45 protein-coding genes and 1 pseudogene (1 of these 46 running past the window's edge) are annotated in these 43,423 nt (G+C 65.6%); 10 read left to right on the forward strand and 36 right to left on the reverse strand.

Annotated elements, in window-relative coordinates; genetic code table 11:
• Window positions 1-1,087 carry the 3' portion of a catalase/peroxidase HPI gene (gene katG, locus P0R31_RS09440; protein ID WP_275513830.1) on the forward strand. 1,079 nt of this gene lie to the left of the window's left edge, so only the last 1,087 of its 2,166 coding nucleotides appear in the window; its start codon lies off the left edge, out of view; its stop codon occupies window positions 1,085-1,087.
• Window positions 1,088-1,155: 68 nt separating this feature from the next.
• Here katG and P0R31_RS09445 read toward each other — a convergent pair whose 3' ends face one another.
• From P0R31_RS09445 to rimP, 9 genes are all read right to left on the reverse strand, one after another.
• The gene (locus P0R31_RS09445) at window positions 1,156-1,887 is read right to left on the reverse strand and encodes a superoxide dismutase (RefSeq protein WP_275513831.1); all 732 of its coding nucleotides are present in this window, start codon (window positions 1,885-1,887) and stop codon (window positions 1,156-1,158) included.
• 203 nt (window positions 1,888-2,090) lie between these two features.
• Window positions 2,091-4,253 (reverse strand): polyribonucleotide nucleotidyltransferase, encoded by a 2,163-nt coding sequence (pnp, locus tag P0R31_RS09450; RefSeq protein ID WP_275513832.1) that lies wholly within the window; start codon window positions 4,251-4,253, stop codon window positions 2,091-2,093.
• Window positions 4,254-4,631: 378 nt separating this feature from the next.
• Window positions 4,632-4,901, reverse strand: coding sequence for a 30S ribosomal protein S15 (rpsO, locus tag P0R31_RS09455; RefSeq protein WP_008540131.1), 270 nt, complete (start codon window positions 4,899-4,901; stop codon window positions 4,632-4,634).
• A gap of 2 nt (window positions 4,902-4,903) precedes the next feature.
• Window positions 4,904-6,022: a tRNA pseudouridine(55) synthase TruB gene (gene truB, locus P0R31_RS09460; protein WP_275513833.1), complete on the reverse strand. Its 1,119-nt coding sequence runs from the start codon at window positions 6,020-6,022 to the stop codon at window positions 4,904-4,906.
• Window positions 6,019-6,450, reverse strand: coding sequence for a 30S ribosome-binding factor RbfA (gene rbfA, locus P0R31_RS09465; protein ID WP_275513834.1), 432 nt, complete (start codon window positions 6,448-6,450; stop codon window positions 6,019-6,021). Before rbfA ends, truB begins: the two co-directional genes overlap by 4 nt.
• 156 nt (window positions 6,451-6,606) lie before the next feature.
• A complete protein-coding gene (gene infB, locus P0R31_RS09470; protein WP_275513835.1) occupies window positions 6,607-9,312 on the reverse strand; it encodes a translation initiation factor IF-2 in 2,706 nt (901 codons plus the stop codon).
• A 70-nt stretch (window positions 9,313-9,382) separates the two neighbouring features.
• The gene (locus tag P0R31_RS09475) at window positions 9,383-10,066 is read right to left on the reverse strand and encodes an RNA-binding protein (protein ID WP_275513836.1); all 684 of its coding nucleotides are present in this window, start codon (window positions 10,064-10,066) and stop codon (window positions 9,383-9,385) included.
• A 22-nt stretch (window positions 10,067-10,088) separates the two neighbouring features.
• Window positions 10,089-11,699, reverse strand: a complete 1,611-nt coding sequence (gene nusA / locus P0R31_RS09480) for a transcription termination factor NusA (protein ID WP_275513837.1) — start codon at window positions 11,697-11,699, stop codon at window positions 10,089-10,091.
• A 2-nt stretch (window positions 11,700-11,701) separates the two neighbouring features.
• Window positions 11,702-12,457 carry a ribosome maturation factor RimP gene (gene rimP / locus P0R31_RS09485; RefSeq protein WP_275513838.1) on the reverse strand — a complete coding sequence of 252 codons (756 nt, stop codon included), beginning with the start codon at window positions 12,455-12,457 and terminating at the stop codon, window positions 11,702-11,704.
• Between the two features lie 371 nt (window positions 12,458-12,828).
• On the opposite strand from rimP, the gene P0R31_RS09490 reads away from it, so the two are divergent.
• A complete protein-coding gene (locus tag P0R31_RS09490) occupies window positions 12,829-13,911 on the forward strand; it encodes a DUF2336 domain-containing protein (protein ID WP_275513839.1) in 1,083 nt (360 codons plus the stop codon).
• A 98-nt stretch (window positions 13,912-14,009) separates the two neighbouring features.
• Here P0R31_RS09490 and trmB read toward each other — a convergent pair whose 3' ends face one another.
• The 13 genes from trmB to P0R31_RS09555 all read right to left on the reverse strand — a co-directional run bounded on the left by trmB (window position 14,010) and on the right by P0R31_RS09555 (window position 25,697).
• Complete coding sequence (gene trmB / locus P0R31_RS09495) at window positions 14,010-14,720, reverse strand: tRNA (guanosine(46)-N7)-methyltransferase TrmB (protein ID WP_275513840.1); 711 nt, start codon at window positions 14,718-14,720, stop codon at window positions 14,010-14,012.
• A complete protein-coding gene (locus P0R31_RS09500) occupies window positions 14,717-15,874 on the reverse strand; it encodes a M20 family metallopeptidase (protein ID WP_275513841.1) in 1,158 nt (385 codons plus the stop codon). Before P0R31_RS09500 ends, trmB begins: the two co-directional genes overlap by 4 nt.
• 85 nt (window positions 15,875-15,959) lie before the next feature.
• Complete coding sequence (locus P0R31_RS09505; RefSeq protein ID WP_018319423.1) at window positions 15,960-16,373, reverse strand: helix-turn-helix domain-containing protein; 414 nt, start codon at window positions 16,371-16,373, stop codon at window positions 15,960-15,962.
• A 218-nt stretch (window positions 16,374-16,591) separates the two neighbouring features.
• Window positions 16,592-18,205 (reverse strand): apolipoprotein N-acyltransferase, encoded by a 1,614-nt coding sequence (gene lnt / locus P0R31_RS09510; RefSeq protein ID WP_275513842.1) that lies wholly within the window; start codon window positions 18,203-18,205, stop codon window positions 16,592-16,594.
• Window positions 18,202-19,320 carry a hemolysin family protein gene (locus tag P0R31_RS09515; RefSeq protein WP_036008986.1) on the reverse strand — a complete coding sequence of 373 codons (1,119 nt, stop codon included), beginning with the start codon at window positions 19,318-19,320 and terminating at the stop codon, window positions 18,202-18,204. Before P0R31_RS09515 ends, lnt begins: the two co-directional genes overlap by 4 nt.
• Window position 19,321: 1 nt before the next feature.
• Window positions 19,322-19,831 carry an rRNA maturation RNase YbeY gene (gene ybeY, locus P0R31_RS09520; RefSeq protein WP_275513843.1) on the reverse strand — a complete coding sequence of 170 codons (510 nt, stop codon included), beginning with the start codon at window positions 19,829-19,831 and terminating at the stop codon, window positions 19,322-19,324.
• A 59-nt stretch (window positions 19,832-19,890) separates the two neighbouring features.
• Window positions 19,891-20,886 carry a PhoH family protein gene (locus tag P0R31_RS09525; RefSeq protein WP_275513844.1) on the reverse strand — a complete coding sequence of 332 codons (996 nt, stop codon included), beginning with the start codon at window positions 20,884-20,886 and terminating at the stop codon, window positions 19,891-19,893.
• A 64-nt stretch (window positions 20,887-20,950) separates the two neighbouring features.
• Window positions 20,951-22,345, reverse strand: a complete 1,395-nt coding sequence (gene miaB / locus P0R31_RS09530) for a tRNA (N6-isopentenyl adenosine(37)-C2)-methylthiotransferase MiaB (protein ID WP_275513845.1) — start codon at window positions 22,343-22,345, stop codon at window positions 20,951-20,953.
• Window positions 22,346-22,537: 192 nt separating this feature from the next.
• The gene (locus P0R31_RS09535) at window positions 22,538-23,218 is read right to left on the reverse strand and encodes an HAD family hydrolase (RefSeq protein WP_275513846.1); all 681 of its coding nucleotides are present in this window, start codon (window positions 23,216-23,218) and stop codon (window positions 22,538-22,540) included.
• 4 nt (window positions 23,219-23,222) lie between these two features.
• The gene (locus P0R31_RS09540) at window positions 23,223-23,678 is read right to left on the reverse strand and encodes a Fur family transcriptional regulator (protein ID WP_109141846.1); all 456 of its coding nucleotides are present in this window, start codon (window positions 23,676-23,678) and stop codon (window positions 23,223-23,225) included.
• Between the two features lie 39 nt (window positions 23,679-23,717).
• A complete protein-coding gene (rimI, locus tag P0R31_RS09545; RefSeq protein ID WP_036008947.1) occupies window positions 23,718-24,203 on the reverse strand; it encodes a ribosomal protein S18-alanine N-acetyltransferase in 486 nt (161 codons plus the stop codon).
• On the reverse strand, window positions 24,200-24,895 hold the full coding sequence (gene tsaB / locus P0R31_RS09550; RefSeq protein ID WP_275513847.1) for a tRNA (adenosine(37)-N6)-threonylcarbamoyltransferase complex dimerization subunit type 1 TsaB: 696 nt from the start codon (window positions 24,893-24,895) through the stop codon (window positions 24,200-24,202). The genes rimI and tsaB overlap by 4 nt, the downstream gene beginning before the upstream one ends.
• A 160-nt stretch (window positions 24,896-25,055) precedes the next feature.
• On the reverse strand, window positions 25,056-25,697 hold the full coding sequence (locus P0R31_RS09555; RefSeq protein ID WP_275513848.1) for a carbonic anhydrase: 642 nt from the start codon (window positions 25,695-25,697) through the stop codon (window positions 25,056-25,058).
• A gap of 102 nt (window positions 25,698-25,799) precedes the next feature.
• On the opposite strand from P0R31_RS09555, the gene P0R31_RS09560 reads away from it, so the two are divergent.
• Complete coding sequence (locus P0R31_RS09560; RefSeq protein WP_275513849.1) at window positions 25,800-26,681, forward strand: HpcH/HpaI aldolase/citrate lyase family protein; 882 nt, start codon at window positions 25,800-25,802, stop codon at window positions 26,679-26,681.
• A pseudogene (locus tag P0R31_RS09565) lies at window positions 26,678-27,339 on the forward strand (HAD hydrolase-like protein). Before P0R31_RS09560 ends, P0R31_RS09565 begins: the two are co-directional and overlap by 4 nt.
• A 168-nt stretch (window positions 27,340-27,507) precedes the next feature.
• On the opposite strand, the gene P0R31_RS09570 reads toward P0R31_RS09565, so the two are convergent.
• On the reverse strand, window positions 27,508-28,263 hold the full coding sequence (locus tag P0R31_RS09570) for an SDR family NAD(P)-dependent oxidoreductase (protein WP_275513850.1): 756 nt from the start codon (window positions 28,261-28,263) through the stop codon (window positions 27,508-27,510).
• 194 nt (window positions 28,264-28,457) lie between these two features.
• Between P0R31_RS09570 and P0R31_RS09575 the strand changes: the two genes are divergently transcribed.
• Both P0R31_RS09575 and P0R31_RS09580 read left to right on the forward strand, forming a co-directional pair.
• Window positions 28,458-29,351, forward strand: a complete 894-nt coding sequence (locus P0R31_RS09575) for an AraC family transcriptional regulator (RefSeq protein ID WP_275513851.1) — start codon at window positions 28,458-28,460, stop codon at window positions 29,349-29,351.
• An 11-nt stretch (window positions 29,352-29,362) separates the two neighbouring features.
• Complete coding sequence (locus P0R31_RS09580; protein ID WP_430516814.1) at window positions 29,363-30,136, forward strand: N-acyl homoserine lactonase family protein; 774 nt, start codon at window positions 29,363-29,365, stop codon at window positions 30,134-30,136.
• Window positions 30,137-30,146: 10 nt separating this feature from the next.
• On the opposite strand, the gene P0R31_RS09585 is transcribed toward P0R31_RS09580, so the two are convergent.
• From P0R31_RS09585 to P0R31_RS09600, 4 genes are all read right to left on the reverse strand, one after another.
• Entirely contained in the window at window positions 30,147-30,566 is a 420-nt protein-coding gene (locus P0R31_RS09585) for a hypothetical protein (RefSeq protein ID WP_275513853.1), read from the reverse strand.
• 341 nt (window positions 30,567-30,907) lie between these two features.
• Window positions 30,908-31,693 carry a hypothetical protein gene (locus P0R31_RS09590; protein ID WP_275513854.1) on the reverse strand — a complete coding sequence of 262 codons (786 nt, stop codon included), beginning with the start codon at window positions 31,691-31,693 and terminating at the stop codon, window positions 30,908-30,910.
• 79 nt (window positions 31,694-31,772) lie between these two features.
• A complete protein-coding gene (leuD, locus tag P0R31_RS09595; RefSeq protein WP_027573022.1) occupies window positions 31,773-32,378 on the reverse strand; it encodes a 3-isopropylmalate dehydratase small subunit in 606 nt (201 codons plus the stop codon).
• A gap of 99 nt (window positions 32,379-32,477) precedes the next feature.
• The gene (locus P0R31_RS09600) at window positions 32,478-32,876 is read right to left on the reverse strand and encodes a metallopeptidase family protein (RefSeq protein WP_275513855.1); all 399 of its coding nucleotides are present in this window, start codon (window positions 32,874-32,876) and stop codon (window positions 32,478-32,480) included.
• Window positions 32,877-33,033: 157 nt separating this feature from the next.
• Between P0R31_RS09600 and P0R31_RS09605 the strand changes: the two genes are divergently transcribed.
• The 3 genes from P0R31_RS09605 to P0R31_RS09615 all read left to right on the forward strand — a co-directional run bounded on the left by P0R31_RS09605 (window position 33,034) and on the right by P0R31_RS09615 (window position 34,319).
• Window positions 33,034-33,312, forward strand: coding sequence for a hypothetical protein (locus P0R31_RS09605; RefSeq protein WP_275513874.1), 279 nt, complete (start codon window positions 33,034-33,036; stop codon window positions 33,310-33,312).
• Between the two features lie 26 nt (window positions 33,313-33,338).
• Entirely contained in the window at window positions 33,339-33,596 is a 258-nt protein-coding gene (locus P0R31_RS09610) for a hypothetical protein (RefSeq protein ID WP_275513856.1), read from the forward strand.
• 180 nt (window positions 33,597-33,776) lie between these two features.
• A complete protein-coding gene (locus tag P0R31_RS09615) occupies window positions 33,777-34,319 on the forward strand; it encodes a hypothetical protein (protein ID WP_275513857.1) in 543 nt (180 codons plus the stop codon).
• Between the two features lie 132 nt (window positions 34,320-34,451).
• Here the strand turns inward: P0R31_RS09615 and P0R31_RS09620 are convergent, their stop codons facing one another.
• The 7 genes from P0R31_RS09620 to ffh form a co-directional block, all read right to left on the reverse strand.
• On the reverse strand, window positions 34,452-34,658 hold the full coding sequence (locus P0R31_RS09620) for a hypothetical protein (protein WP_275513858.1): 207 nt from the start codon (window positions 34,656-34,658) through the stop codon (window positions 34,452-34,454).
• A 90-nt stretch (window positions 34,659-34,748) separates the two neighbouring features.
• Entirely contained in the window at window positions 34,749-36,155 is a 1,407-nt protein-coding gene (leuC, locus tag P0R31_RS09625; RefSeq protein WP_275513859.1) for a 3-isopropylmalate dehydratase large subunit, read from the reverse strand.
• A 444-nt stretch (window positions 36,156-36,599) separates the two neighbouring features.
• Complete coding sequence (gene rplS, locus P0R31_RS09630; RefSeq protein WP_275513860.1) at window positions 36,600-36,980, reverse strand: 50S ribosomal protein L19; 381 nt, start codon at window positions 36,978-36,980, stop codon at window positions 36,600-36,602.
• Between the two features lie 110 nt (window positions 36,981-37,090).
• A complete protein-coding gene (gene trmD / locus P0R31_RS09635; protein ID WP_275513861.1) occupies window positions 37,091-37,834 on the reverse strand; it encodes a tRNA (guanosine(37)-N1)-methyltransferase TrmD in 744 nt (247 codons plus the stop codon).
• A gap of 117 nt (window positions 37,835-37,951) precedes the next feature.
• The gene (gene rimM, locus P0R31_RS09640) at window positions 37,952-38,509 is read right to left on the reverse strand and encodes a ribosome maturation factor RimM (protein ID WP_275513875.1); all 558 of its coding nucleotides are present in this window, start codon (window positions 38,507-38,509) and stop codon (window positions 37,952-37,954) included.
• A 6-nt stretch (window positions 38,510-38,515) separates the two neighbouring features.
• On the reverse strand, window positions 38,516-38,848 hold the full coding sequence (gene rpsP, locus P0R31_RS09645; protein WP_025032875.1) for a 30S ribosomal protein S16: 333 nt from the start codon (window positions 38,846-38,848) through the stop codon (window positions 38,516-38,518).
• 86 nt (window positions 38,849-38,934) lie between these two features.
• A complete protein-coding gene (gene ffh / locus P0R31_RS09650; RefSeq protein ID WP_275513862.1) occupies window positions 38,935-40,482 on the reverse strand; it encodes a signal recognition particle protein in 1,548 nt (515 codons plus the stop codon).
• Window positions 40,483-40,917: 435 nt separating this feature from the next.
• On the opposite strand from ffh, the gene P0R31_RS09655 reads away from it, so the two are divergent.
• The gene (locus P0R31_RS09655) at window positions 40,918-41,982 is read left to right on the forward strand and encodes an MBL fold metallo-hydrolase (RefSeq protein ID WP_275513863.1); all 1,065 of its coding nucleotides are present in this window, start codon (window positions 40,918-40,920) and stop codon (window positions 41,980-41,982) included.
• A 214-nt stretch (window positions 41,983-42,196) separates the two neighbouring features.
• Here the strand turns inward: P0R31_RS09655 and P0R31_RS09660 are convergent, their stop codons facing one another.
• Together P0R31_RS09660 and P0R31_RS09665 are read right to left on the reverse strand one after the other, a co-directional pair.
• Window positions 42,197-42,901, reverse strand: coding sequence for an SIMPL domain-containing protein (locus P0R31_RS09660; protein WP_275513864.1), 705 nt, complete (start codon window positions 42,899-42,901; stop codon window positions 42,197-42,199).
• A 5-nt stretch (window positions 42,902-42,906) separates the two neighbouring features.
• Window positions 42,907-43,423: GyrI-like domain-containing protein (locus tag P0R31_RS09665; RefSeq protein ID WP_275513865.1), on the reverse strand; the 517-nt coding region annotated here is incomplete at its 5' end.

Below are 43,423 nucleotides of genomic sequence, written 5' to 3' on the forward strand. Positions count from 1 at the left end.
GACGACCGACCTGTCGCTGCGCTTCGATCCCGCCTACGAGAAGATCTCGCGGCGCTTCCTCGAGCACCCGGATCAGTTCGCGGACGCCTTCGCCCGCGCCTGGTTCAAGCTCACCCATCGCGACATGGGTCCGATCCAGCGCTATCTCGGCCCGCTGGTGCCGAAGGAGACGCTGATCTGGCAGGATCCGATTCCGGCCCTGAACCACGAGGTGGTCGGCGAGCAGGACATCGCTTCGCTGAAGAGCAAGATCCTGGCTTCGGGCCTGTCGGTGTCCGAGCTGGTCTCGACCGCCTGGGCGTCGGCCTCGACGTTCCGCGGCTCGGACAAGCGCGGCGGCGCCAACGGCGCGCGCATCCGCCTTGCTCCGCAGAAGGACTGGGAGGTGAACGACCCGGCCCAGCTCGCCAAGGTGCTCGGCAAGCTCGAAGCGATCCAGAAGGACTTCAACGCCTCATCCGGCGCGAAGAAGGTCTCGCTCGCGGATTTGATCGTGCTCGGCGGCACCGCGGCGGTCGAGAAGGCCGCCAAGGATGCCGGCGTCGAGGTCAAGGTCGGCTTCACGCCGGGCCGCATGGACGCCTCGCAGGAGCAGACGGACGCGGCCTCGTTCGCACCGCTGGAGCCGCGGGCCGATGGTTTCCGCAACTACATCGCCAAGCGGCATCAGTTCATGCAGCAGGAGGAAGCGCTGGTCGATCGCGCGCAGCTGCTCAGGCTCACCGGCCCCGAGATGACGGTGCTGGTCGGCGGCCTGCGTGTGCTCGGTGCCAACGCGAACGGCTCGAAGCACGGCGTGCTCACCACCAAGGTGGGAACGCTGAGCAACGACTTCTTCGTCAACCTGCTCGACATGAGCGCGCAGTGGACGGCCGCTGCCGACGGCACCTACGAGGCACGCGACCGCAAGACCAATGCGGTGAAGTGGACCGGCACCCGCGCCGATCTCATCTTCGGCGCGCACTCGCAGCTCCGCGCCTTCGCCGAGGTCTATGCCACCTCGGACTCCAAGGAGAAGTTCGTCAAGGACTTCGCCAAGGCCTGGACCAAGGTGATGAACCTCGATCGCTTCGACCTCGCGGCGTGAGGCCGATCAGCATGCAAGCGATGAAGGGCGGCCGAGAGGCCGCCCTTTTTTCATGTCTCGGATCGGCGTTACACGTCGAGTGTGCCGGCCTTCGCGGCAGCGTAGCGCTCGCCCACGACCTTCCAGTTCAACGTGTTCCACCATGCCTTGAGATAATCGGCGCGGCGGTTCTGGTAGTTCAAGTAATAGGCGTGCTCCCAGACGTCGTTACCGAGCAGCGCCCGCTTGCCGTCCATCATCGGATTGTCCTGATTGGGCCTTGTCTCGATTGCGAGCTTGCCGTCATTGGTGACGGTCACGAACACCCAGCCCGAGCCGAACACGCGCCCGCCGGCAGCATTGAAGTCCGTTTGCAATTTCTCCATGCCACCGAGATCGCTGTCGATCGCGGCGAGCAGGGCACCTTCCGGCTTGCGGCCGTTCGGTCCCATGATCTGCCAGAACATCGTGTGGTTGGCGTGGCCGCCCATGTTGTTGCGGACGCCAGTGCGGATCGCGTCGGGAACGGCGCCGAGATTGCCGAGCACCTCGCCGATCGGCTTTCCCGCGATCTGCGGATTGTCCTTGGCGAAATTGTTCAGGTTGGTGACGAACGCCTGATGATGGCGGTCGTGGTGGATCTCCATCGTCTTGGCATCGATATGCGGTTCCAGCGCATTCGCCGGATAGGCCAAAGGATCGAGCTTGAACGGCCCTGCGGACGCCGCGGCGGCTTGCGCAAACGCCATGCGCGGGGCAGCGGCAGCCGCGACGAGGCCGGTTGCAGTGAACATGAGGCGGCGCCGGGATATGGACGTCATTTGGTTCTCCTGTCTTGGGACGATCCGCTGATGAGGCGTACGGCGGTACGATAGTTACGCAACACCAACCATTCCGGGTTTCAATCGCGGTCAATCCGACGCTGCGACGGAAACGCGCACGGCCTGCGATGATGCAGGCGGCACGGCAAAGAAAAAGGGCGGCCTCTCGGCCGCCCTTCGGGTTTCCGGACTGTCGCGAGGCCTTACTCGCCGGCGGCTTCGCGCGGGGCCTTCTCGCCCTCGCCGCCCTTGTCCTTGCCTTCGAGGTCTTCGCCCGTGGTCTGGTCGACCACCTTCATCGACAGGCGGGTCTTGCCGCGGTCGTCGAAGCCGAGCAGCTTGACCTTGACCTTGTCGCCTTCCTTGACGACGTCGGAGGTCTTCTGCACGCGGTTGGCCGCGAGCTGGCTGATGTGGACGAGACCATCCTTGGAACCGAAGAAGTTCACGAAGGCGCCGAACTCCATCACCTTGACGACGGTGCCGTCATAGATCTGGCCGACTTCCGGATCGGACGCGATCGACTTGATCCACTTGATCGCCGCCTTCATCGCCTCGCCGTCGCTGGAGGCGACCTTCACGGTGCCGTCATCCTCGATGTTGACCTTGGCGCCGGTCTTCTCGACGATCTCGCGGATCACCTTGCCGCCGGTGCCGATCACTTCGCGGATCTTGTCGGTGGCGATCTTGAAGGTCTCGATGCGCGGCGCGTATTCGCCGAGCTCGGCGCGGGCCGCGGTGAGGGCCTTGGCCATCTCGCCGAGGATATGGATGCGGCCGTCCTTGGCCTGAGCCAGCGCGACCTTCATGATCTCTTCGGTGATGCCCTCGATCTTGATGTCCATCTGGAGCGAGGTGATGCCCGCTTCCGTGCCGGCGACCTTGAAGTCCATGTCGCCGAGATGGTCCTCGTCGCCGAGGATGTCCGAGAGAACCGCAAAGCGCTTGTCTTCGAGGATCAGGCCCATCGCGATGCCCGCGGTCGGCCGCTTCAGCGGCACGCCCGCATCCATCAGCGCCAGCGAGGCGCCGCAGACCGAAGCCATCGAGGACGAGCCGTTGGACTCGGTGATCTCCGACACCACGCGCGTGGTGTAGGGGAATTCATGGTGCGGCGGCAGCACCGGACGAATCGCGCGCCAGGCCAGCTTGCCGTGGCCGATCTCGCGGCGCTTGGTGCCGCCGAGGCGGCCGGTCTCGCCGACCGAATAGGGCGGGAAGTTGTAGTGCAGCAGGAACGTTTCCTTGTACGTCCCGGACAGCGCGTCGATGTACTGCTCGTCCTCGCCGGTGCCGAGCGTGGTCACGACCATCGCCTGGGTCTCGCCGCGGGTGAACAGCGCCGAGCCGTGGGCGCGGGGCAGCACGCCGACTTCGGCGACGATGTTGCGCACCGTCTTGCTGTCGCGGCCGTCAATGCGCTTGCCGGTGTCGAGGATGTTCCAGCGGACGATCTTGGCTTCCAGCTCCTTGAACACGCCGGCGACGCGCAGCTTGTCGTATTGCGGCTCCTGGCCTTCGGGGAAGTAGTGGGCCATCACCTTTTCCTTGACCTTGCCGACCGCGGCGTAGCGATCCTGCTTGACCGGAATGGCGTAGGCGGCGCGCAACTCCTGCTCGACCAGGCCGAGCATTTCCTTCTCGAGCGCCGCATTGTCGATGACAGTGACTTCGCGCGGCTCCTTCGCAGCCTTCTCGGCGAGGTCGATGATCGCGTTGATGACCGGCTGGAAGTGGCGGTGACCGAACATCACGGCGCCGAGCATGATGTCTTCGTTGAGCTCCTTGGCCTCCGATTCGACCATCAGCACGGCGTCGGCGGTGCCGGCGACGACGAGGTCGAGCTGGGTGTCGACCATCTCGTCGAGCGTCGGATTGAGGATGAATTCGTCGTTGGCAAAGCCGACGCGCGCGGCGCCGATCGGGCCTTTGAAGGGGGTGCCGGACAGCGTCAGCGCCGCGGAAGCCGCGACCAATGCGACGATGTCGGGATCGTTCTCCATGTCGTGCGACAGCACGGTGACGATCACTTGGGTCTCGTTGCGCCAGCCGTCGACGAACAGCGGGCGGATCGGTCGGTCGATCAGGCGGGAGACCAGCGTCTCCTTCTCGGTCGGACGGCCCTCGCGCTTGAAATAGCCGCCGGGAATGCGGCCCGCAGCGTAGGCCTTTTCCTGGTAATCGACGGTCAGCGGCAGGAAGTCGACGCCTTCGCGCGGCGCCTTCGCCGCGACGACGGTGGCGAGCACCACGGTCTCGCCATAGGTGGCGACGACGGCGCCGTCGGCCTGGCGGGCGATCTTGCCGGTTTCGAGCTTGAGTGGGCGTCCGCCCCAGTCGATTTCGACTGAATGCTTATTGAACATAGAGGTCTTCTTTCATGGGTTCTCGAAAGAAGGGACGGCTCTCGAAAAACAAAAACCATGCGCAAGATTGCGGGACGCTGATCGGAGCGGATGATCAGCGTCCTGCGATCCTGCCATGGTTTTTGGATGTCGGATGGCGTCCATCCTTTCGGGTCATACGGGCGCCTTGCCCGTTGTGCCCAGCCGCCGGATTGCTGCTGGGCTGTCAGTCGGCACGAATGCGAACACCGAACCGCGGTCTTCGCCGTTCATGCCCGGATGCCGGCCGCCAACGACCTGCATCCGACGTGCGCGCAACCTCGATCAAAAAGCTTAAAACAAGCGCTTTCGTTCGAAACCACGCGCGAAAACGCGCGCCGGTGGCGCGCGCAGGAACTCTTAACGACGAATATTGTGCTTCTCGAGCAGCGCCTTGTACCGCGCCTCGTCCTTCTTCTTGAGATAGTCGAGGAGCGAGCGGCGGGTCGAGACCAGCTTCAAGAGGCCGCGACGCGAATGGTTGTCCTTCACGTGGGTCTTGAAATGGTTGGTCAGGTTGTTGATGCGTTCCGACAGGATCGCGACCTGAACCTCGGGCGAGCCGGTGTCGCCGGCCTTGGTGGCATTCGTCTTGATGACTTCCGCTTTGCGTTCTGCGGCAATCGACATCGTCAATTTCTCTCGTTGCGACCGGGACTGGCAGTCAGGCCGGTCAGGTTGAACACACGCTTGGGGATGATTTCGCCATTGCCAACTTCGGCAAGCGCCAAAAGACGGCCTGCCACCGTGACATAGACTGTGCCGCTACAAGTGGGCGCATCCCGTCCGCGCAACAAAACGGCCTGGCCCCGATGGAGCCTTGCCGCATCAGCCCGAGTGACGGCCAGTGCCGGGATGTCGTCCAGCGCGGTCTCAACGGGCAAAAGCGCGTCGGCGAGGCTGCCCTCGCCGGACGCGGCTCTATCGCACAAAGCCTCCAACTGATCCAGCGGAATCATGTCGTTTTCGCCAAATGGGCCGACCAGGGTCCGCCGCAGCGCGCAAATATGGCCGTAAGTGCCGAGAATCCGGCCCATATCGCGGGCGAGCGCCCGGACATAGGTGCCCTTGCCGCATTCGGCCTCGAACACGGCCCGGTCGTTATCTGGTTGATCGACAAGGGTTAAATGGTGAATCTCGACCGGGCGGGGTGCCAGCTCCACGACCTCGCCGTCGCGGGCGAGATCATAGGCGCGCTCGCCCTGGACCTTGATCGCCGAATAGCGCGGCGGGATCTGCTCGATCACCCCGGTGAAGCGGGGCAGCAGGGCCAGGATCGCCTCCCGGCTCGGGCGCTGGTCCGAGGTCGCGGTCACCCGGCCCTCGATGTCGTCGGTATCGCGCTCCTCGCCCCAGCAGACCGTGAAGCGGTAGCGCTTGCGGCCGTCCATCACGAAGGGGACGGTCTTGGTGGCTTCCCCGAGCGCGATCGGCAGGCCCCCCGAGGCGAGCGGATCGAGCGTGCCGGCGTGTCCGGCGCGCTTGGCGTTGAACAGCCGCTTGAGCACGGCGACGGCCTGCGTCGAGGTCATGCCGATCGGCTTGTCGAGCACGACCCAGCCATGGACGTCGCGGCGGTCGCGGCGGACCTGGTTGCCCTTCTGCTGCTTGGCGCGCGGATCGTTGTTGACGCGGCGCGGCTCCTGACGCGGCTGCGAATTGCCGCCCATCTCCGCGAAATCGTTGGTCTGCGCGTCGCGCTGATCGGTGTCGTTGCCGCCGATCGTGCCGTGAGCGGGGTCCATGGTCATTGCTCTTCTTCCCGATCCGAAGCCGGATCCTGTTCCAAATCCTTCTGCACCGCAGGCGTTCGCAAAAGCTTCTCGATCCGTTCCGCTTCGTCGAATCGTTCGTCGACGCGGAAGCGAATGTCAGGTGCAAATTTCAGGTTAACGCGCCGCGCGACCTCGCCGCGCAAGAACTTCTTGTTGCGCTCGAGCGCAGCGATGACGATCTCGGTGTCGCGGCCACCGAGCGGCATTACGTAGACCGTCGCGAGCTTCAGGTCGGGCGACATCCGTACCTCCGGCACGGTGATGATGTGACCTTCGAGGTCGGCATCATGCACATTGCCTTGCGCCAGAATATCGGCCATCGCGTGGCGAACCTGCTCGCCGACGCGCAACTGACGCTGCGAGCCGCCGGGCGCGGAACTCTTCTTCTGATGATGCCGTGGCATTTTCTGAAAATCACCTCGTCATGCCCGCGTCCTGCGACACGGGCATTGTCATTTGTCCTGTTGAAACGAAGAGGGGTGGATGGCCGGAAAAATCCGGCCATCGCACTCCCGCAATCTCAGTTCAAAAAGATCCGAACGCTTCGGTAAGGTTTGGACTTACAGGGAGCGCTGGATCGTCTCCACGCGATAACACTCGATCACGTCACCGGCACGCATGTCGTGGTAGTTCTCGAAGGCCATGCCGCATTCCTGGCCGGACTGGACTTCCTTCACTTCGTCCTTGAAGCGCTTCAGCGTCGACAGCTTGCCTTCGTGCACGACGACGTTGTCGCGGATCAGGCGCACATTGGCGCCGCGTTCCACGGTGCCGTCGGTGACGCGGCAGCCGGCGACCTTGCCGACCTTGGAGATGTTGAAGATCTCCAGGATCTCGGCATTGCCCAGCATGGTTTCGCGCAAGGTCGGCGCGAGCAGGCCGCTCATCGCCTTCTTCACGTCGTCCACGAGGTCGTAGATGATGTTGTAGTAGCGGATCTCGATGCCGTTGCGCTTGGCGGCCGCAGCGGCCTCCTTGTTGGCGCGAACCGAGAAGCCGATGATCGCGGCGTTGAAGCCTTCGGCCAGCGTCACGTCGGATTCCGAGATGCCGCCGACGCCGGCATGCAGGATGCGGGCGGCGACCTCGTCGGTGCCGAGCTTCTCCAGCGAGCCGAGGATGGCCTCCAGCGAACCCTGCACGTCGGCCTTGACGATCAGCGGGAATTCCTTGCGGCCCGCCGTCTTCAATTGCGACATCATCTGCTCGAGCGAGCCGCGCATGCCGGAGATCGAGGCTGCCGCGTTCTCGCGCTTCTGGTGCGCGCGGTAGCTGGTGACCTGACGGGCGCGGGCTTCGTTCTCGACCACCGCGAGACGATCGCCGGCCTCGGGCGGGCCGTTGAAGCCGAGCACCTCGACCGGCACCGAGGGGCCGGCCTCCTGCACGGTCTCGCCCTGATCGGAGATCAGCGCGCGGACGCGGCCCATTTCGGCACCGGCGACGATGATGTCACCGACGCGAAGCGTGCCGCGCTGCACCAGCACGGTCGCGACCGGACCACGGCCGCGATCGAGCTTGGCCTCGATCACCGTGCCTTCGGCCGGACGCTGCGAATTGGTCTTCAGGTCGAGGATTTCGGCCTGCAGCGCGATCATCTCGAGCAGCTTGTCGAGATTGGTCTTGTTCTTGGCCGACACCTCGACGTCGACGACGTCGCCGCCGAACGACTCAACCTGCACCTCGTGCTGGAGCAGCTCGGTGCGCACGCGCTCGGGCTTGGCGTCGGGCTTGTCGATCTTGTTGATGGCAACGATGATCGGCACCCGCGCCGCCTTGGCGTGGTTGATGGCTTCGACCGTCTGCGGCATCACGCCGTCGTCGGCCGCGACCACCAGCACGACGATGTCGGTGACCTTGGCGCCGCGGGCGCGCATCGCGGTGAACGCGGCGTGGCCGGGCGTGTCGATGAAGGTGATCTTCTTGCCGCTTTCCGGCGAGACCACCTGATAGGCGCCGATATGCTGAGTGATGCCGCCGGCTTCGCCGGAGACCACGTTGGCATGACGCAGCGCATCGAGCAGCGAGGTCTTGCCGTGGTCGACGTGGCCCATCACGGTTACGACCGGCGAGCGCGTCTCGGTGTCGGTGGAATCGTCGACCTGGTCGAACAGGCCTTCCTCGACGTCGGAGGCGGCGACGCGCTTGACGGTGTGGCCGAGCTCTTCGGCGATCAGCTGCGCGGTGTCGGCATCGATCACGTCGGTGATCTTGTGCATCGCGCCCTGCTTCATCAGCATGCGGATGACGTCGACCGCGCGCTCGGACATGCGGTTGGCGAGTTCCTGGATGGTGATCGCCTCCGGAATGACCACTTCGCGAATGAGCTTTTCCTTGGGCTCGTTCGCGGCGTGGCCCTTCAGGCGCTGGGTGCGGCGGCGGAACGAGGCGATCGAGCGCTCGCGCACCTCGTCGGCATTGAGCGCGGTGACGACGGTCAGCCGGCCGCGCTCCTTCTGCGGGCCCGGCTTGTGCGTGGTCTTGGGGGCTGCCACAGGACGCGCGGCGCCGCCGGGACCGCGACGGATCTGGCGCGGCGCCTCGTCGTCGTCAGCCTCGGCCGCAACGGCGGGGCCGCGGCCAGCCGGTCCACCCGGACGCTGCGCGGTCGTGGTTGCAGGACGCGCCGTCGTGGTTCCCGGGCGTGCTGTGGTGGTGGTTCCAGGCCGCGACGCGGGCGCGCCGGGGCGCGGAGCGGAAGCGGCCGGTGCCGTGGCAGCGGGACGCGGTGCGGACGGCTGCTCGCCTTCGCCGAAACGCTTCTTGGCCTCGGTCTCGGCCTTGCGCTTGGCTTCGTCCTCGTGACGATGCCGCTCTTCCTCGGCCTTGCGGCGGGATTCGGCGGCTTCGCGCTCGGCGCGCTCGGCAGCTTCACGGGCGGCGCGGCGCTGGGCCTCTTCCTCGGCCTGGCGGCGTTCCTCGACTTCGCGCAGCTTGGCATCGGCGAGCGCACTGGCGCGGGCCGAACGCTCGTCCTCGGTGAGGGTCCGAAGCACCACGCCGGAACCGGCGTTGCGCGGCGGGGGCGGAGCCGGGCGCGGCGGCGCGGCGGGTGCGGCCGGCGCAGGCTTGGCCGTCACCTCGGGCGCGTGCGGCTCGGGTCCATCGCCAATGCGGCGCTTGCCGCGCTTCTCGACCACGACCTGCTTGCTGCGGCCATGGCTGAAGCTCTGGCGCACGGTGCCCGTTTCGACGCGCGGCTTGAGCGATAGCGTCTTGCTCGGAACGCTCAGCTTCTTGTCGCCAGGGGTCTTGGTATCAACCATTCAGCAGTCCTAATCCTGATTTATCAGTGTTGTGCGTTGCCGCACCATCCAATCGGGTCGTCGTTGTCTCTCAGAAATCCTGGCCGGGTTTTTCGGCAGTCTTGTCGTCGTCCGCCATCCGGTATCGGACCAGGATCTGGCTACGTGACAGGAATGACTTGCTCGCCGGGCCCGCGAGCAGGGCAGCATGTATCACATTTGACCGGGTCAGTGCCAAATCCAATTCTACCGATTTCAGAGCGGTGACGACGGGAATCTGCGGCTGGGCACCGCGATTCCCGGTATTCTGACGCGCCAGCATGTCCAATTTGCGGATTCCGTCCGCGGCCCCGTCGCTGGCATGGATCAGGACCTCGACCGTTCCTTCCCGAAGGGCGCTCTCGACCTTGCCGAAACCGGCCACGACCTGGCCCGCCTTGGCGGCGATCCCAAGGGCTTCGGTCACGCTCCGGACCAGGAGCGCCTCGATGTCGGTGGGAAGCGTCTGAGGGATGCGCAGCTCGCGCTTGAAGGCCTTGCTAAATTGGTGACGCCGCACCGCTTCCGCAACCATCTTGCGTGAGGCGGTGAGCCACATCCCCCGTCCGGGCAGCTTGCGCTTGAGATCGGGAACTATTTGTCCGTCAGGCGATGCGACGAAGCGGATCAGCTCGTCGATCGGCCGGACCTCGCGGCTGACCGCGCACATACGCATGGTCGCGGACCTTTCGGTCCGCGGCCCATGGTCAAGTTCGAGGTCGGAATCTGCAAGCATCCGGGCGACATTCTCCTTGCCCTTAAGCCGGTTGATCTTCGGTCGCCTCGGCCTCCTCAGTGGGCTTGGCGAGATCGGCTTCGGTGATCCAGCCGGCCTTGACACGGGCCTGCATGATCATCGCTTCGGCGTCGTCACGGGAGATGTCGATGCCGTCGAGCGCACCGGCGTGCTTGGTCGGCTCGCCGCCTTCCTTGCGCTCGGTCCAGCCGACCAGATCGTCGGTGGCGCAGCCGGCGAGGTCCTCGACGGTCTTGATGTCGCTCTCGCCGAACTTCACCAGCATCTTCGAGGTCACGCCGGGCACGTCCTTGAGCGCGTCCTCGACGCCGAGCTCCTTGCGCCTCGCCTCGAGCTCGGCTTCCTGCTGCTCCAGATATTCGCGGGCGCGGTTCTGCAGCTCCTGCGCGGTCTCCTCGTCGAAGCCCTCGATGCCGGCGAGCTCCTTGACGTCCACCATCGCGAGCTCCTCGACCGAGGTGAAGCCCTCGGACGCCAGCAGCTGGCCGACCACCTCGTCGACGTTGAGCGATTCCATGAAGACGCGGGTCGAGTTCTCGAAGTCGGCCTGGCGGCGCTCCGATTCCTCCTGCTCGGTCAGGATGTCGATATCCCAGCCGGTGAGCTGCGAGGCCAGGCGCACGTTCTGGCCGCGGCGGCCGATCGCCAGCGAGAGCTGGTTGTTGGTGTCGGGCACCACGACCTCGATGCGCTCGCGGTCCTCGTCGATCACGACCTTGGAGACTTCCGCCGGCGCCAGCGCGTTGACCACGAAGGTCGCGATGTCGGGCGACCAGGGAATGATGTCGATCTTCTCGCCCTGCAGCTCGTTGACCACGGCCTGCACGCGCGAGCCGCGCATGCCGACGCAGGCGCCGACCGGATCGACCGAGGAATCGCGGGAAATCACGCCGATTTTCGCACGCGAGCCCGGATCGCGGGCCACCGCCTTGATCTCGACGATGCCGTCATAGATTTCCGGCACTTCCTGCGCGAACAGCTTCGCCATGAACTGCGGATGGGTGCGGGAGAGGAAGATCTGCGGGCCTCTCGTCTCGCGGCGGACGTCGAAGATGTAGGCACGGACGCGATCGCCGTTGCGGAACACCTCGCGCGGCAGCATCTCGTCGCGGCGGATGATGGCTTCGCCGCGGCCGAGATCGACGATCACGCTGCCATATTCGACGCGCTTGACGACGCCGTTGACGATGTCGCCGATGCGGTCCTTGAATTCCTGGTACTGCCGGTCGCGCTCGGCCTCGCGCACCTTCTGCACGATGACCTGCTTGGCCGATTGCGCGGCGATGCGGCCATATTCCAGCGGCGGCAGGGTGTCGGCGATGGTGTCGCCGACCTGGGCGCCGGGATTGGCGCGCTGCGCGTCCACCAGCGAGATCTGGTTGGAGTGATTCTCGACCTTGTCGACCACCAGCATGTGGCGCGACAGCCGCAGCTCGCCCTTCTTCGGGTCGATCTCCGCATGAACGTCAGTCTCGCTGCCGTAACGTGCGCGCGCCGCCTTGGCGATGGCGTCCTCCATCGCGGCGATGACGATGCCGCGGTCGATCGACTTCTCGCGTGCGACGGCGTCGGCGATCTGAAGCAATTCAAGTCGGTTGGCGCTGACTGCCATGGCTAGTCTCCTTGGTCAGGCTCGATCTCGCCGCGCCGCGCGCGTTCGGCGGCAAGGCGATGTTTCTTCGTGTTGGTCGGGGCCGGCTTCTTCTTCGGCCTGGTGTTCTTGGTGATCTTCGCACTGATCTCCGCGTGCGGTGCAGCCGGCGGCTCCAGGCCGAGATCCCTGCGCATCTTGCGCTCCTCGGCCTTGCCGCGCCGCATGGATTCGGCAATCAGCTCGTCGGTCAGCACCAGCCGGGCATCGCCGATATCCTCCATGGTCAGGAGAACGTCGGCATCGTCGCCGGCCTTGGCATCGTCGCGATGCAGATGCACGCGGTCGCCTTCGACCGCGCCGAGGGTGCCGCGGAAGCGCTTACGCCCCTCATGCGCGACGGCCATCTCGATCTTCACCAGGTGCCCGGCATAACGCTCGAAATCGGAACGGCGCACCAGCGGGCGGTCGATGCCCGGCGAGGAGATCTCGAGGCGATAGGCGCGGTCGATGGGATCGGCGACGTCGAGCACCGGCGACAGCGCCCGCGAGATCGCCTCGCAATCCTCGATCTGCATCGAGCCGTCCGGCCGCTCGGCCATGATCTGCACAGTGCAGCCGGCTTCGCCGGAAATGCGGATCCGGACCAGGCGGTAGCCCATGCCCTGCAGCACGGGACCGGCCACCGCGGACACCCGTGCCGCGACGCCGGGCTCGACCACGAGCCGCGGCTCGGCCAGCAATTCGGCATCCGTGGAACCAGGGTTCGGTTCGGTCATGTCCAGGGTCAGAGCGCTCGTTAGTTAAGGCTTGGGTTAAGGCTTGGTTACGATTTCAAAGCCCGTTTCGGAACTATTCCGACGACGCGTCGGGCGCATCTCCTGCCGAGCCGCGTTCAGGTAATAAAAAAGAGCGGGTCCTTGCGGGCCCACTCTCACTACGCGGATCGTATGAGAAGATGAATTGGCGCTGATATAGCGCTTTCTCGACCCCCGGACAAGGCCCATTGCAGCGGGAACGGGGCCCTTTTTGCGCCCGTCCGCGGGCCCTGCTCAACGCTTCCTTCATCAAGCAGGCCTAGATTTCCCGATTGTGGGGCGGCTTGGATCAAGGGCGCACCCGCGGCGTGCCCCGTTCGAGTTGCGTTTTCATGACCGTTGCCACGTCGCTCATTCCTGGATTGGACGATATCGTCAAGCGCGGCGATCCGCGCCGCCGCGGCGAGATCGCGCGTGCCATCTCCCAATTGTTCTTCCGGGATGCGGACAAGCTCCGCCCCGAGCTGATCGATCTGTTCGACAATCTCCTGATCGATCTCGTGCCCCATACCGAGCTGGCATCGCGCGTCGATCTGTCCGAGCGCTTCTCGCAGCTCGACAATGCGCCGCCGCACCTCGTCAATCAGCTCGCGCGCGAGAACGAGATCATGGTGGCCGGCCCCGTGCTGCGCCGCTCGCCCGTGCTCGACGAGGCGGCGCTGGTCGAGATCGCGCGCTTGAAGGGCCAGGGCCATCTTCTGGCGATGACCGAGCGTCCCGCTTTGTCTCCCGCCGTCACCGACGTACTGGTCGAGCGCGGCGATCGCGACGTGGTGCGCCGCGCCGCCGCCAATGCCGGTGCTATGTTCTCGCCGGGCAGCTATTCGGAGATGATCAAGCGTGCGGCGCAGGACGGCGTGCTGACGCTGAAGATCGGCCAGCGCAGCGACCTTTCCGGCGAGAACCTGAAGCAGTTGCTGGACGGGACGCTCGACGTCATCCGCCGCCGCCTCTCCACCGTCGTCAATCCGGCGCGCCAGGCCGAGATCAAGCGCGCGATGGCCGCGATCGAAGAGGCCGCGCTGCCGCCGGGCCCGCGCCGCGATTTCTCCGCGGCACAGCGCACCGTGCTGACCTTGAATCGCGACGGCCATCTCGGCGAGAGCGCGCTGCTCGGTTTCGCCAAGGCGCACAAATACGAGGAATCGGTCGCCACGCTCTCGGCGATGTCGGGCGTTCGCCTCCAGGTCCTCGACCGTCTGATCGCGGGCGACCGCTACGATCCGCTGCTGATCCTGGGTCGCGTGCTGAACCTCGGCTGGCCCACGGTGCGCGCGCTGATCCTGCTCTGGTACGGCGCGAACCGCACGCCGGCCGATGCGGACATCGAGACCGCGCGCGTGAATTTCACGCGCCTGATGCCGACGACCGCCGAACGCGTCGTGAATTTCTGGCGCAACCGGCGGACGATCTAGCTCCGCGCTTCGTCATTGCGAGCGGAGCGAAGCAATCCAGAAATCTCTCCGAGCGAGCACTCTGGATTGCTTCGTCGCTTCGCTCCTCGCAATGACGACTACATTCTTCTGAACCGCAGATATGCCGCCTTGCGTCCCTCGCGCGCGGCCTTTCGGCCGTAGCGCGTCATGGTGTAGCCCGGCCATGGAAGCCGGAAATCGTCGGCGCGTTCGGCGAGCCAGACGAAGTCCTGCGAGCGCGCAAGATGCGACAGCGTCCAGGCGCAGTAATCGTCGATGTCGCAGACGAAGCGGAATTCGCCGTTCGGCTTGAGCACGCGCGCCATCGCCGCGATGGTGCGGTGCTGGACGAAGCGCCGCTTCCAGTGTCGCCGCTTCGGCCAGGGATCGGGATGGATCAGGTCGATCCGCGACAGCGACTCCCTGGGCAGCCAGGCCAAGAGTTCGGCGGCATCGCCCGCGAACAGGCGGATGTTGCCGATGTTGGCCGCCTCGATCTGCGCGAGGATCTTGGCCATGCCGTTGACATAGGGCTCGCAGCCGATGAAGCCGGTGGCGGGGAAGTTCTGCGCCTCGGCCGCGAGATGCTCGCCGCCGCCGAAGCCGATCTCGAGCCTGACGTCGTCGGCTGCGGGATCGAAGATGTCGCGCGCGTCCGCCGGCGCCTCACCGTCGATATCGAGGGCAAGATGCGGCAGCAGCTGCTCGATCAAGCCGGCCTGGTGTTGCCTCAGCTTGTGACCCTTGCGGCGCCCGAAGAAGGCGCGCTCGCTGTGGTCGCGGTCGGGGGTTGATTTACGTTCGCTCATCGCAGCGTCTGATAAAGCCGATGGAGCAGCCGCGCGCGCGGGGCCAGCGAGGAGACAAAGAGCTGCTCATAATGGGTGTGTGCGCCCTTGCCGTCGACGCCGAGCCCGTCGAGGGTCGCGGTGAAGGGAGCGGTGAAATTGCCGTCCGAGCCGCCGCCGGTGTGGGTGTCGAGCAGCTCGAAGCCGATCTCGCCGGCGAGCGCCTTCGCATGCTCGTACAGCGAGGCGCCTGCATTGCTCTTCTCGTAAGGCGGCCGGTTGAGCTCGCCGGTGACCGTAACGGTCACGCCGTCGGTCTTCGATCGCAGTCCGAGGATCTTGCCGACGAACTCGTCGGCATCCTTGAGGCTCACCACGCGCAGATCGACTTCGGCATAGGCCTCCTCGGGCGTGACGTTGGGGCGCGTGCCGCCGCGCACCACGCCGACATTGACGGTCACGCCGCGCGCAAGATCGTTCATTCCTTCCAGCGCCAGGATGACGTTGCCGAGTTCGCGGACGGCGCTGCGGCCGTCTTCGGGCCGCGAGCCGGCATGCGCGGGCACGCCCTTGATGAATACCCGGAAGCGTCCGACGCCCTTGCGCCCGGTGACGATCTTGCCGCCGTCGCGCGCCGGCTCGGTCACCAGCACGTATTTGGCCTTGCGTCCTTCCTGCTCGATCAGCGCACGCGAGGTCGGGCTGCCGATCTCCTCGTCGGACGTGAACAGATGCGTGATGCCGAGCGGCGAGCGATCGCCTGTCGCGCAAAGCGCGCGGAAGGCGTGGTGGGCGATGTAGGCGCCGCCCTTCATGTCGTAGATGCCCGGACCGAACGCGACGTCGCCTTCGACCTTGAACGGCAGGCGCTCAATGAAGCCGATGGGATGGACGGTATCGAGATGACTCAGCACCAGGATGCCCGGCTGATCCTGCCCCCAATTCGTGCGCGCCACGAGATGATCGCCGCAGCCGTCCACGCCCGCGATGCGCTCGAGCGTGACGGGCAGGTCGCCGTATTGCTCCGCAACCACGGAGACCAGCTTGTTGACCTGTTCAGGTGCTTCCGTCGGCGTCTCGATCTCCACCCAGCGGCGGATGCCATCGAGAATAGTTTGTGAATCGAACCAACTGGAGCCGGTCATGGACGCATCTGTGCCTTTGAATCGCATCATCGAAGCGGACGCGCATCAAAGCGCGGTCGTAAATGACGACATAGGCCAGATTTGATGCAGTCTCAAATCGCGGGGGACATGAGCTTCAACGCTTGTCCGGACCTTCGCGGGCCGCAATCTGCTCGACGAGATCGACGATCGAGCGGCGCATCTTCGAATCAGTGATTCGCGTGAACGCCTTGGTCAAAGCGAGCCCTTCGGAGGTGGCGAGAAAGTCCGAGACGTAAGAGGGCGAGGCGCCTTCGCTGAAGCCATCCGGACCCGGCACGCCGCTCGGGCCGCCCTCGAACAGGAAGGACACCGGCACCTGCAGAATCTCCGCGATCTGCTGGATGCGGCTTGCGCCGACCCGGTTGGTGCCCTTCTCGTACTTCTGAATCTGCTGGAAAGTCAGGCCCAAAGCTTCACCGAGCTTCTCCTGGCTCATGCCCAACATGATGCGGCGCATGCGCACGCGACTGCCGACATATTTGTCAACAGGGTTGGGCGCTTTCGACATTTCCTCAGCCCTCCAAACACCACCTTCGGCGCAATGATCAAGCATGCCTCGGGTGCAGCACCGTCAAATCAAACCCTCTTATTGGGAAACATTGCGGAGAAATTTAGCAATGCACCGCCATCTTTCGCAGCTGGTGCAGAATGGGGAGCCCGCGTGCAGTCTGTCAACCGTGGGACTACGGTTGTCAAAGGATTCCGGCCGCTGCGGCGGCGGTGCGATCAGGGCCGGCGTTTGCCTATTCGTCGGCGGACCGCCAACAGCACGGCCACCGCGACGAGCATGGCTGCGGGCACATCACCCACCCGTGCATAAACCGTCGGTGGGATCGCGGCCGGCAGGTTTGCGTCCAAAATGCCTTCGAGGCCGAGACCGAGGCTCGCGACGGTGCGGCCGACCGGATCGATCACTGCGGAGATGCCGGTATTGGCCGAGCGGACCAGCGGCAATCCGAGCTCGATCGCGCGCATCCGCGACTGCTCCAGGTGCTGGTAGGGACCGGTCGAGATGCCGAACCAGCCGTCATTGGTCAGGTTCACGATCCAGCCCGGACGTTCGTTGCGTACAGCCACTTCGTCAGGAAAGATCGCCTCGTAGCAGATCAGCGGCAACGCGGGCGGCGCGCCGGCAACGGGGAGCGCATGCCGCACGGTGCCTGGAATGAAGCCGCCGCGCACACGCGTCAGTTGCTCGAAACCGAGCTTCTCCATCAACGACTGGTACGGAAGAAATTCTCCGAACGGTACCAGATGCAGCTTGTCGTAGACCGCGAGCACGTTGCCGTCGTGATCGATCACGTAGATCGAGTTGTAGGCGCGCGTGATCGGCGTGCCTCGCGGCACATCGGGCGCGCGGACCGATCCCGTGATCAGCACCGTGCCCTTCGGCAGCAGATCGGCGATTTGCGCCATCGCGTCGGCTTCGCGGGTCAGGAAGAACGGGAAGGCGGATTCCGGCCAGATCAGGATGGTGGCATCGCGCACGCCGGTCGATTGCGGCCCGGACGCGCGGTCCGACAGCGCGAGGTACTTCTTCATCACCTCCGGCTTGGCGGCGTAGTTGAATTTCTCGTCCTGCTGCAGGTTGGGCTGCATCAGGCGCAGCTTGGCGCCGGATACGATCGTGGTCGGATGCAGCGACAGGCGGATTGCGCCAAAGATGCTCATGACAAGCAGGAGCGCGACGGCCGCGGCCGGCACCCGCCATTGCAGGCGCCGATCCGGCGTGCGGTCGATCAGCGTCGCCGGGCTCGCGAAGATCGCAATCGTCAGGAACGTCATGCCCCACAGGCCGATCAGCGAGGCCGTCTGCGCCAGCGGCAAGGGCTCGGACAGCGCATAGCCGAACGTGTTCCAGGGGAAGCCGGTCAGCGCATGTCCGCGCAGCCATTCGCTGATGGTGAGGCTCGCTGCGAGCGCCAGCACGCGCGTGGCGTTCTTGCTCCAGAGCAGGCGCGCCAGCGCAAAGCCGATCGCCGTGAAGATCGAAAGATAGGCCGGCAGGCCCAGCACCGCGAACGGCGTCAGCCAGGCGAATGTGTCGGCTTCGACGAAGAAGGCGTAGCCGATCCAGTAGAGGCCGGGCACGAAATAGCCGAGCCCGAACCAGTAGCCGGTCAGGGCGGCGGCGGGCACGCCGCCATAGCGACCGGCCCCGGCGCCGTCGATCAGCCAGACCAGCACCGGGAAGGTGACGAACAGCACCGGAAAGAGGTTGAACGGCGCCAGCGCCAGCACCGACAGCGCTCCGCACCCCATGGCGACGACTGCGCGCTGCCATCCCCAGGTAAGGATGATGGCGAGCGCAATTTGCCGAAGGCGCTGCGATGGGCTCACTGCGAGGCGGCCCCGTCGCGCGGCGGCGATGTCGGCGTGTCGCTGGCCGGCGCTTGTCCGCTCTCCGGCGTGGCTTCACGCCGCCGGCTCTCGCGCTGGGTGCGGGGCGCCGGGCGCTCCTTCCGCGTCGCGATGCGCAGCCGCTTGACGCGGCGCGGATCGGCATCGAGCACCTCGACCTCGTAATTGCCGGGGCCCGAGATCACCTCGCCGCGCACCGGCAGGCGCCCGACGAAGCTGACGAGATAGCCGCCCAGCGTCTCCACCTCCTCGCCGGCCTCGCCGGTGACGAAATCCTCGCCGATCACCGAGCGGACGTCGTCGAGGCTGGCGCGGGCGTCGGCGATGAAGGCGTTGTCGGGCAGGCGCACGATCGAGGGCGGCTCGTCGCTGTCGTGCTCGTCGTCGATCTCGCCGACGATCTGCTCGACGATGTCCTCGATCGAGACCAGCCCGTCGCTGCCGCCATATTCGTCGACCACCAGCGCCAGATGGATGCGCGAGGCTTGCATCTGCGCGAGCAGGTCGATCGCCCGCATCGACGGCGGCACGTAGAGCAGCTTGCGGATGATGTGCGCCTCGTGAAGCGGCAGCGCGAGATCGACCGCGCGCAAATCGAGCCCGGCCGGCAGCGGCTTCTTGCGCTTGGTCTTGGTGGCTTCCGACACGCGGGCGCGCGCGGTCATGAAGGCGAGCAAATCGCGGATGTGGACGATGCCGACGGGATCGTCGAGCGTCTCGTTGAAGACGACGAGGCGCGAATGGCCGGCGCTCTCGAAGCGGTCCATCAACTCCCCGAGCGGGATGTCGCGCTTCACCGCGACGATGTCGGCGCGATGCACCATGACGTCGGCGATGCGGCGCTCGTGCAGGCTGAGGATGTTGCGCAGCATGGTGCGCTCGACCGCGGAGAAGCCGGTGTCGTCGGGCGTCGAGGCGTCGAGCACGACCTGGAGATCGTCGCGCACCGACCCCGCCTTCCAGCCGAACAGCGTGCGGATGGCGCGCAGCAGCCAGCTTTCGGCACTCGGGCGCAGCACCTCGCCCGGCGTCACCACAACCGGCAAATTGGCCGTGGTGCGGGGATTGTCGTGGGTAGGCTCGGAATCCGGCATTTCAGTGCATCCCCGGGCGGTCGGCATAGGGATCGGGGATGCCGAGATGGGCGAGGATCTCGGTTTCGAGCGCTTCCATCTCCTCGGCGTCTTCGTCGTTCTCGTGGTCGTAGCCGATCAGGTGCAGGAAGCCGTGCACGGCAAGGTGGCTCAGATGATGGTCGAACGGCTTGTGCTCCTCGTCCGCCTCGCGCCGCATGGTCTCGTAGGCGATCGCGATGTCGCCGAGCATGCGCGGGGCATCGCCCGGCTTCCACGCGCCCTCCGGCTGCAGCGCCGGGAACGACAGCACGTTGGTCGGCTTGTCGATGCCGCGCCAGTTGCTGTTGAGCGTGCGGATGCCGGCATCATCGGTCAGCATCACGGCCACTTCGGCGTCGGCAACGTCTTCGTCGACGCTCTCGGCGGCCGCCGCCAGTGCGCGCTGGATCACGGCTTCGGAATCGGGCTCGTGCTGCCAGCAATCGGCGACGACGAGGACCTCGGTCATGGGAAGGTTGGAATGGGACATTGTGTTGTCTCGGACGAAGGGCGCCGTGCTCGCGCCCGCTTTGGTCCGGTGCTGCCTCGTCAGGATTGACCTTTGGCCGACCGCTGCGGCGGCCCTTCATAGGCGGCGACGATCCGCGCCACGAGCTCGTGGCGGATCACGTCCTCCGCCTTGAAATGAACCTGGGCGATGCCCTCGACGCCGCTCAGGAGGCGGGTCGCCTCGGCCAGGCCCGAGGTCTGGCCGTTCGGCAGGTCGATCTGCGAGGGATCGCCCGTCACGATCATGCGGCTGTTCTCGCCGAGACGCGTCAGGAACATCTTCATCTGCATCGACGTGGTGTTCTGGGCCTCGTCCAGGATGATGGCGGCGTTGGTCAGCGTGCGGCCGCGCATGAAGGCGAGCGGCGCGATCTCGATCTCGCCGGTCTGCAGCGCGCGCTCGACGATGCGCGCATCCATGAGGTCGTAGAGCGCATCGTAGATCGGCCGCAGATAAGGATCGACCTTCTCGCGGAGATCGCCGGGCAGAAAGCCGAGCCGCTCGCCGGCTTCCACTGCCGGACGCGACAGGATGATCTTGTCGACCTCCTTGCGCTCGAACAGCTGCGCGGCATGCGCGACGGCGAGCCAGGTCTTGCCGGTGCCGGCGGGGCCGATGCCGAACACCAGCTCGTGCCGCTTCAGCGCGCGGATGTAGGAATCCTGCGCCGCCGTGCGCGCCCGCACCGGACGCTTGCGCAAGTTGATGCTGTCGAAGGCTGATTTGGCCGATTTGGCGTCGAACTCGAACAGCGAGCCCTGCGCGATCACGGCGCGGATCGCGCCCTCGACCTCGCCCTGGTCGAGATCGTGGCCCTTCGCGGCCTGCGCGTACAGCATCTCCAGCACGCGGCGCGCGGCGTCGCAGCCGTCGCGGGTGCCGCCGATCGTGATGTGGTTGCCCTTGGAATCGACCACGACGCCGAGCCGCCGCTCGATCTGCGCCAGGTGCTGGCCGTACGGGCCGACCAGCGCGGAAGCGGCGCGGTTGTCGTCGAAGTCGATGACGACCTGGGTCTCGGGCGGAACTTGCATGTCGCGGTCAAATTTGCGGCTGGGAGCGAACGAAGACGAATCCGATGCGCTTTTGGGCAAGGGTTCAGGCTCCACTGGCTTGCGATAAAGCGGGCTCGCGCGCCTTGCGCGGCGTCACGAGCTCGCCGAGAAAACTGTAGCGTTCGAGGCTGTCGATTCTGACAGGCAGGATCTGTCCGATGATGTCGGGCGCGGCCATGACGTGGGCGGGCTGGAGGTAGGCGGTGCGGCCCACGATCTGGCCCTCTTTGCGCGCCGGACGCTCGAAAAGCACGTCGACCGTTGAGCCAATCGCGGCCTTGTTGAAGGCCGATTGCTGGCTGTCGATCAGTTCCTGGAGCCGCTCCAATCGCTGGTCCATCTCGGCGGGGGACACCGTCTCCTGCATATCCGCGGCCGGCGTTCCCGGCCGGGCGGAGTATTTGAACGAATAGGCCGCAGCGTAGCCGATTTGCGTGACAAGCGCGAGGGTGGCGAGAAAATCTTGCTCGCTCTCGCCGGGGAAGCCGACGATGAAATCCGATGAAAAAGCAATGTCTTGGCGTGCGGTACGAAAACGGTCGATGACCCGCCGGTAATCATCGGCGGTATGTTTGCGGTTCATGGCCGCCAAAATGCGGTCCGAGCCCGACTGCACCGGCAGGTGCACGAACGGCATCAGGGCACCGAGAGCGCGATGGGCCGCGATCAGGCTGTCGTCGACATCGCGGGGGTGGCTGGTCGAATAGCGCAGCCGCGCGATGCCGGGAATCGTCGCCAGATGTTCGAGCAGCCGGCCGAGTGGCCAGGTTTTTCCGTCCGGCCCCTCGCCGTGATAGGCGTTGACGTTCTGCCCGATCAGCGTGAGCTCGCGCACGCCGTTGTCAGCGAGCCGCTTCACGTCCTCGACGATCTTCGCCACGGGGCGCGACACCTCTGCGCCGCGCGTATAGGGCACGACGCAGAAGGTGCAGAACTTGTCGCAGCCTTCCTGCACCGTGACGAAGGCGGAAATGCCGCGCGCGCGGATCGCGTCCGGCTTCGGCTGGGCCAGGAAGCCGAACTTGTCCGCGGCGGGAAACTCGGTCTCGATCGCGCGGCCCTGGTCGTCGGCGCGCTTCAACAGCTCCGGCAGATGATGATAGCTCTGCGGTCCCACCACGACGTCGACGACGGGCGCGCGCCGCACGATCTCCTCGCCTTCGGCCTGCGCCACGCAGCCCGCCACCGCGATTTTCATCGCGCGGCCCGCACGCGCGGCCTCGTCCTTGGCGACGCGCAGGCGGCCGAGCTCGGAATAGACCTTCTCCGAGGCCTTCTCGCGGATATGGCAGGTGTTGAGGATGACGAGGTCGGCATCCTCCGCGCTCGCCGTCTCCACGAATCCTTCAGGGGCCAGTGTGTCCACCATGCGCTGGGCATCGTAGACGTTCATCTGGCAGCCATATGATTTGATGTGCAGCTTGCGCGGCGGCGTCATGGAACCCGAAATGGAGGTGGAGGACGGCCCTCAGATATAGGCTGGAGGGCCGAAAATCCAGCGAATGGAGCCATTTCCACCCGTCATTCCGGGGCGCGCGCCAGCGCGAACCCGGAATCCAGAGGTTTTGCTGCGAGATTTCCGGGTTCACGCGCGTCGCGCGTGCCCCGGAATGACGGTCCGGGGCGAAGATCAGCCCGCTACGGCATCCGCCTCGACCCGCCGGACCAGCTCCGGCAGCTGATGCATGTCGCCAAAGATCAAGTCGGCGCCCGCCTGGCGCAGCGTCTCGGCATAGCCGTCGCGGCAATGGCTACCCCCGTAAAAGCCGAAAACCATCATGCCGGCGGCCCGGGCGCCGGCGATTCCGGCCAGGCTGTCCTCGATCACGACGCAGCGCTCGGGCGACACGCCCATTTGGCTCGCCGCGAACAGGAACAGGTCCGGTGCCGGCTTGCCGTTCTTCACCTGCGAGGCCGAGAAGATATTTGGGGCAAGGCGCTCGTACAGCCCTGTGCTTCCGAGGCTCACCCGCATGCGTGAATGCGAACCGCTCGAGGCGACGCAGACCGCTTGCGTGACGACATCGAGCACGTCATGGATGCCGCGGATCGCTTCGAGGTCGGCCTCGAATGCGCGAAACAGCTCGTCCTGGAGATCGCCGTGATAGGCCTCGGGCAGCTTGCGGCCGAGCTCGTTCTCGATCTCCAGATTGGCCTGCTTTGTCGACCGGCCGAGGAAGCGCGCGAACACCTGCTCCGACGTGATCGGATAGCCGTGCCGGGTCAGCACGTCCGCATGCGCGCGACAGGAGATCACCTCGCTGTCCACGAGCACGCCGTCGCAATCGAAGATGATGAGGTCGATGGGCACTAAATCAATTCGTCGGCTTGTCGTCGTCGAGCGGGACGCAATAGAGCTCGAGCCGGTGATCGACCAGGCGATAGCCGAGCTTGCGGGCGATCTCCGCCTGCAGCTTTTCGATCTCCTCGGAGGTGAACTCGATCACCTTGCCGTCGCGCAGGTTGATGAGGTGGTCGTGATGGCTGTCGCGCATCTGCTCGTATCGCGCGCGGCCCTCGCGGAAATCGTGGCGTTCGATGATGCCGGCGTCCTCGAACAGCTTCACGGTGCGATAGACCGTCGAGATCGAGATCTTGTCGTCGACCGCAACGCAGCGCCGGTACAGTTCCTCGACATCGGGATGATCGATCGCTTCCGCCAGCACGCGGGCGATGACGCGGCGCTGCTCGGTCATGCGCATGCCCGTTGCGGCGCAGCGCGCCTCGATCTCGGATGCCTTGGACGCAGAAGAATGTTTCAGTGTGGTCATAGCGTTGTCTGCCTGGGCGGGCGCTTTCTGCCACCGATGTTACGACAAGTCACGCCGCATCAGAAGGGCGTTCAATTGTTCCCCGTTGGGCTGCTTATAGTAGCGATCGCGGCGTCCGACCACCACGAATCCGGCTCGATCGTAAAGCCGCCGCGCCGGCTGGTTGTTCTCCTCCACTTCCAGAAATATTGTGCGTACGCCGCGCCCGGCGAGGTGGCCGAGATGGGTCATCAGCAGCGTGCGGGAGAGGCCGCGGCCGCGATAAGCCCCGTCCACCGCGATCGAGAGAATCTCCGCTTCGTCCGCGCCGATCCGCGACACCGCAAAGCCGATCGTCTTGCGGCCGAGCCGCAAGCGATGCACCAGCGTGTTGCGCTCGCTCATCATGCTCTCGAACTCGCCTTCGCCCCAGCCGTGCGCGAAGGAGGCGCCGTGCAGCTGCGCGAGGCGCGCGGCATCGCGCATGGTCGCGGGTTCGACGGCGGCGGTGCCGCCGCGCCACCACTCCGACAGCCATCCCATCATGAGGTCGCGGCTTGTGCTGCGAGCAGCGTCCGTGCCGCCGGCTTGGCGTCGGGCGCTTTCAGATAGAACGGCCGCGCTGGCATGGTGTCGGGATTGGCCGCAGCGCCGAGCCAGGCGACCCAGCTGATGTCGGGCGCGGGCTGCGCGTCCACCGCGACGGGTTGCGGTGCTTCTTTCGGCCAGCGACCTGCGAGGATCTCGGCGGCATTGCCGACCAGATGCGGCGCGCCGAATTGCGAGGCCGCGATCGCCGCGTCGATGGCGGCGACAGCCGGCCGCACCAGCGGGCTGCCGTCGCCGGCGACGATCTGGAAATAGACGTGATCGTGCCGGGCATCGATGGCAGAGATCACCGGCGCCGTTCCGCTCTGGCCGACGACAGCGGCGGCATAGGCCGACAGCGTCGTCAGCCCGACCGCCGGCCGTTTCGCCGCCAGCGCAAGGCCCCGCGCCGCCGAGATGCCGACGCGCAGGCCGGTGAAGCTGCCGGGCCCGACGGTGACGGCGATGCGGTCGAGCGAGGTGAAGGAAAGGCCGGCCGATTGCATCACGCGCGCGATCATCGGCATCAGCGCCTCGGCATGGCCGCGCTTCATCAGCTGCGATTCCCGTGCGAGGAGCTGGCCGGCGTCGGTGTCGAGAACGGCGGTCGCGCAGGCTTCGAGCGCAGTATCGATGGCAAGGATCAGCATGATGGAGCAAATGGCGAGTGGCGAATGGAGAACACTCTAGCGAACCAGGCGCTCATCCGCCATTCGTCACGCACGATTTGCAGGCTCCCGATATGCCCTATTGCGGGCCGGCAAAGGGCGCGCCTTGCGGACAAGCCGCCTCGCCCGCCGGCGAGCAGGATTATCCCTCGCGTGCGTTCCTGAATTCCTTGGTCGCCTTGTCCAGCACGAACAGCGACCCCTCCGCCACGCCGAAATAGGCGCCGTGGGTCTGCATCTGGCCGCTCTCCACGGCCTTGCGGACGAACGGGAAGGTCATCAGGTTTTCCAGGCTGCGGAACACGGCGGCCTTCTCGATGCGCTCGACGAATTGCGCCATGGTCTCGTGCTCGCGCTGCTCGACCACCTCGCCCGGCTTGATGAACATCTGCATCCAGCGGCCGATGAAGTCGCCAGGCGTGAGCGGCTCGATCTTGTCGATGAAGGCACGGATGCCGCCGCATTGGGCGTGGCCGAGCACCACGATGTGCTTCACCTTCAGCACCGTCACCGCAAATTCCAGCGCTGCCGAGACGCCGTGCGCGCCTTCGTCAGGCTGATAGGTCGGCACCAGATTGGCGATGTTGCGGACGACGAACAGCTCGCCCGGTCCCGCGTCGAAGATCACCTCGGGGGAGACCCGGGAGTCGCAGCAGCCGATCACCATGGTCTCCGGCGACTGCCCCTTCACCGACAGCTCGCGGTAGCGGTTCTGCTCGGTCGGCAGCCGCTGGGTGGCGAAGGCCTTGTAGCCTTCCAGCAAATGCTTCGGGAATGTCGTCATGGCCCATGCCTAATCACATACCGCCAAGGCCGACAAGCCTTTCGAATGGGCAGGCCAAATGCTATCGGCTGGGGGGACGACAGACCAGGAAGGAACGCCAGCATGACCCGCCCGCGCCGCAGCCATCTGTTCATGCCCGGCTCCAACCCGCGCGCGCTGGAAAAGGCGCGCAATCTCGCCGCCGACGGCCTGATCCTCGACCTCGAGGATTCCGTCGCTCCCGAGGCCAAGGCGGCGGCGCGCGACGGCATTGCGGCGGCGATCGCCGCCAAGGGTTTTGGCAGGCGCGAGGTCCTGATCCGGACCAACGGCCTCGATACGCCCTGGTGGCCGGATGACGCCGCCATGGCCGCCAAGGCCTCGCCGGACGGAATCCTGGTTCCAAAAGTTTCGAGCGTCGAGGATCTCGACGCCATCGGCCGCAAGCTGGCCGAACTCGGCGCCGCGCCGACCGTCAAGGTCTGGGCCATGATCGAGACCGCGCGCGCCGTGCTGCACGCCGAGGAACTGGCCGCCGCCGGCCGCGATCCCTCGCGCCGTCTCTCGGGCTTCGTGTTCGGCCCGAACGACATCTCGCGCGAGACGCGGATCCGGATGCTGCCCGGCCGCGCCGCGATGATCCCGATGATCACCCATTGCATCCTGGCGACGCGCGCGCACGGCCTCGAGATCCTCGACGGCCCCTACAGCGACATCGCCAATTCCGACGGATTCGCCACCGAATGCGCGCAGGGCCGCGACCTCGGCTTCGACGGCAAGACGCTGATCCACCCTTCCCAGATCGACGCCTGCAACGCCATCTTCACCCCGCCGGAAGAGGAGGTCGCCCGCGCGCGAAAGATCATCGCGGCGTTCGAACTCCCGGAGAACGCCTCGCGCGGTGCGATCCGCCTGGATGGTGCGATGGTGGAACGCCTGCACGCCGACATGGCCCGGCGCACCATCGCGATTGCGGACGCGATCGCGGCGATGGGGAAGGGCTGAAGGTGCGCTCTCGCTCCGTCCTGCTGGATCTCGACGGAACGCTGGTGGATTCGCGGCCCGGCTCGTGGCGAGCTGCTCAGCCGCATTGCGGGCGCTAGGACACGATCCCGGCGATGCGCCCGAGATAACCATCGGGTCGCCGCTCGAAGACATCCTGCGAATCCTGCTGGCGGCGTACGGCGACGATCGAATCGATCAAGCCGCCGTTGCCTATCGCGAGCACTATGGCCACGCCGGTCTGCTCGGAAGCGAGATCTATCCCGGAATCGGCGCAGCGATCGAGGACATGCGGCGCGCCGGACTGCGGATCTATCTCGCTACATCGAAGCGCCAGGTTTTCGCGCAACGCATTCTGCAGAACCTGAACCTGGCGATGCATTTCGACGGCATCTACGGTTCAACGCCGGGCGGCAGTCTGGATCACAAGCCGGAGCTGCTCGCCCATATCCTGTCCGATCAGAACATCTCCGTTGCGCATTGCCTCATGGTCGGCGATCGTCGCCACGACATCGTCGGTGCTCATGCCGTCGAGATGCGCAGCGTCGGCGTGCTCTGGGGTTATGGCAGCCGGGATGAGTTGGAGACGGCAGGCGCAGATCAATTGGTGGAACAGCCTGCTGACCTCGCGCGCGCGGTTCTGTCGATGGTGAACGGATAGCCGACGCCGCCTCACCGCGGCGGCGAGGTCGGCACGCTCGATCGTCTCCCGCGTTGGCGCAACGACCGTGGTAGGTCCCCGCGGCGGTACCGTCGGCGAGATCGCGCGATGGGGTAGTGGGGCGCGCACTCCGTCGCCTCGCGACGAAGTGCGCAAGCGCCGCCGCACTCAGATCGTCTGTCCGCCGGACACCTCGATGCGCTGCGCCGTGACCCAGCGGTTGTCGGGACCGAGCAGGCTCGCGACCATCGGCCCGATATCGTCGGGCACACCGACGCGGCCAAGCGCGGTCATTTGTGCGAACTGCTTGTTCAAATCCGGCATGTCGCGGACGGCGCCGCCGAGGAAGTCGGTCTCGATCGCGCCCGGCGCGACGACGTTGGCGGTGATGCCGCGTTCGCCGAATTCTTTTGCCATGTAGACGGTCAGAACCTCGATCGCGCCCTTGGCAGCGGCATAGGCCGAGAAGCCGGGGAAAGACACGCGTGTCAGCCCGCTCGAGAAGTTGACGATCCGGCCATTGTCGGCAAGCAGCGGCAGCAAGGCCTGGGTCAGAAAGAACGGCCCTTTGACATGGGTGTCGAAGAGCGCGTCGAACTGCTGCTCCGTCGTTTCGGCCAAGGCGGCCATTTCGCCCTGGCCGGCATTGTTGACGAGATGATCGAACCTCTCGGTGTGCCAGTGCTCCGCCAGCGCCGACCGGACCTTTGCGGCGAACGCCGGAAAGGTCGATACGGAGGTGACGTCGAGTTGGAGCGCGACCGCTTTTCGGCCGAGCGCCTCGATCTCGGTGACGACCTCGCGGGCGGCGGCGCCGCCGCTGCGATAGGTCACGATGACGTCGCCGCCGCGACGCGCGATGGCGATTGCGGTATTGCGGCCAAGGCCCCGGCTGGCGCCGGTGACGAGAGAAATGGTGGGCATTTGGAGCCTCCTCGTGAAGTTTCGGTGGGCCCTTTCTGCCTGTGATCGAGCATCCGATGTTGCCGGATCCTGTGATCGTCTTGCCCAATCCTCCAGGAATGCGGCCGGCCACAGGCTTGCCTGAAACTCCCGTCTTCTTGCCCGATCGCCCGCCGGCAATTGCTCGCGTGCCTGGCTCGGCCTAGATTGGGCGCGTGACAGAAACGTTGCTCCAGATCGCCAGCCGTTACGCCGCAGCTCACGCCGACGACAAAGGCCTTGCCTCAACGCCTTTCGCCGGCATCTCGATCATTCGCGAGACCGCGCCGAGCGCGCTGCAATTTGCGATTTGCAAGCCCCTAATCGCCTTGGTGCTGCAAGGTGCCAAGCGTGTTGCGGTCGGCGCCACGTCGTTCGACCTGGGTGCGGGCGATTCGCTGGTGATCTCGAGCGACGTGCCGACGGTCAGCCAGATCACGCGCGCCACAGCCGCGGTGCCCTATTTGTCGCTCGTCGTCGAGCTCGATCCCATCGTCATCGAGGGGCTGGTCGTCGAGATGGGGGCCGCGCCTTATGTTCCGTCGCAGCCACTTCGGGTCGAGCCGACGGAGCGGGATGTGAGCGATGCGGCGCTGCGGTTGTTGCGCCTGATCGATCGGCCCTCGTCCGCCTCGATCCTCCAGAGCCAAGTGCTGCGGGAGCTGCATTATTGGCTGCTGGCCGGTCGGCACGGTGGCGCCATCAGGGCGCTCGGCATGGCCGACAGCCATGCGCAGCGGATCGGCCGTGCCGTTGCGATCATCCGCGCCGACTACGCCAAGCCTTTGCGTGTCGACCGGCTCGCCAAGGCCGCAGGGATGAGCCAGTCGGCATTTCACCTGCATTTTCGCAGCATCACGTCGCTGACCCCGCTTCAGTTCCAGAAGCAGCTTCGTCTGATCGAGGCGCGCCGCACCATGCTGGCCGATGGCGCAAGCATCGCAGTCGCCTCTCATCGGGTCGGCTATGAAAGCGTCACGCAGTTCACGCGGGAATATTGCCGATTGTTCGGCATGCCGCCGGGGCGCGACATGCGCGAGGCGAAGCGGCGCGTCGAATCGGCGGCTTGAAGAGTTTTCGAATGGCGACAATCGACCGGATCTACATCCTCGACGGAGGCATTGCGCAGGTCGAAGACGGTTCGATCTATTCTCCCGGCATCAATGTCGACATTCCCATGACGCTGAGCTGCAATGCCTATCTCATCCGCCACCGCGGTGAGTGGCTGATCTGGGATACGGGAATAGCGGATGAGCTGGCGAAGGTTCCGGAAGGGCGCATCATCGCACACGGCATACGCGGCATCGTGCGCCGCCCTCTCGCGGATCAGTTGGATGAAATCGGGGTGCGACCCCGCGATATCGGCACGATCCTCCTCTCTCACGCGCATTTCGATCACGTCGGAAATGTCGACCTGTTCGAAAACGCAAGATGGATCGCTCAGCGGGCCGAGTTCGAAGCCATGTTCGGACCTGACCCCGACGAGTTCGGCTACTCGCTGCAGCATTACAAGGCGTTGCAGGAGCGGCCTTTCGAGATCGTCGATGGCGACCACGACATATTTGGCGACGGCGCGGTGCGCATGATCTTCACGCCCGGTCATACGCCCGGGCATTGCTCGCTGATGGCAAGGCTGCCGCGGCGCGGCGCCGTGCTGCTGAGCGGCGACGTCGCGCACAACGGAGAGAACCTCCGGCACATGCGCGTGCCATCGTTCAATGCCGACCCGCAGGCGACTATTGCGTCGATGGCCAAGGTGGTCGAGCTGCTACGCGTCGAGAACGCCGAAATCTGGATCAATCACGATACGGCGCAGAGCCAGGGGATGGCTTACGCGCCGAACTGGATCGAGTAACGCAGGTGCCTCACCGCGGGGCGTGTTCGGCGCGCTCGAGCGTCTCCAGCGTCGAGGCATTGGCGCAATAGCCGTGGTAATTCTCCGCGGCGGTGCCGTCAGCGAGATCGCGGTCGCACTGTCCCTTGTGATTGCAGAGCGAGCAGACCCGCTCGAGGTCGCGCAGCAGCAGCGGCTGCGCGCGGCCGAGCGCCTCAGTGCTGATGCCGAGCTGTTCGAGCATCTTCGGCAGCTCGTCGGCGGCGTGCTGGCCGTGACGGACCAGCTCCTCCAGATCGTCGGGCGCGATCCTGAGATCATTGGCAATCCGGTCGAAATCGGCGCGGTCGAGCTGCCGCATCTCGTTGATCTCGCGGCGGTGCTTCACCCAGTTCGCGAACGACTCGATGAGATCCTGGACGATGGGATAGGGCCTGGTTGCGGTGCTCATGGAAAGCTCCATTCGGACGATCGGAATTGGAGCGAGATAAGCACAATGATGCAGAAGCGCGTTGCGCTGGATCAAATAGGAAATGCGATACGGACATGGCTCTCGTGTCCCGGACGCGCTGCAGCGTGTCTGGGATGGGCACGATGATCGTAGGGAGTGCACAATTCCTACCACATCGTCATGGCGGGCTTGACCCGGCCATCCACGTCTTGCTGCGCAGTGCAAAGAACGTGGATGCCCGGGCCTTCGCCTCGCCGAAGCGGCTTCGACCGCGCAGGCGGGACAAGCCCGGGCATGACGACCTCTTACGCTGTTATGCGATCGTTCAAGGTAAAGGAGAGCTACCTGAACCGCTCCGTCGCCCAGGCATACAGGCTGCCCGGAATCGGCTTCTCGCCGCCGCGTCCCTTCGGCGAGATGTGCAGGCCGATGATGGCGGGGTCGGTGACCAGGCCGAGATAGCTCGAGGGATCGAAGAACAGTTTTGGCTCGGCATGCACGGCGTAGAACGATTGCTTCGGCAATGCGTTCTGCAACTCACCGGTGCGGCGCGCCAGCGCAGTGAGTGCCGCGGGCCCGTAGATCGCGACGCGAATATCGGCGAGCCGGTTCGAGCCGCCGCGCAGGCGGCGCATCATGAAGGTGATGCGGTGGCGCAGCGACAGCCAGTTCGGCGTCAGCTCCTCCTGCTCCATCAGCTCCTCGAAGGCGGCGACGATGCCGTGCGCGGGCGGCAGATAGAGCACGGAATTGCCGAGCTGGCGCGGCCGCTCCCAGGCGAAGTAGGGCTTTGCCGGATCGATCTCGACGGGCTTGAGCAGCAGCACGTCGGCGTCCAGCCAGAGGCCGAGGCCCTTCGCCATCAGCTTCATGCGGAAGAAGTCGCTGAACTGCAGAATGGTCCAGTCGCGCCAGCTGCCGTCCGGCTGCGGCGGCCGCAGGCGTTCGGAGAACGCGTGCGGCAGGATCGCCTCGGCCTCGGCATTTGCGACGCCGGCCGGCAGCCCGGGAATGGTGTCGAAGCTGTAGACCGTGACCTTGTGGCCGGCAGCCAATTGCGAGCGCAGACAGGTCTGGCGCAGCGCATCCATCGGGCCGTGCCAGAAGGTGACGATCTCGGGCAGCATGTGTGCAGCTATACGGGATAAGCAAGGCAAAGAAAAAGCCCCGGCGCTTGCGGCACCGGGGCTCAAACAAAACTTGCGATCAGGCCCAGGCGCGTTCGCGCTTGAGCTTGTCCTCGTAGGAGTCGATCGAGGCCTTCTTCTCCATGGTGAGGCCGATGTCGTCGAGGCCGTTGATCAGGCAGTGCTTGCGGAACGGATCGATCTCGAACTTGACCTTGCCGCCGTCGGGACCGCGGATCTCCTGGTTCGGCAGGTCGATCGTCAGCGTCGCATTGGCGCCGCGCTCGGCGTCGTCGAACAGCTTGTCGAGGTCTTCTTGGCTGACACGGATCGGCAGAATGCCGTTCTTGAAGCAATTGTTGTAGAAGATGTCGCCGAACGAGGTCGAGATCACGCAGCGGATGCCGAAGTCGAGCAGCGCCCAGGGCGCGTGCTCGCGGCTGGAGCCGCAGCCGAAATTGTCGCCGGCGACCAGCACCTTCGCATTGCGATAGGCGGGCTGGTTGAGCACGAAGTCCGGGTTCTCGCTGCCGTCGTCCTTGTAGCGCTGCTCGGAGAAGAGCCCCTTGCCAAGGCCGGTGCGCTTGATGGTCTTGAGGTACTGCTTCGGAATGATCATGTCGGTGTCGACATTGATGATCTTCAGCGGCGCCGCGACGCCTTCCAGCGTGGTGAACTTGTCCATGGTTGCGCTTTCCGCACGTGGTTCAGGGAGCCGCTATTTATCGTGTCCGGGGCCTGAATCCTAGGCCGAATTGGGCAGGGCTCGTCTGCTTGGCGGCCCTTACTCCGCCTTAGCCTCGATCGCGGCCATATCGTCGTCCGACAGGCCGAAATGGTGGCCGATCTCGTGGATCAGGACGTGGCGGACGATGTGGCCGAGGCTTTCGTCGTGCTCGGCCCAATAGTCCAGGATCGGACGGCGGTAGAGCCAGACCATGTTGGGCAGCCGCGCTACGTCGCCAAAGCTCTGCTGGGGCAGGCCGACGCCCTGGAACAGGCCGAGCAGATCGAACTCGCTCTCGCATTCCATCTCGTCCAGGACCTCCTCGGTCGGGAAGTCGTCGACTCGGACGATCACGCCCTCGCAGAGCTTGCGAAACTCCGCCGGCAGGCGCTCAAACACATCGTGAGCCATCGCCTCCATCTCGGCGAGCGAAGGGGCTTTCAATTCCGTCCACATGAGCACCTCTTAGCGCGGGTTTCCCGCTGATGCATCTGGCTTTATAAGCGCGGCGAGGTTGACGGGCGCCGCCAAAACGGGGAGCGTGGGGCGATCGATGGGACGGTTCAGGGTGGGCGGAAAAATGCGAACGAAAACAGCGCTGACTCTACTGTGCATGGGGTTGTTTTCGCAGTCTTGCGTTGGTGCCGAGGCGCAGACCGCCACCAGTTCCGGAATCCGGATGGCCCAACTGGTCTCGCCGGACGATGTCCCCCCGCCGCGGAAGCGACCGCGCCTGCGCGTCACGCCCTATTACAGCCCGGATGGCATCTATCCCCGCTACAATCCCGGCCCCGACGCGGTCCGGGTCTGCAACGCCACCTATGTGCAGGAGTACCGGCCGAGCGGCACGGTGATCGTGCCGCGCGTGAGCTGCTACTGGCGCCGGGGCTGACTTCGCAGCGACCTCGTGAGGGTGTGATGGCGAGATGGATCGCATTGGCAATTGCCGCCGCGCTGGCCGCCGGACTGCCTCGCGCGTCCGCCGCGCCAAGGGCGACGATCCCGGAGGCGTCGGCGGGGATCGCGGTTTTCGATGTGCGACACGCGCGAGCCCGTGACATTGGGCGGCCTGCTCTGCGCCGCGATCCGCGGTACTACGCGCGGCCTGTCTCCTATCGTCCCTATCCCTACGGCGTGCCGGCACCGTTCGTCTTCACCTACGGGCCCTTCTGGTAAGGCGCCGCGTCGGCTTTGCGATCGCGCGAGGCACGGCGTCGCAGCGCGCCGCCGCGCCTTGTTCATTCATGGCGCGTTCACATCGCTGTCCGCAACTTGATCCCGGCAGCGACCGCAATTGAACGGCAATGGCGCGGCCGAGACGTTGCAGCTCTGCTGTCCGGATTCAGGGAGGATTCCATGCTGAGGATGTTTGGCCGCGGGGTCGGCTCGGTGCGCCTGCTCGGGCTTGCGGCCGCCGCGACGCTGATGCTGTCGGCCGGCAGCGCGCGTCGCGCTGAAGCGCTCACGTTGATCAATCCGGCCACGTCGCTCGCGGCGAAGGTCGCGACCGAGGATCTCGTCACGCAGGTTCGCCAGGGTGGGCATGGCGGACATCGTGGCGGCGGGCATTTTCACGGCGGCGGTTTTCGCGGCGGCGGCGGACATATCGGCCGCGGTTTTCATGGCGGCGGCTTCCGTGCCGCGCCGGCCTTTCACCACAGACATGTCGGCATCCATCGCCATGGCGGCTTTCGCTACGGCGGATATGGCGGGGTCCACCGGCACTGGGGCCATCATCGCCCCCATTACGGCTATCGTCACGTCCACCGCCGCTATTATGTCGGCGGCTACTATCCCTCCTATCACTACCCGCGCCGCTGCCGGATCATCTGGACCTATTACGGCCCGCGCCGCGTCTGCCACTGGCCGCGCTGGCACTATCCGTACCGGTACTATTGATGATGTAGGTTGACGTCATCCCGGGGCTCGCGGAGCGAGAACTCAGGTGCGCGCTTGCGCACACCTGAGGATCTCGAGATTCCGGGTCTGGCGCTTCCGCGCCATCCCGGAATGACGTCGGTGTTGGGTCGCCTAAAGCCAATCCTTCAGCTTCCACGACGAAGCCTTCCACCGCATCAGATTCTCCAGCTTCCATTGCTTGAACATCGCCGGTGGCCAGCGGCTGAGCTTGGAGGTCTCCCCGACCTCCGGCCTCGCGACGATGCGCAACGGTGCGCGTCGCCGGTGCTGGCGCGTGGCCTCGCTGATGAGATCGACATATTCCGGCTTGTTGGCCATGACGTGTCCTCGCGAAACCGTCGCGAGGACATCGTCGGCGCCGCCGATTAACGACGCTTTGCCGCGATCGCTACAATTGCAGGAACCGGCTTAGCGCCAGTCCCTGACGTCGACGAAGTGACCCGCGATCGCCGCCGCCGCCGCCATCGCCGGCGACACCAGATGGGTGCGGCCCTTGAAGCCCTGACGGCCCTCGAAATTGCGGTTCGAGGTCGAGGCGCAGCGCTCTTCCGGCTTCAGCTTGTCCGGGTTCATGGCAAGGCACATCGAGCAGCCCGGCTCGCGCCATTCGAAGCCGGCCTTGATGAAGATCTTGTCGAGGCCCTCGGCTTCCGCCTGCTCCTTCACGATGCCGGAGCCCGGCACGACCATGGCGTTGACGTTGGCGTTGACGGTCTTGCCTTCCGCGATCTTCGCGGCCGCGCGCAGATCCTCGATGCGGCCGTTGGTGCAGGAGCCGATGAAGACGCGGTCGAGCTTGATGTCCGTGATCTTGGTGCCCGCGGTCAGGCCCATGTACTTCAGCGCGCGATGCTTGGAGATGCGCTTGGCCTCGTCCGCGATCTTATCAGGGTCGGGCACGATGCCGGTCACGGAGATGACGTCTTCAGGCGAGGTACCCCAGGTCACGATCGGCGGCAGCTTTGCCGCATCGAGGCGCAGCTCGTGGTCGAAATGCGCGCCCTCGTCGGAGTGCAAGTTCTCCCAATAGCGCATCGCCGCATCCCAGGCCGCGCCCTTCGGCGCCTTGGGGCGGTCGCGCAGGAAGTCGAATGCCTTCTGGTCCGGCGCGACCAGGCCGGCGCGCGCGCCGCCTTCGATCGACATGTTGCAGACCGTCATGCGGCCTTCCATCGAGAGCGCGCGGATCGCCTCGCCGGCATATTCCAGCACGTAGCCGGTGCCGCCGGCGGTGCCGATCTCGCCGATGATGGCCAGGATGATGTCCTTGCCCGTCACGCCATCCGGCAATTTGCCGTCGACGGTGACGCGCATGTTCTTGGCCTTCTTCTGGATCAGCGTCTGCGTCGCCAGCACATGCTCGACCTCGGATGTGCCGATACCGTGCGCGAGCGCGCCGAATGCGCCATGCGTCGAGGTGTGGCTGTCACCGCAGACGATGGTGGTGCCGGGCAGCGTAAAACCCTGCTCGGGGCCGATGACGTGGACGATGCCCTGGCGCTTGTCGAACTCGTTGTAATATTCGATGCCGAATTCCTTGGCGTTCTCGGCCAGCGCCTTGATCTGCTCGATGCTTTCAGGGTCGGGATTCGGCTTGGTGCGGTCGGTGGTCGGCACGTTGTGGTCGACGACGGCCAGCGTCTTCTCGGGCGCGTGGACTTTGCGCCCCGTCGCGCGCAGGCCTTCGAACGCCTGCGGCGAGGTCACCTCGTGCACCAGGTGGCGGTCGATGTAGAGCAGGCAGGTGCCGTCCTCGGCTTCGTGCACCAGATGGTCGTTCCAGATCTTGTCGTACAATGTGGTCGGCTTGGACATGAGCTCGAGCTCCGGAGAATGTGTGTCAGCGATGAGCGCGGCAGAGCGCGCGGGCAACAAAATCGTCAGCGCAGCTTTCAGGCTGCGCGGCTAAGCTCTGACGTTGCCGAGGTCGCGAAGCGTCCGAAGAACCGGCCAGGCAGCCGCGAGCGATCGTCGATGACGATGCGCTGGATGGGGGCGAAGCTGGTCGGATCTGGAAACATTCTAGAAGCTATATAGCACGCGGAAGCTAAAGCGCGAGAGTTTCAGCTCGTCATTGCGAGCCACCAGGTCCGCGCTCAGCGCGGCCCGACGACGGGCTCCGCGAAGCAATCCAGAAATGCATCCGCGGAGACGGTCTGGATTGCTTCGTCGCAAGCGCTCCTCGCAATGACAGCAGAGCCAACAAAAAAGCGCGGAGCCGAGCCCCGCGCTTTCGAACGACTTGCCTGGTGGCGAAGCTTACTCGCCGACGGCAGCAGCGCGGTCCTGCTTCTCGACGATGCGGGCCGACTTGCCGCGCAGGTTGCGGAGATAATAGAGCTTGGCGCGACGCACCTTGCCGCGGCGCACCACCTTGATCGAGTCGATCATCGGGGAGAGCAGCGGGAACACGCGCTCGACGCCCTCGCCATAGGAGATCTTGCGCACGGTGAAGCTCTCGTTGAGGCCACCGCCGGAACGACCGATGCAGACGCCCTCATAGGCCTGCACGCGGGTGCGGTCGCCTTCGACGACCTTCACGTTGACGATCACGGTGTCGCCGGGGGCGAATTCCGGGATGTCCTTCGTTGCGGAGAGCTTCTCGAACTGCTCTTTTTCAAGCTGTTGGATCAGGTTCATGGGTAAATCTCCATCGGCGCGCCCAGCCCTGGAAACGGGGGGCTGCGCAAAATTCGTCTATCCAGCCATTGCGGATTTGGCCGCTCCTATAAGGCAAGCCGGAGCGTTTGTCACCCGTCTGTCTTGTTTTTTGGCGATTTTTGGCCGCTCCTCCGATTCGCGGCCTTTTCCCACAAATCCGGGCGCCGGGCGGCCGTCAGGGCCTCGGATTCGGCCCGCCGCCAGGCGGCCACCTTGGCGTGGTCGCCGGAGGTGAGGGTGGCCGGGATCGGGACCCCCTCGAACAGCTGCGGGCGGGTGTATTGGGGGTATTCGAGCAGGCCGTCCGAAAAACTTTCCTCGGTTCCCGAGGCCTCCTTGCCCATCACCCCCGGCAGCAGCCGGACGCAGGCGTCGATCAGGGCCAGAGCTGCGATTTCGCCCCCGGACAGCACGTAATCGCCGATCGAGATCTCTTCCAGGCCGCGCCCGTCGATCACCCGCTGGTCCACCCCCTCGAACCGCCCGCAGACGATCAGGGGGCCGGGGCCTTGGGCGAGCTCTGTGACGCGGGCCTGGGTCAATGGCCGACCGCGCGGGCTCATCAGGAGGCGGGGACGCTCAGGCGCGATCTCGGCGGCATCGATCGCCGCCGCCAGGACGTCCGCCCGCAACACCATGCCCGGGCCGCCGCCGGCAGGCGTGTCGTCGACGCTGCGATGGCGGTCGGTCGCGGAGGCCCGGATGTCCCGCGCCTCGATCTGCCAGAGGCCGGACGCGAGCGCCCGGCCGGCGAGGCTCACGCCGAGCGGCCCCGGAAACATCTCCGGAAACAGCGTCAGCACCGTCGCGCGCCAGGGTGAGGGGTTGGTCATTGCATCCTAATCTCGTCGTCCCGGGGCGCGCGAAGCGCGAGCCCGGGACCCATAACCACCGCAGCCCGTATTGCGATGGCTGGAGCGATCAGCTTAGCGAAAAATTCCGGCCTGTGGTTATGGGTCCCGGCCTTCGCCGGGACGACTCGCGGAGGGATCTTCGTCCCGATCGCCCTCGATCTCCTGCGGCAGCGCGATGACGACGCGGCCGCCCTTGATATCGACCTCCGGCACCACCGCGTTGGAGAACGGCAGCAGCATCGTCGGGCCCTTGAGGGGCGCGATCTCGATGATGTCGCCTGCGCCGAAATTATGGATCGCGACGACGCGGCCGAGCGCATCGCCATCAGTTGTGACGCAGGCGAGCCCGATCAGATCGGTGTGGTAATATTCGTCCTCGTCCGTCGCGGGCAGTTTTTCGCGCGCGACGTAGAGCTCGATGCCGTTGAGGCGCTCGGCCTCATCGCGGGTCGCGACACCCTTGAATGTCGCGACCAGATGATCTTTGGCCTCGCGCACCGCTGCGATTTCGAACTGGCGCCGGCCGTCCTTGGTCGACAGCGGTCCGTAGCGGCTGATGGCGAAGGGATCCTCGGTGAAGGTCCACAGCTTGACCGCACCGCGCACACCATGCGCGGCGCCGATCCGCGCGACGCAGACCAGCGCCGACATGATCCGGCCTTACGCCTTGGCGGCGGCTTCGGCCTGCGCCTTGCGCTCCTTGCGCGGCACGGCCTTCTCGGGGTTGTTGCGGGCTTCGCGCTTCTTGACGCCGGCGGCATCGAGGAAACGCGCGACGCGGTCGGATGGCTGCGCGCCCTTGGCGAGCCAGGCCTTCACCTTGTCCATATCGAGCTTGAGGCGGGTCTCGTTGTCCTTCGGCAGCAGCGGATTGAAATGGCCGAGACGCTCGATGAAGCGGCCATCGCGCGGAAAGCGCGAATCGGCGACGACGACGTGATAGACGGGACGCTTCTTGGTGCCTGCGCGGGCGAGGCGGATAACGACGGACATTCAGTTCTCCTTCAAAGTACGTTTTGTTCGGTTGATTGGTATTTCCGCGCCGCCTGGGATGCTGATGATCCCGTGCGACGAATTCCTCATTTTTTCTTGCCGGGGAAGCCGCCCAGACCCGGAAGGGTCGGCTTGCCGCTGAGGCCCGTAAGCCCCGGCAAATTCGGTAGGCCCGAGCGAAGACCGGGCGGCAGATCCTTCGGCAGGCTGGGCAGGCCCTGCCCGCCGCCGCTCTGCATCTTTTCCTGCATCGCCTTCATCTCTTCCGGCGACGGCATCTTCATGCCGCCGCCAAAACCCATCGCCTGCGCGATGCCGGCGAGCGGGCCGCGCTTGCCTGAGCCCATGGCCTTCATCACGTCGGCCATGTTCCGGTGCATCTTCAAGAGCTTGTTGACGTGCTCGACGCTCTGGCCGCTGCCGGCCGCGATGCGCTTCTTGCGGCTGGCTTTCAGAAGGTCAGGGTGACGCCGCTCCTCACGTGTCATCGAATCGATGATCGCGACCTGGCGCTTCAAAATCTTGTCGTCGATGCCGGCCGCCGCGATCTGGTTCTTCATCTTGGAGATGCCGGGCATCATGCCCATCAGCCCGCTGATGCCGCCCATATTGGCCATCTGCAGCAGCTGCTCGCGCATGTCGTTGAGGTCGAACTGACCCTTGCGCATGCGCTCGGCGGTGCGCGCGGCTTTTTCGGCATCGATGTTGGCGGCGGCGCGCTCGACCAGCGAGACCACGTCGCCCATGCCGAGGATGCGGCCGGCGATGCGGTTGGGGTGGAAGTCTTCCAGCGCGTCGGTCTTTTCGCCGGTGCCGATCAGCTTGATCGGCTTGCCGGTGACGGCGCGCATCGACAGCGCGGCGCCGCCACGACCGTCGCCGTCAACGCGTGTGAGCACGATGCCGGTGAGGCCGACGCGCTGGTCGAACGAGCGCGCCAGATTCACCGCGTCCTGGCCGGTGAGCGAGTCCGCGACCAGCAGCACTTCATGCGGATTGGCCGCGGCTTTGATCGCGGCCGCCTCCGCCATCATCTCTTCGTCGAGCGTGGTGCGGCCGGCGGTGTCGAGCAGCACGATGTCGTAGCCGCCGAGCTTGCCGGCTTCCAGCGCGCGTTTGGCGATCTGCGGCGGTTGCTGGCCGGCAACGATTGGCAAAGTGGGAATGTCGAGGTCGCGGCCGAGCACGGCCAGCTGCTCCATCGCCGCCGGACGGTAGACGTCGAGCGAGGCCATCAAGACCTTGCGCTTGTCGCGCTGGACCAGGCGGCGGGCGAGCTTGGCGGTGGTGGTGGTCTTACCGGAGCCCTGCAGGCCGACCATCATGATCGGCACCGGCGGCACGGAATTGACGTCGATGGTCTGGCCTTCGGCGCCCAGTGTGTTGACCAGCTCGTCATGGACGATCTTGACCACCATCTGGCCGGGGGTGACCGACTTGACGACGGTGGCGCCGATCGCCTGCTCGCGCACGCGCTCGGTGAAGCTGCGGACCACCTCGAGCGCGACGTCGGCCTCCAGCAGTGCGCGGCGCACCTCGCGCATCGCGGCGTCGACGTCCTTTTCGGTCAGCGCACCGCGCCCCGTCAGACGATCGAGAATGCCACCAAGCCGTTCCGACAGATTGTCGAACAATGCCGTTGTCCTTCCTTACCTCTCCCGCCTGCGGGGGGAGGTCGCCGCCCTCTTGTGGCGGCGGGTGAGGGGGTACGGGACCATCTACGCGCACCACGCGCGGAGAGAGCCCCTCACCCCGACCCTCTCCCCGCAAAAGCAGGGCGAGGGAGCAGAAAACCAAACACCTTTGCGCCCGAGGGCGCACAGCGCTGTCGGGCGTTGACCTCCGGCCTCGAGGGCCGGTCGGCGGGTCGAAAAGAAAGCCTTTCCGAGAAAGTGGCGGGGTTAAACGCCGCTCCCGCCCAAAAGTCAAGGAAAGTTAGGGTGTCGGCCCGCCCTTGGTAAGGCAAGGTTCTGAGAACGTGATCCTTTTGGTCGCAGGTTCCTTTTCCGCCAGCCCCGCCCATATAGGCGGTGATGTCTTACCCCTCCGACCATTCCTAGAAGCCCGCCGTGCCGATCACCCGCCGCCGCCTTTTCGGACTATTCGCCGGAGCCGGTGCGCTGGTCGGCGTCCCCTCCCTCTGGATATCCCGCATGAAAACCTATGACGGTCCCGCCTCCGACCATTTCGACGGCCTGACCTTCTTCGACCCGGACGGGTCGCCGCCGAAATCGTTGCGCGAGGTGCTGCGCTGGCAGCTCGGCGGCAAGCGGCAGCGGGCGGCCTGGCCGGATTGGGCGCCCAGTCCCCATGCCGACACCCCGCCGGAGCGGGTCGACGGCGACAAGGTGCGGCTCTCCTTCGTCGGCCACGCCAGCTGGCTGATCCAGGCCGGCGGCCTCAACATCCTGGTCGATCCGGTCTGGTCGGAGCGGGTCTCGCCGGTCGCCTGGGCCGGGCCGAAACGGCACAACGACCCCGGCATCGCGTTCGAGAAGCTGCCGAAGATCGATGTCGTGCTGGTCTCGCACGGCCACTACGACCATCTCGACATCGCGACGCTGTCGCGGCTCACCAAGAATTTCGCCCCGCGCGTCGTCACCCCGCTCGGCAACGACGTCACCATGCGCAGCTGGGATTCCACGATCAAGGTGGAAGCGTTCGACTGGCACGACCGCGTCGAGCTCGGCGAAGGCGTCGCGGTGCATCTGGTGCCGACAAGGCACTGGACCGCGCGCGGCCTGTTCGACCGCAACAAGGCGCTGTGGGCGAGCTTTGTCCTGGAGACGCCGGCCGGGAAGATCTACGTGGTCTGCGATTCCGGTTACGGCGATGGCCGTCATTTCCGCCGCGTCGCCGAGAAGCACGGCAAGCTGCGCCTCGCCATCCTCCCGATCGGCGCCTACGAGCCGCGCTGGTTCATGCGCGACCAGCATATGAACCCGGAAGATGCGGTGAAGGCGCTGGCCGATTGCGGCGCGGAAGCCGCGCTCGGGCATCACCACGGCACGTTCCAGCTGACCGACGAAGCCATCGACGCGCCGGCGAAAGCGCTGGTCGAAGCGCTCGATGCAGCGAAGATTCCGCAGGAGCGGTTCGTTGCGATGCTGCCGGGGCAGGTGGTGGAGATCTGACGGCCTGCGCGGTTTACCTCCGCTCGTCGTCCCGGGGCGCGACAAAGTCGCGAGCCCGGGACCCATAACCACAGGGAGATGTTTGGCGAAGACTCGGAGTGACCAGCGTCGCGCCACACCGCTGCCTGTGGTTATGGGCCCCCGCCCCACGTGCGCAATTGCGCACTAGGCGGGGACGACAGCGAAATCGGAGCGCGCAGTGTGCCCCTTACGTCTACTGCGCCTGCTTGATCGCCCAGCTCACATTCACCGTCACCGTCAGCGTCTCCTCGCCGGGCGCAACTGCGGCCTGCGGGGCTGCGGCCATTGGCGCTGCCATGCGGCCCTTGAACAGCGGCACCGGGCCGCCGCCCTCGGTGACGCTGAGCGGCGCGCCCAGCGTCACACCGGCAGCCTTCGCGTAAATCTCCGCCTTGCGCCGCGCGTCGGCCACAGCCTGCTCGCGCGCATCATCAAGCAGCTTCGAGGCCTGCGTCACCTCGAAGGAGATATTGCCGATGTCGTTGGCGCCGGCGCCGACCAGCGTGTCGATGATGCCGGCCACCTTGGTCACGTCGCGGATCTTGACGGTGACGCGGTTGCTCGCGCGGAAGCCGACCACCGGCGAGGCGCCGGTGGATTTGTTCTGGCCGTATTGCGGCTGCAGCGACAGCCGCGAGGTCTGGTAGTCCTTCTCGGCGATGCCAGCGCTCTTCAGCGCCAGCAGCACCTTGCCCATCGCGGCGTTGTTGGCATCGGAAGCCTCTTTCGCTGTCTTGGCGTCGCTCGCGACACCGGCATCGATTTGCGCGAGATCGGGCGCTGCGGACACCGAGGCTTCGCCGCTCACCGAGATCGCGGAGGGAAAATCCTCGGCGCGCGCGGGCGCGGCGAGCAGTGTGGTGGCGAGGACGGCGGCAAGTAGGGCAGGCTTTTTCATCAGTCTCACTTCAGTGGCACGAAAACATTGATCACGAGCTTGTCCTCGGACGTCTTCAGGGGATCGGTGAGGTACTCCTCGATGAAGGTGTCCTTGGCTTCCAGCCTCTTGTCGTCGAGATGATTGGTGATCGCCTCATACGTATTGTCCATGTTGTCGTAGGAGCCGCGATGGACGAATTTCAGCGCCTTGCCTTCAGGCGATTTGCCGATGCTCATGTCCTTGGACAGGTTCTTCGGGTCCTGATCGACCGGGATCTCGGCAAGAAAGGTGAAGCCGGTATCGTCCGTCGAGGTGTAGACGATCATCGAATTGCCCGATGGCTTGATGCCCTGCTTGTCGAGCAGCGCGTTCAACGCCTTGAAGGCGTCGATCAGCGTGTCGAAAGCGGAGTCCCAATTGGCGGTGCCCTTGACCATCACGACCTTTTTCGACTCGAGCATGGTCTCGAGGCCAAAGGGATCGGCGGTCTGAACCGGGGCCGGCGTCGCAGCGGCTGCCGGGGGCGGGGCTGCCGGGGCG

This window comes from Bradyrhizobium yuanmingense (assembly GCF_029167105.1).
GTDB lineage: Bacteria > Pseudomonadota > Alphaproteobacteria > Rhizobiales > Xanthobacteraceae > Bradyrhizobium > Bradyrhizobium yuanmingense_A.

Coding starts and splice junctions, on each gene's coding strand:
- P0R31_RS09445 (WP_275513831.1), bottom strand. CDS start 1,887: ATGACGTCCATATCCCGGCGCCGCCTCATGTTCACTGCAACCGGCCTC.
- pnp (WP_275513832.1), bottom strand. CDS start 4,253: ATGTTCAATAAGCATTCAGTCGAAATCGACTGGGGCGGACGCCCACTC.
- rpsO (WP_008540131.1), bottom strand. CDS start 4,901: ATGTCGATTGCCGCAGAACGCAAAGCGGAAGTCATCAAGACGAATGCC.
- truB (WP_275513833.1), bottom strand. CDS start 6,022: ATGACCATGGACCCCGCTCACGGCACGATCGGCGGCAACGACACCGAT.
- rbfA (WP_275513834.1), bottom strand. CDS start 6,450: ATGCCACGGCATCATCAGAAGAAGAGTTCCGCGCCCGGCGGCTCGCAG.
- infB (WP_275513835.1), bottom strand. CDS start 9,312: ATGGTTGATACCAAGACCCCTGGCGACAAGAAGCTGAGCGTTCCGAGC.
- P0R31_RS09475 (WP_275513836.1), bottom strand. CDS start 10,066: ATGCTTGCAGATTCCGACCTCGAACTTGACCATGGGCCGCGGACCGAA.
- nusA (WP_275513837.1), bottom strand. CDS start 11,699: ATGGCAGTCAGCGCCAACCGACTTGAATTGCTTCAGATCGCCGACGCC.
- rimP (WP_275513838.1), bottom strand. CDS start 12,457: ATGACCGAACCGAACCCTGGTTCCACGGATGCCGAATTGCTGGCCGAG.
- P0R31_RS09490 (WP_275513839.1), top strand. CDS start 12,829: ATGACCGTTGCCACGTCGCTCATTCCTGGATTGGACGATATCGTCAAG.
- trmB (WP_275513840.1), bottom strand. CDS start 14,720: ATGAGCGAACGTAAATCAACCCCCGACCGCGACCACAGCGAGCGCGCC.
- P0R31_RS09500 (WP_275513841.1), bottom strand. CDS start 15,874: ATGATGCGATTCAAAGGCACAGATGCGTCCATGACCGGCTCCAGTTGG.
- P0R31_RS09505 (WP_018319423.1), bottom strand. CDS start 16,373: ATGTCGAAAGCGCCCAACCCTGTTGACAAATATGTCGGCAGTCGCGTG.
- P0R31_RS09515 (WP_036008986.1), bottom strand. CDS start 19,320: ATGCCGGATTCCGAGCCTACCCACGACAATCCCCGCACCACGGCCAAT.
- ybeY (WP_275513843.1), bottom strand. CDS start 19,831: ATGTCCCATTCCAACCTTCCCATGACCGAGGTCCTCGTCGTCGCCGAT.
- P0R31_RS09525 (WP_275513844.1), bottom strand. CDS start 20,886: ATGCAAGTTCCGCCCGAGACCCAGGTCGTCATCGACTTCGACGACAAC.
- miaB (WP_275513845.1), bottom strand. CDS start 22,345: ATGACGCCGCCGCGCAAGCTGCACATCAAATCATATGGCTGCCAGATG.
- P0R31_RS09540 (WP_109141846.1), bottom strand. CDS start 23,678: ATGACCACACTGAAACATTCTTCTGCGTCCAAGGCATCCGAGATCGAG.
- rimI (WP_036008947.1), bottom strand. CDS start 24,203: ATGATGGGATGGCTGTCGGAGTGGTGGCGCGGCGGCACCGCCGCCGTC.
- tsaB (WP_275513847.1), bottom strand. CDS start 24,895: ATGCTGATCCTTGCCATCGATACTGCGCTCGAAGCCTGCGCGACCGCC.
- P0R31_RS09555 (WP_275513848.1), bottom strand. CDS start 25,697: ATGACGACATTCCCGAAGCATTTGCTGGAAGGCTACAAGGCCTTCGCC.
- P0R31_RS09560 (WP_275513849.1), top strand. CDS start 25,800: ATGACCCGCCCGCGCCGCAGCCATCTGTTCATGCCCGGCTCCAACCCG.
- P0R31_RS09570 (WP_275513850.1), bottom strand. CDS start 28,263: ATGCCCACCATTTCTCTCGTCACCGGCGCCAGCCGGGGCCTTGGCCGC.
- P0R31_RS09580 (WP_430516814.1), top strand. CDS start 29,363: ATGGCGACAATCGACCGGATCTACATCCTCGACGGAGGCATTGCGCAG.
- P0R31_RS09585 (WP_275513853.1), bottom strand. CDS start 30,566: ATGAGCACCGCAACCAGGCCCTATCCCATCGTCCAGGATCTCATCGAG.
- P0R31_RS09590 (WP_275513854.1), bottom strand. CDS start 31,693: ATGCTGCCCGAGATCGTCACCTTCTGGCACGGCCCGATGGATGCGCTG.
- leuD (WP_027573022.1), bottom strand. CDS start 32,378: ATGGACAAGTTCACCACGCTGGAAGGCGTCGCGGCGCCGCTGAAGATC.
- P0R31_RS09600 (WP_275513855.1), bottom strand. CDS start 32,876: ATGTGGACGGAATTGAAAGCCCCTTCGCTCGCCGAGATGGAGGCGATG.
- P0R31_RS09605 (WP_275513874.1), top strand. CDS start 33,034: ATGGGGTTGTTTTCGCAGTCTTGCGTTGGTGCCGAGGCGCAGACCGCC.
- P0R31_RS09610 (WP_275513856.1), top strand. CDS start 33,339: ATGGCGAGATGGATCGCATTGGCAATTGCCGCCGCGCTGGCCGCCGGA.
- P0R31_RS09615 (WP_275513857.1), top strand. CDS start 33,777: ATGCTGAGGATGTTTGGCCGCGGGGTCGGCTCGGTGCGCCTGCTCGGG.
- P0R31_RS09620 (WP_275513858.1), bottom strand. CDS start 34,658: ATGGCCAACAAGCCGGAATATGTCGATCTCATCAGCGAGGCCACGCGC.
- leuC (WP_275513859.1), bottom strand. CDS start 36,155: ATGTCCAAGCCGACCACATTGTACGACAAGATCTGGAACGACCATCTG.
- rplS (WP_275513860.1), bottom strand. CDS start 36,980: ATGAACCTGATCCAACAGCTTGAAAAAGAGCAGTTCGAGAAGCTCTCC.
- trmD (WP_275513861.1), bottom strand. CDS start 37,834: ATGACCAACCCCTCACCCTGGCGCGCGACGGTGCTGACGCTGTTTCCG.
- rpsP (WP_025032875.1), bottom strand. CDS start 38,848: ATGTCCGTCGTTATCCGCCTCGCCCGCGCAGGCACCAAGAAGCGTCCC.
- P0R31_RS09660 (WP_275513864.1), bottom strand. CDS start 42,901: ATGAAAAAGCCTGCCCTACTTGCCGCCGTCCTCGCCACCACACTGCTC.